37 protein-coding genes and 8 pseudogenes are annotated in these 43,605 nt (G+C 66.4%); 29 read left to right on the forward strand and 16 right to left on the reverse strand.

All coding sequences use genetic code 11. The annotated features are described in order from the left end of the window. The 3 genes and pseudogenes from VET27_RS10295 to VET27_RS10305 form a co-directional block, all read left to right on the forward strand. Nucleotides 1–494: ABC transporter permease (locus VET27_RS10295; protein ID WP_526517685.1), on the forward strand; the 494-nt coding region annotated here is incomplete at its 5' end. Beyond that, a pseudogene (locus tag VET27_RS10300) lies at nucleotides 491–1,493 on the forward strand (ABC transporter ATP-binding protein). The gene VET27_RS10295 and the pseudogene VET27_RS10300, both read left to right, overlap by 4 nt. Then, nucleotides 1,490–2,485, forward strand: coding sequence for an ABC transporter ATP-binding protein (locus tag VET27_RS10305; protein WP_526517687.1), 996 nt, complete (start codon nucleotides 1,490–1,492; stop codon nucleotides 2,483–2,485). The pseudogene VET27_RS10300 and the gene VET27_RS10305 overlap by 4 nt, the downstream one beginning before the upstream one ends. Before the next feature lie 5 nt (nucleotides 2,486–2,490). Here the strand turns inward: VET27_RS10305 and VET27_RS10310 are convergent, their stop codons facing one another. The 3 genes from VET27_RS10310 to VET27_RS10320 all read right to left on the reverse strand — a co-directional run bounded on the left by VET27_RS10310 (nucleotide 2,491) and on the right by VET27_RS10320 (nucleotide 4,964). Further along, nucleotides 2,491–2,877 carry a PASTA domain-containing protein gene (locus tag VET27_RS10310; protein WP_526517689.1) on the reverse strand — a complete coding sequence of 129 codons (387 nt, stop codon included), beginning with the start codon at nucleotides 2,875–2,877 and terminating at the stop codon, nucleotides 2,491–2,493. A 34-nt stretch (nucleotides 2,878–2,911) separates the two neighbouring features. After that, complete coding sequence (locus tag VET27_RS10315) at nucleotides 2,912–3,184, reverse strand: hypothetical protein (protein WP_526517691.1); 273 nt, start codon at nucleotides 3,182–3,184, stop codon at nucleotides 2,912–2,914. Between the two features lie 82 nt (nucleotides 3,185–3,266). Next, nucleotides 3,267–4,964 (reverse strand): Hsp70 family protein, encoded by a 1,698-nt coding sequence (locus tag VET27_RS10320; RefSeq protein WP_526517693.1) that lies wholly within the window; start codon nucleotides 4,962–4,964, stop codon nucleotides 3,267–3,269. Nucleotides 4,965–5,226: 262 nt separating this feature from the next. On the opposite strand from VET27_RS10320, the gene VET27_RS10325 reads away from it, so the two are divergent. Continuing rightward, entirely contained in the window at nucleotides 5,227–5,685 is a 459-nt protein-coding gene (locus VET27_RS10325; RefSeq protein WP_526517695.1) for a nuclear transport factor 2 family protein, read from the forward strand. Between the two features lie 9 nt (nucleotides 5,686–5,694). Here VET27_RS10325 and VET27_RS10330 read toward each other — a convergent pair whose 3' ends face one another. Beyond that, entirely contained in the window at nucleotides 5,695–6,348 is a 654-nt protein-coding gene (locus VET27_RS10330) for a L,D-transpeptidase family protein (protein ID WP_526517697.1), read from the reverse strand. 116 nt (nucleotides 6,349–6,464) lie between these two features. On the opposite strand from VET27_RS10330, the gene VET27_RS10335 reads away from it, so the two are divergent. Then, on the forward strand, nucleotides 6,465–7,961 hold the full coding sequence (locus tag VET27_RS10335) for a bifunctional phosphatase PAP2/diacylglycerol kinase family protein (protein WP_526517699.1): 1,497 nt from the start codon (nucleotides 6,465–6,467) through the stop codon (nucleotides 7,959–7,961). Here the strand turns inward: VET27_RS10335 and VET27_RS10340 are convergent. Beyond that, nucleotides 7,915–8,580 carry a phosphatase PAP2 family protein gene (locus tag VET27_RS10340; RefSeq protein ID WP_526517701.1) on the reverse strand — a complete coding sequence of 222 codons (666 nt, stop codon included), beginning with the start codon at nucleotides 8,578–8,580 and terminating at the stop codon, nucleotides 7,915–7,917. The genes VET27_RS10335 and VET27_RS10340 overlap by 47 nt on opposite strands. Nucleotides 8,581–8,823: 243 nt before the next feature. Between VET27_RS10340 and VET27_RS10345 the strand changes: the two are divergent. Continuing rightward, a pseudogene (locus tag VET27_RS10345) lies at nucleotides 8,824–10,428 on the forward strand (purine-cytosine permease family protein). Nucleotides 10,429–10,479: 51 nt separating this feature from the next. Further along, entirely contained in the window at nucleotides 10,480–10,962 is a 483-nt protein-coding gene (locus VET27_RS10350) for a hypothetical protein (protein ID WP_526517703.1), read from the forward strand. On the opposite strand, the gene VET27_RS10355 is transcribed toward VET27_RS10350, so the two are convergent. Continuing rightward, nucleotides 10,959–11,354, reverse strand: coding sequence for a YchJ family metal-binding protein (locus VET27_RS10355; RefSeq protein WP_526517705.1), 396 nt, complete (start codon nucleotides 11,352–11,354; stop codon nucleotides 10,959–10,961). The genes VET27_RS10350 and VET27_RS10355 overlap by 4 nt on opposite strands. Nucleotides 11,355–11,947: 593 nt before the next feature. Between VET27_RS10355 and VET27_RS10360 the strand changes: the two genes are divergently transcribed. Beyond that, a complete protein-coding gene (locus VET27_RS10360; protein WP_526517707.1) occupies nucleotides 11,948–12,142 on the forward strand; it encodes a hypothetical protein in 195 nt (64 codons plus the stop codon). Nucleotides 12,143–13,074: 932 nt separating this feature from the next. On the opposite strand, the gene VET27_RS10365 is transcribed toward VET27_RS10360, so the two are convergent. Next, nucleotides 13,075–13,851 carry a hypothetical protein gene (locus VET27_RS10365; protein ID WP_526517709.1) on the reverse strand — a complete coding sequence of 259 codons (777 nt, stop codon included), beginning with the start codon at nucleotides 13,849–13,851 and terminating at the stop codon, nucleotides 13,075–13,077. An 80-nt stretch (nucleotides 13,852–13,931) separates the two neighbouring features. On the opposite strand from VET27_RS10365, the gene VET27_RS10370 reads away from it, so the two are divergent. Beyond that, entirely contained in the window at nucleotides 13,932–15,419 is a 1,488-nt protein-coding gene (locus tag VET27_RS10370) for an IS1096 element passenger TnpR family protein (protein ID WP_526517711.1), read from the forward strand. A 174-nt stretch (nucleotides 15,420–15,593) separates the two neighbouring features. On the opposite strand, the gene VET27_RS10375 is transcribed toward VET27_RS10370, so the two are convergent. The 3 genes and pseudogenes from VET27_RS10375 to VET27_RS10385 all read right to left on the reverse strand — a co-directional run bounded on the left by VET27_RS10375 (nucleotide 15,594) and on the right by VET27_RS10385 (nucleotide 17,659). Beyond that, nucleotides 15,594–15,998, reverse strand: coding sequence for a type II toxin-antitoxin system VapC family toxin (locus VET27_RS10375; RefSeq protein ID WP_526517713.1), 405 nt, complete (start codon nucleotides 15,996–15,998; stop codon nucleotides 15,594–15,596). Beyond that, nucleotides 15,995–16,240, reverse strand: a complete 246-nt coding sequence (locus VET27_RS10380) for an AbrB/MazE/SpoVT family DNA-binding domain-containing protein (RefSeq protein ID WP_526517753.1) — start codon at nucleotides 16,238–16,240, stop codon at nucleotides 15,995–15,997. Before VET27_RS10380 ends, VET27_RS10375 begins: the two co-directional genes overlap by 4 nt. 298 nt (nucleotides 16,241–16,538) lie before the next feature. Further along, nucleotides 16,539–17,659: pseudogene (locus VET27_RS10385) on the reverse strand (DUF222 domain-containing protein). A 110-nt stretch (nucleotides 17,660–17,769) separates the two neighbouring features. On the opposite strand from VET27_RS10385, the pseudogene VET27_RS10390 reads away from it, so the two are divergent. From VET27_RS10390 to VET27_RS10415, 6 genes and pseudogenes are all read left to right on the forward strand, one after another. Then, a pseudogene (locus VET27_RS10390) lies at nucleotides 17,770–19,178 on the forward strand (sulfatase family protein). A 9-nt stretch (nucleotides 19,179–19,187) separates the two neighbouring features. Continuing rightward, a pseudogene (stf0, locus tag VET27_RS10395) lies at nucleotides 19,188–19,987 on the forward strand (trehalose 2-sulfotransferase). Then, nucleotides 19,984–20,298 (forward strand): annotated as a pseudogene (locus VET27_RS10400) (phosphoadenosine phosphosulfate reductase domain-containing protein); the annotation flags it as partial. The pseudogenes stf0 and VET27_RS10400, both read left to right, overlap by 4 nt. A gap of 202 nt (nucleotides 20,299–20,500) precedes the next feature. Continuing rightward, nucleotides 20,501–20,941, forward strand: a pseudogene (locus VET27_RS10405) (alanine racemase C-terminal domain-containing protein); the annotation flags it as partial. 561 nt (nucleotides 20,942–21,502) lie between these two features. Further along, nucleotides 21,503–22,819, forward strand: a complete 1,317-nt coding sequence (locus VET27_RS10410) for a pyridoxal phosphate-dependent aminotransferase (RefSeq protein ID WP_526517755.1) — start codon at nucleotides 21,503–21,505, stop codon at nucleotides 22,817–22,819. Further along, nucleotides 22,816–24,071: pseudogene (locus VET27_RS10415) on the forward strand (multidrug effflux MFS transporter). Before VET27_RS10410 ends, VET27_RS10415 begins: the two are co-directional and overlap by 4 nt. A 471-nt stretch (nucleotides 24,072–24,542) precedes the next feature. Here the strand turns inward: VET27_RS10415 and VET27_RS10420 are convergent. Then, nucleotides 24,543–25,307 (reverse strand): trans-aconitate 2-methyltransferase, encoded by a 765-nt coding sequence (locus VET27_RS10420; RefSeq protein WP_526517715.1) that lies wholly within the window; start codon nucleotides 25,305–25,307, stop codon nucleotides 24,543–24,545. Between the two features lie 19 nt (nucleotides 25,308–25,326). On the opposite strand from VET27_RS10420, the gene VET27_RS10425 reads away from it, so the two are divergent. Genes VET27_RS10425 through VET27_RS10435 form a run of 3 tightly spaced genes read left to right on the forward strand, consistent with a single transcriptional unit; the run spans nucleotide 25,327 to nucleotide 29,364 of the window. Continuing rightward, complete coding sequence (locus VET27_RS10425; protein ID WP_526517717.1) at nucleotides 25,327–26,214, forward strand: amidohydrolase family protein; 888 nt, start codon at nucleotides 25,327–25,329, stop codon at nucleotides 26,212–26,214. Nucleotides 26,215–26,266: 52 nt separating this feature from the next. Further along, nucleotides 26,267–28,087, forward strand: coding sequence for a glycosyltransferase family 39 protein (locus tag VET27_RS10430; RefSeq protein ID WP_526517719.1), 1,821 nt, complete (start codon nucleotides 26,267–26,269; stop codon nucleotides 28,085–28,087). 23 nt (nucleotides 28,088–28,110) lie between these two features. Continuing rightward, a complete protein-coding gene (locus VET27_RS10435) occupies nucleotides 28,111–29,364 on the forward strand; it encodes an alpha/beta hydrolase family protein (protein WP_526517721.1) in 1,254 nt (417 codons plus the stop codon). A gap of 191 nt (nucleotides 29,365–29,555) precedes the next feature. Here VET27_RS10435 and VET27_RS10440 read toward each other — a convergent pair whose 3' ends face one another. Further along, the gene (locus tag VET27_RS10440) at nucleotides 29,556–30,455 is read right to left on the reverse strand and encodes an oxygenase MpaB family protein (protein ID WP_526517723.1); all 900 of its coding nucleotides are present in this window, start codon (nucleotides 30,453–30,455) and stop codon (nucleotides 29,556–29,558) included. A gap of 82 nt (nucleotides 30,456–30,537) precedes the next feature. On the opposite strand from VET27_RS10440, the gene VET27_RS10445 reads away from it, so the two are divergent. Continuing rightward, nucleotides 30,538–31,158: a TetR/AcrR family transcriptional regulator gene (locus VET27_RS10445; RefSeq protein ID WP_526517725.1), complete on the forward strand. Its 621-nt coding sequence runs from the start codon at nucleotides 30,538–30,540 to the stop codon at nucleotides 31,156–31,158. Here VET27_RS10445 and VET27_RS10450 read toward each other — a convergent pair. Continuing rightward, nucleotides 31,155–31,736 (reverse strand): VOC family protein, encoded by a 582-nt coding sequence (locus tag VET27_RS10450; RefSeq protein ID WP_526517727.1) that lies wholly within the window; start codon nucleotides 31,734–31,736, stop codon nucleotides 31,155–31,157. The two genes, VET27_RS10445 and VET27_RS10450, sit on opposite strands and share 4 nt — an antisense overlap. A 175-nt stretch (nucleotides 31,737–31,911) precedes the next feature. On the opposite strand from VET27_RS10450, the gene VET27_RS10455 reads away from it, so the two are divergent. Genes VET27_RS10455 through VET27_RS10465 form a run of 3 tightly spaced genes read left to right on the forward strand, consistent with a single transcriptional unit; the run spans nucleotide 31,912 to nucleotide 36,226 of the window. Then, entirely contained in the window at nucleotides 31,912–33,030 is a 1,119-nt protein-coding gene (locus tag VET27_RS10455; protein ID WP_526517729.1) for an alpha/beta hydrolase, read from the forward strand. Continuing rightward, the gene (locus tag VET27_RS10460; protein ID WP_526517731.1) at nucleotides 33,006–33,983 is read left to right on the forward strand and encodes a 2-hydroxyacid dehydrogenase; all 978 of its coding nucleotides are present in this window, start codon (nucleotides 33,006–33,008) and stop codon (nucleotides 33,981–33,983) included. Before VET27_RS10455 ends, VET27_RS10460 begins: the two co-directional genes overlap by 25 nt. A gap of 53 nt (nucleotides 33,984–34,036) precedes the next feature. After that, on the forward strand, nucleotides 34,037–36,226 hold the full coding sequence (locus VET27_RS10465; RefSeq protein WP_526517733.1) for an acyl-CoA dehydrogenase family protein: 2,190 nt from the start codon (nucleotides 34,037–34,039) through the stop codon (nucleotides 36,224–36,226). Between the two features lie 39 nt (nucleotides 36,227–36,265). On the opposite strand, the gene VET27_RS10470 is transcribed toward VET27_RS10465, so the two are convergent. Beyond that, the gene (locus VET27_RS10470) at nucleotides 36,266–36,802 is read right to left on the reverse strand and encodes a DoxX family protein (protein WP_526517735.1); all 537 of its coding nucleotides are present in this window, start codon (nucleotides 36,800–36,802) and stop codon (nucleotides 36,266–36,268) included. Nucleotide 36,803: 1 nt separating this feature from the next. Here VET27_RS10470 and VET27_RS10475 point away from each other — a divergent pair, with 1 nt between their 5' ends. The 6 genes from VET27_RS10475 to VET27_RS10500 all read left to right on the forward strand — a co-directional run bounded on the left by VET27_RS10475 (nucleotide 36,804) and on the right by VET27_RS10500 (nucleotide 41,839). Beyond that, entirely contained in the window at nucleotides 36,804–36,947 is a 144-nt protein-coding gene (locus tag VET27_RS10475; RefSeq protein ID WP_526517737.1) for a hypothetical protein, read from the forward strand. Nucleotides 36,948–37,334: 387 nt separating this feature from the next. Next, on the forward strand, nucleotides 37,335–38,462 hold the full coding sequence (fadE16, locus tag VET27_RS10480; RefSeq protein WP_526517739.1) for an Rv1679 family acyl-CoA dehydrogenase: 1,128 nt from the start codon (nucleotides 37,335–37,337) through the stop codon (nucleotides 38,460–38,462). 11 nt (nucleotides 38,463–38,473) lie between these two features. Further along, a complete protein-coding gene (locus tag VET27_RS10485; protein ID WP_526517741.1) occupies nucleotides 38,474–39,295 on the forward strand; it encodes an Rv1680 family SBP-like protein in 822 nt (273 codons plus the stop codon). After that, complete coding sequence (locus VET27_RS10490) at nucleotides 39,289–40,287, forward strand: Rv1681 family radical SAM protein (protein WP_526517743.1); 999 nt, start codon at nucleotides 39,289–39,291, stop codon at nucleotides 40,285–40,287. Before VET27_RS10485 ends, VET27_RS10490 begins: the two co-directional genes overlap by 7 nt. Before the next feature lie 184 nt (nucleotides 40,288–40,471). Beyond that, complete coding sequence (locus VET27_RS10495; protein WP_526517757.1) at nucleotides 40,472–40,945, forward strand: protein disulfide oxidoreductase; 474 nt, start codon at nucleotides 40,472–40,474, stop codon at nucleotides 40,943–40,945. 21 nt (nucleotides 40,946–40,966) lie between these two features. Beyond that, nucleotides 40,967–41,839 carry a cytochrome c biogenesis CcdA family protein gene (locus tag VET27_RS10500; RefSeq protein ID WP_526517745.1) on the forward strand — a complete coding sequence of 291 codons (873 nt, stop codon included), beginning with the start codon at nucleotides 40,967–40,969 and terminating at the stop codon, nucleotides 41,837–41,839. Nucleotides 41,840–42,346: 507 nt separating this feature from the next. On the opposite strand, the gene VET27_RS10505 is transcribed toward VET27_RS10500, so the two are convergent. Then, nucleotides 42,347–42,535 (reverse strand): hypothetical protein, encoded by a 189-nt coding sequence (locus VET27_RS10505; RefSeq protein WP_526517747.1) that lies wholly within the window; start codon nucleotides 42,533–42,535, stop codon nucleotides 42,347–42,349. Between the two features lie 185 nt (nucleotides 42,536–42,720). Between VET27_RS10505 and VET27_RS10510 the strand changes: the two genes are divergently transcribed. Continuing rightward, nucleotides 42,721–42,903 (forward strand): LysR family transcriptional regulator, encoded by a 183-nt coding sequence (locus VET27_RS10510; RefSeq protein ID WP_526517749.1) that lies wholly within the window; start codon nucleotides 42,721–42,723, stop codon nucleotides 42,901–42,903. 47 nt (nucleotides 42,904–42,950) lie between these two features. Here VET27_RS10510 and VET27_RS10515 read toward each other — a convergent pair. Then, on the reverse strand, nucleotides 42,951–43,605 hold a 655-nt coding region (locus VET27_RS10515), incomplete at its 5' end, for an integrase core domain-containing protein (protein ID WP_526517751.1).

The following is a 43,605-nucleotide window of genomic DNA, read 5'->3' on the forward strand; positions in this document are numbered from 1 at the left end:
TCAAGGCGCAGATCTTCCCCACCAGCAGCTATGTACCGCTGACCAAGAATCCCGGCCAGTGGGCATATCACCTGGTGCTGCCCTGGATCACCCTGGCGGTGCTGTTCGTCGGCTTCTACAGCCGCGTGCTGCGATCCAACATGCTCGACGTGATGAACGAGGACTACGTCCGCACGGCGCGCGCCAAGGGCATCAGCGAGCGCCAGATCCGGATCAAGCACGTGCTGCGCAACTCGATGATCCCGGTCATCACGCTGTTCGGCCTGGACTTCGGCGCGGTCGTCGGCGGCGGCGCCATCCTCACCGAGACGGTGTTCAACATCAACGGCGTCGGGCTCTATGCCGGCCAGGCCATCGGCAGCCTCGACCTGCCGCCGCTGATGGGCGTCACGATGTTCGGCGCCTTCTTCATCGTGCTGTTCAACACGGTCGTGGACGTTCTCTACGCCTTCCTGGACCCACGCATCCGACTCGGAGAGGCGGCACCAGCATGATCCTTTCCGTTCGCGACCTGACTGTCAGCTTCGCCACCGACGGCGGAGTCGTGCGCGCGGTCGAAGGAGTCTCATTCGCACTCGACAAGGGCGAGATCCTCGCCATCGTCGGGGAATCCGGTTCGGGCAAGAGCGTCACCGCGCAGACCATCCTGGGTCTCACCCGCGCACCGAATGCGACGATCACCGGCTCGGTCGAGTTCGACGGCCGGGATCTCACCGAGCTGGACGACGAGCAACTACGTGACGTGCGCGGCAAGCGCATCGCGATGATCTTCCAGGATCCGATGACGTCGCTGAACCCCGTCTATCGCGTCGGTGAGCAGATCGTGGAGATGATTCGCGCGCATCGGAAGGTATCCAAGCGCGAGGCCCGCGACAGCGCCATCGAACTGCTGCGCTCCGTCGGCATCCCGAATCCCGAACGGCGCGTGAATGATTACCCGCACGAGTTCTCCGGCGGGATGCGCCAACGGGTGATGATCGCGATGGCCCTGGCACTGGATCCCGACGTACTGATCGCCGACGAGCCGACCACCGCACTGGACGTCACGGTGCAAGCGCAGATCCTGCGACTGCTCGACAAGCTCAACCGGGAGCGGGGGCTCGCAGTGGTGCTGATCACGCACGATCTCGGTGTGGTGGCCGAGATCGCGGACCGCGTCGCCGTCATGTACGCGGGCCAGATCGTCGAGGATGCGACGCTGGAGAACCTGTTCTACGACCCCCAGCACCCCTAACACGTGGGGTCTTCTCGGCTCACTTGCCCGACTCGATCAGCCGCGGCCGGTACGGCTGGCCCAGATCGCGGGATCGCCGCCGTCGCTGCTGCATCCGCCCACCGGCTGCCGTTTCGCCGCGCGCTGCCCGCACGAGTTCGACAAGTGCGCCGAGCCACCACCGCTGGACGGTGATCGCTGCTGGCTCGATCCGGCCGAGAAGCGACGGCTCCGCGACGTGGACGGCCGAATCGGGTTGCGAAAGCCGGTGGCGACATGAGCGAGCCGCTGCTCGAGGTCACCGACCTCGTAAAGCACTTCCCTATCAAGTCGGGGGTCGTCGTCGACCGCGTGGTCGCCCACGTGAAGGCCGTCGACGGTGTGAACCTCACCATCGCAGAAGGCGAGACTCTGGGCTTGGTCGGCGAATCCGGCTGTGGCAAGTCCACTCTGAGCCGGGCCATCCTCCAGTTGACCGCCCCGACGTCGGGATCCGTCCGCTTCTGCGGCGAGGAACTGGTGGGGCGGTCGCGCCGTAGCTTGCGCCCGGTTCGGCGGCAGATGCAGATGATCTTCCAGGATCCCTATGCCTCCCTGAACCCACGCAAACGCGTCGGCCAGATCATCGGGGAGCCCATCGAGTTGCACGGGCTGGCCAGCGGCCGCGACGTCAACCGGCGCGTCCAGGAGCTGCTCGACCGCGTCGGCCTGAGCCCCGAGCATGCCAACCGCTACCCGCACGAGTTCTCCGGCGGTCAGCGCCAACGGATCGGCATCGCACGAGCCCTCGGGCTGCGTCCGAAGCTCATCATCGCCGACGAGCCCGTCTCGGCGCTGGACGTCTCCGTACAGGCGCAGATCATCAATCTGCTCAAGGATCTTCAAGAGGAGCTCGGCCTTTCGTACCTCTTCGTGGCGCACGACCTCGGCGTCGTCAGGCACGTCTCGGACCGGGTCGCCGTGATGTACCTCGGCCGAATCGTCGAAAGTGCGCCCGCAGCCGAGCTTTACGAGCATCCGATGCATCCCTACTCGAATGCGCTGCTCTCCGCGGTACCGATCCCCGACCCCAAGCTCAACATCGCGCGCGAACGGCTGGTCCTCGAGGGTGACGTGCCCAGCCCCATCGACCCACCGTCGGGCTGTCACTTCCACACCCGTTGCCCGTGGGCGACGGAGGTGTGCAACGTGGACGACCCCAAGCTAGGCCAGCTCGAGGACAGTCACGTGGTCGCCTGTCACCATCCACGAAACATGTTCGAGCAGAGCTAACTTCGTCACTTCGACGGAGTCGCGGTGGCTGCGGCCCCCTTCGCGGCAGCGTCGGCCGCCGCCTTGGCGGCCTTGCCCTCGGGGCTGGCCGCGGAGAACCCCGGGGTTCTCGCAGACGCTTCACCGTCGTCACAGTTCAGCGAGACGAGCAGTTGGTTGGTCGCCGACCCACTGCTGTTCTCCGGTGGGGGGACCGTACGCGCCACCGTGTTGACGACCAGACAGTCGGGCCACGCCTTCTGATCGCCGACGGTGGTCGAGATCACGGGCTTCAAGCCCGCGCCGGCGATGGCCGTCTCCGCGTCGCCGTACTTCTGGCCGACCACGTCCGGCGCCGAACCGGCCTGCGCCACAACAGTACCGAACAGGATCGTCGCCGTGGCGAGCGACATTGCGAGGACCGTACCGGTGGTGAGGGTGCGCACGTCATCCCCCACTCTTCGGCACTGCCTTGACTATGGGCTCGACCGTGGCCGGAGTCGTCCGGGTGGCGGTGCCCAATATCATGGCGTTATCCGTGGGCTGGACGAAGGTGGTGTTGGCCGGCGCACTGCCCGAACCAGCAAGCACCCTGCCACTGAGCCCTGCGGGTCCGTCGCCGAGGTTCAATGCCCCCAAGGTGACGAACGCGTCTGCCCCTACCAGTCCAGGCACTTTTAGGCGCAGACGAATCGTCTGCGATCTCTTCTTCTCAGCCATCCACAGATGGTGGACCGCTCACCCACGGAGACGCTGAAACGTGACTGTGACGTTGCTTGTCGCGACTTTCGGCTCACAGAAATCAGTAGGGGTACTGAGGCTGCTGGTACACCGGCGGTTGGTAGGGCTGATAGGGGGTGGGAGTCGACGGAACCTGGATCGGGATCGGCACGGGCACGAACGGGACGGTGATGTAACTCGTCGTCATGGTCGGCGTGCTCGACGTCGTGGTGGTGGTCGTCGTGGTGGGCGTCGTCGTGGTGGTCGTCGGTTGCGTCGTGGTGGCGGTCGTGGTGACCGGAGGTGCGACGGTGACGGTCTCCGTCGATGGCGGTGGCGGTGGCGGCGGTGCCTCGCTGGTGACGGTGACGACGTTCTGCGGCGGCGCTTCGGTGGCCGGTGGGGGCGGCGGCGGTTCGATGCTCGTCGGTGGCGGTGCGGGCGGCGAGGTGGCGGTCACGGGCGCCGTGCTGGGGGTGGGTTGCGTTTCGTCGGTCGTACTGGTCAGTGCGACCGCGACACCGCCGACCGCCACCAGCGCGACCACCGCCGCGATCCCGAAGATCAACTGCGGCAGGCGTTGCCACGACCGCGGCTCGTCGTCCTGCCTCGGGTGATACTGCGCGACGACGCGGGCGGTGCCGGAGTCGGCGTATGGGTCCTCGCCGGTGTACGGGGCGGGGTCTCCGACGGTGTCGTCGTCCTGCGACCAGGCCAGCGCGCGGAACGTCGACGAGTCGGGCGCGGCTGCAGCGGCCGCGGCACCCGCGATCAAGGGAGTGGGTGCGACACCGGTCTGCGCGTCGGCGTCCGCGCCGTAGGCCGCGAAGAGTGCGGCACCCACGGCGGCGTCGAGAGCCGGGTGCGGCGTCGTCACGAAGGAACCGCGGTCCCGCTCGCTCAGCCTGCGGGTGACCAGCGGAATTCGCGCGCCACCGCCCACTGCGACCACGGCCGAGACATCGGCCGCCGCAATTCTGTTGCGTAGCAACGATTCATTCAGCTCGGACAGCACTGCCGCGAGCGGCGCCTCCATCAGCGCGTCGAGTTCGTCCCGCGTCACCCGAACCGTCGACTGATGTCCTGGCAACTCGACGCGGATGTCGGCCACCGCCGACTCGGACAGTTCCTCCTTGGCCCGCCTGCACTCGTCGCGTAGTCGAGTCAGCGATCCAACCGCGGCGGTACTCGCGGGGTCGACCTCGCGTGCGATCCCGTCGAGCACGTGCGCGAGCAGGGACTGGTCGATCTGGTCACCGGAGAATTCCGTCAGCCGCGTGGTCTCGATCGGCTCGAACGATGCCGACCCGTCGGCCAGCGTCACGCTGGTGCCGCCACCGCCGAAGTCGAGCAGCGCCAGGACGCCGTGCATGGGGAGGCCCGGGTTGGCGGCCAAGGCCGTCAGCGCCGCGACGGCGTCGGACACCAGCCGAACCGGAACGCCGTTAGGGGCGAGACTCGGCGTGGTGCGCATCGCGTCGCGAAGAGACCGGAGGGTGGCGCCCGTCCAGTGCGCGGGGACGGCGACGGCGACCTGTGACGATTCGTCGCTACCCGCTTCGACGACCATGGCGTCAAGTGCCTCGATCATCAGGAGGTCGGCGCGGTACGAGGTGCCGTCGTCTGCGATCAACGGCACCGGATCTCCGACGCGTTCGACGAAACCGCTGAGCACCTGACCGGCACGTGGCAGCACGGATCGCCGCGTGACGGGTTGATTGCCGACACGGGCCGCAACCAGATTGGTCGTCCCGATCGACAACCCCAACGGGTCGCTCATGACGTCGTAACGATAACCCGGCCCACACCGCAAGCGCGTCAGACACTCCGCAGGCGCGTCAACGAACAGCGTTCTCCCAGCTAGGTTTTGGCAATCGGCACGTGGCTCAAGCCCGCCGAACCCACTGCTCCGACCGGAACGGTACGTCCCCGTCACCAGGCTGAACGGCGACAATCGGTCGGCTCGGCAATTTGACGCATTCGTCAATGCCATTCATGGCAGGACTCCATGCCGTCGGGCGTCACTGTGTTGCAATGACGACATGGGTGACATCGAAGACATTCAGCGCATCAAGTACCGGTACCTGCGCGCGCTCGACACGAAGCACTGGGACGAGTTCGCCGACACGCTCACCGAGGACGTGATTGGCGACTACGGCGAGTCCCTCGGCGAAGAACACCACTTCACCGACCGCGCCACGTTGGTCGAGTTCATGCGCAACGCGATGCCTGCCGACGTCATCACCGAACACCGGGTGACCCATCCCGAGATCGACGTCGACGGCGACGAGGCGACCGCCACCTGGTATCTGCAGGACAAGGTCATCGTCCCGAAGTTCGACTTCATGTTGATCGGTGCGGGTTTCTATCACGACCGCTACCGGCGGACCGCCGATGGCTGGAAGATCAGCGTCACGGGCTACGACCGCACCTACGACGCCTCGCTGTCGACCGCGGCGCTGAACTTCAAGGTGAAAGCCGGTCGGGCCGTGCACATCTGACGGCCTGAATCACTTGGATACGGCGATCAGCGCGCCGGGGCGCAGCCACTTCATGATCCCGACGAGCGCCGCGTCGTCGATGGCGACGCAGCCGGCCGTCGGACCGCCGTCGGTGGTGTGCAGGAAGAACGCGCCGCCGTTGCCCGGGACCCGTTGCTTGTTGACGCCCATGACCACCGCGTGCTCGTACTGCGGGATCTGAAGATTCTCGGTGCCACTGCTGGGGTTCGTGTCGAACGGGCACTGGGCCTTCTTGCAGACCTGCATCGTGTTGTAGGTGGCGCTCTTCATGTCACCGTCCCACCAGTGGTCGGGGCCCACTTGGACGTACTGCAGGCCGCCCCCAGGATTGGGAGCCGTTCCGAAGGCGAAGTCGAGCGTGAAGATGCCCATCGGCGTAAGCATCTGCCCGTCGTGCGTCTCTGGAGCCATCCCCGCCGCTCCGACGTGCGCGGGGATCCCGGCGGCGACGGCTTGCCAGCCAGCCGCCGTTCGCTCGTACACGTCGACCTTCGCCTTCGAAACACCGACGCCCACAACGGAAATAACCTGAGTGGCATTGCCGACGCTCGGAGCGAACCACGGTATCAAGTCCGCGCGGGCCACCGGCGCCAGGACCATGCCGACGACCAACGCGCACAGCGAGATCAGCAGTCGGCGCACGGCTTCAACGTCAACACAGCGCGCCCTCGGGGTCAAGTAAAGATTTAGCAACGATCCTGGAGTTGAGAGATGAGTTGCGCCCAAAGCCCTTTCGCGCTGCGGCTAGGTTGGACGCCATGAAGCTACTGCGAGGACGTGCGATTCGGCACCGCGGCATCCGCCAGATCGGTGAGGGCTTGGGCACGCTGGACCGCGAAGTCTTCGAGGCCATTGCGGAATCGCCCAGCCCACTGCTGGACGGGTTCATGCCCGGGGTCACGGCGGCTGCAGACCACTCGAAGATTTGGTTCGCGATCGCGGCCGCGTTGATGGCCACCAAGCATCCGTCGGTCCAGCGCGGCGCGGGACGCGGCGTGGCCTCCCTGGCCGTGACCAGCCTGGTGGCGAACCAGTTGGCCAAGCGGGTGTGGAAGCGCCCCCGTCCGGAATGGGCGGCGGTGCCGGTGCTGAGGCGGTCTCGCCGGATGCCGACCTCGAACTCGCTGCCGTCGGGCCACTCCGCCAGCGCAGCGGCGTTCGCCGTCGGAGTGGGCCTGGAGAGCGCACCCGTCGGGCTTGGCCTGGCCCTGCTGGCCGGAATGGTCGGGGTGTCCCGCGTCGCCACCGGCGCGCACTATCCCGGTGACGTGCTGGCGGGATTCAGCCTCGGCGCCGCGATCGCCGTGGCAGGTGCCCGGATAGTGCCGCCGATCGTCGAGGCGCGCATACCGGTCGCCGATCCTCTGCGCATCGACGCACCTCGACGACCCGACGGAGCCGGCGTCGTGCTCGTCATCAATCCAGCGTCGGGTAGTGGTACTGGCGCACGGGTCATTGACGAGACCCGCGAAGCCCTGCCCCAAATGGAGATCGTCGAGCTCGAGAAGGACGACGACGTCGAAGAGGTGCTCCGATCGGCGGCGCAACGGGCCGACGTCCTCGCCGTCGGTGGCGGCGACGGAACGGTGGCATGCGCGGCTGGCGTGGCCCTGGCGTCCGACCGTCCGCTGGCCGTGTTCCCCGGTGGCACGTTCAACCACTTCGCCAAGGACATCGGTTGCGAGACCGCGGCCAAGACGGTCGAGGCGATCCGCGACGGCAGCGTCGCCTGCGTCGACGTGCTGCGGCTCAACGAGACCGGAACCGTGATCAACACGGCGAGCATCGGCGCGTATCCCATGTTCGTTCAGAAGCGGGAGAAGCTGGAGCACAAGATCGGCAAGCCGCTTGCCGGGGTGTACGCCATGTTCCACACGCTGCGGCGCGGCGTGCCGGTGCGGATCAGATACGACAACACGACGCTGCAGACGTCGTTGTTCTTCCTCGGCAATTCCTCGTATCTGCCGACCGGTTTCGCGCCGGCGCGGCGCCTGCGAATGGACGACGGACTTATGGACGTCCGCATCCTGGAGACCGAGCGCCGGTTCAGCACCCTGCGCATCCTGACCTCACTCGCGCTCGGACGGCTGGTGCGCAGCCCGCTCTATCACGAGTTCCGGGTTCCGGAGTTCACCTTCACGACGGTCGACGGCCCGACACTGCTCGCCCACGACGGCGAACTCTCCGACGAACTCGACGAGGCGAGCTTCACCGTCCGATATCGGGCGCTACAGGTGTTTCGTCCGTTGCCGTGACCCGGGCGCCCCGCAGTATCAAGAGGCACACCGCGAAGTAGAGATAGCCCAGGGCCCAGCCAGCGATCACGTCGGACAGGTGATGGAGGTTGAGCGCGACCCGTCCGGCACCCACCGACACCACGATGACGATGCCGGCCACCACGACCCACTTCCGCAGCTCACGGCGGACGTGCGGCAGGAGGACCACCGCCAGGGCCGGCACGGCGACCATCGTGCCGACGGCATGACCGGATGGAAACGACGTCGACCACGCGTCGACCATGGCCGTCTCCGGCCGGGGCCGGTCGGCCAGGCGCTTCGCCACTTCGGTGACCATCGCTGACAACTCGATGCTCACGAAGAGGAACACCGCGACGCGCACCTGGCGTCTGAACAGCGCGTAGACGATCAGCCCCGAGGTGACGATTCGAAATGCCACGGGAGAGAACACCGTGCACCACGTGTCCCAGAAGATCACCCAGCCGTGGTGCTCGACACCGATGCGATGAGCCGCGTCGAGGGTGGACGCATCGGCCGTTGCCAGCCAATCCCAGCCCGACACCCAGCCACACCACATGGTCACGTAGACGGCACCGGCCGCCAGCGCCAGACCGGCCGGCCACTGACGTCTCGTCACCAGTCCACGTTGCATCACCTGTAACACCTTGCACAACCGTATCGATTAGTTGAGTAGCGCCCGCGCTGCCGTCACCACCCCGACTCTTGACGGCAGTGCGGGCCTTTTCCGATTTTGGTGGGAACACGGCTGTGACACTGCTGAGAAAACCCCGTCTTAGCTTTGCCAACCATGACTCAAGAGCTCAGGAAGGAGCCCGACGCCCCGGATGATCCCGGGTTGGCGGAGGCCGACCTCGACACCATGACCGCCACCATGGAGACCTTGGAGGACTACACGCTGCGCTTCGCACCGCGGAGTTATCGCAAGTGGTCGACGCGGGTGGTGGGCATCTCGGCGCTCGGCGGTATCGCCTACCTTGCCGACTTTGCCATCGGGGCCAACATCGGCATCGCCTACGGCACGACCAACGCGTTGTGGGGCATCCTCATATTTGCCGTCGTGGTCATGCTGACCGGCTTCCCGGTCGCGTACTACTCGGCGCGTTACAACATCGACCTCGACCTGGTCACCCGCGGCAGCGGCTTCGGCTACTACGGATCGGTGGTCACGAACGTCATCTTCGCGACGTTCACCTTCATCTTCTTCGCCCTCGAGGGCTCGATCATGGCTCAAGGCCTGGAACTCGGCCTCGGCATCCTTCTCTGGCCCGGCTACGCCGCATCGACGCTCATCATCTTCCCGCTCGTCATCTACGGCATGAAGGTGCTGTCGACGCTGCAGGTGTGGACGACGCCGCTGGTGGCTCGTCCTGATGGTCGCGCCGTTCGTCTATCTGGTGGTCAGCCACCCGGAGTCGGTCAGTCAGTTCTTCGCCTACCAGGGGTGAGAACGGCGTTCAGGGCTTCGACCTCGGCTCGACCCTGCTGGCCGCAGGCGTGTGTCTGTCGCTCATTGCGCAGATCGCCGAGCAGAACGACTACCTGCGCTTCATGCCCCCGAAGACGCCGGAGAACAAGCGCAGCTGGTGGACCTGGATGTTCCTGGCCGGCCCCGGCCTGGGTCATCTTCGGCGCCATCAAGCAGATCGTCGGGCTGTTCCTCGCGGTGTACCTGATCGCCAACATCGCGGACAGCGCGGGCATCGCGAACCAGCCGGTGCACCAGTTCCTGGAGATCTACCAGAACTTCCTGCCCCCGTGGCTCGCCATGACACTGGCCGTGGTGCTCGTCGTCATCAGCCAGGTCAAGATCAACGTGACGAACGCCTACTCCAGATCGCTGGCGTGGACCAACTCGATCACCCGTGTCACCAAGACCTACCCCGGTCGTCTGGTGTTCCTGGGCTTCAACCTGCTGATCGCGTTGGTCCTCATGGAAGCCAACATGTTCGACTTCCTGAACACGATCCTGGGCTTCTACGCCAACTGCGGTATGGCGTGGGTCGTGGTGGTGGCCTCCGACATCGTCTTCAACAAGTACCTGTTGAAGCTGTCGCCGATGCAGCCGGAGTTCCGTCGCGGCATGCTCTACTCGTTCAACCCGGTCGGCTTCGGCTCGATGCTGATCGCGGCCGGCCTGTCGGTGATCGCGTTCTTCGGCGGTCTCGGCGAGGCCATTCGCCCGTACTCGCCACTGGTGGCCATCGGCTTGGGCCTGGTGCTTCAGCCCATCATCGCGATCGCGACCAAGGGCAAGTACTACCTTCGCCGAACTGACGACGGCATCGACCTACCGACGCTCGACGAATTCGGCAACCCGTCCGATGCCCACCTCAAATGCCATGTCTGCCATCACGATTACGAGCGGCCGGACATGATCAAGTCGGCGAGCGACGAGGGGTACATCTGCTCGCTGTGCCTCTCCACCGACAAGACCGGCGCGAACGTGCTCCCCGCTCAAACGTAGGACAGCCCAGAATGCGCTAGAAGGACGGCCGAAGCCGATATTCTCCCGGCTATGGCCGTCTTTCTGCGCAAGATGCTCGGCATCGGCGCCCTGCCCGACGACATGCGCGCCCAGGTCGAAGCCGAGGGCGTGCTCCACGTGGCCGAGTTCGTCCCGGTCACCTTCCGCTTCTCCGGCAGGGTCCCCGGCAAGGTCGCGAAGGGAAACCTCAGCAGTTACGTGGGCGCGCTCGCGCTCACCAGTCAGCGGGTGCTCGGCACGCTGTCGTCGGTCCCGAAGAAGGCAAGCCGGTCCGTCGACCACCCGTGGAACACGCCCGGCGGCTCGATGGTGCGGGCCACGCTCGACGAGTCGGGGCTTCTGCTCAGCGTGCCCGACATCTCCGTCGTCGACCCGTGTTTCTCGGGCTCGGTGTCACTGCACTACAAGGCGCCGCTCTCCGACGAGCTCCTGATGCAGCTACCAGAACGGTCCTTCACCTTCGACGTCCCACCGAAGTTCGTCTACTCCGTGTGCGGGATACCGCGCAGCTAGAGGGCATCGCCGTCGAGGTAGAGCCAACGGCCTCGGCGACGTTCGAACCGGCTGCGCTCCCGCATGGCACCAGGACGGCCCTGCGACTCGAACCGCGCCGTGAACTCGACCTCCCCGCGTTCGTCGGCGACGCCACCCGCCGCGGTATCGGTCACCTCCAGCGACGTCCAGACGACATCGGCGTCGATCGTCGTATCGGCGGGCCGCGTTCGCGGATGCCAGCTACGGAACAGATAGTCGGCGTCGCCGCACGCGAAGGCCGAGTACCTGGACCGCATCACTTCCTCGGCCGTCGCCGCTTGCCGCTCGCCGATGTGCAACGGTCCGCAGCAGACGTGGTAGCCAACGCCGCTGCCGCACGGGCACGGACGGCCGAATGGGTCAGGCGCCACGAGCCAGATCATGCCCTAAAACGGAGGTGGCGGATCGGACGGATCATTGCGCGCCCGTTCCGCCCTTACCCATTGGGCTTGCTGCTGGGCCCGCGTACCCCTGCGCGTCGGCATGGTGAGGCCACGGTCGTCGCGGCACACCGCCCCACGCGCGGCCTTCGGCAGGTCGGGCAACGCGCCGGTGTCGACGTTCCACCGCGGAAAGAGCATTCCCCCCGCGGGCCGGGTCGCGTAGGTGGCACCGGTCGGCGACGTTCACACGACGACACCGTTGGGCATCTGACGGTCTGTCCACCGCCCCTGCCTACCCAGAAGGTTTTGAGCAAGTGATGGGACCGACTAGCTGAAGGACACTCTCACCGGGAGGTGAACTGCTGCTACACCGCAACGTGTGACCCCAAGACACGCACCCGTGTGGACCGTCATGTGGACCGATGGGGACCATTCCTTCAGTACGACCCCGGCCGTACTGAAGGACGGCGACGGTGTGCGAGGGAAGTTGGCACCCAGCCGCCTGGCGTGGCCACATGGAGACGACAGAGTCGTCATTCTTCCGTCGCCATCCAACTCGACCGCGGCTACGAAATCACAGCATGAACAACATATTCAATCAACTGCTGGCCACGCCGTTATCCATGATTGTTCTAGCGAGCGTCATGGTCGTTTTGATGGCGCTCACCATGTACTCGGTGATCAAGCGAGACCGGGCGATGATCGGTGCGCTCCGGCACGACTCCGAAGCCAAGGAGTCCTACACGAGCCGCTGGCGGAATCGAACCGCAGCCTGACCCCGGCTGCTCCCGGCGGCACGCGGGCAGCTCGACCCCGACTTAGCCCTGGTATCTACTGAGCGGTTTCCGCTCACCCCACACTGTCTCGACGTGGCAATTCGGTGGGTCTACGTTCCGCGCCGTCTCGAATCTGATGATCGGTCCGTTCGCATGCGCCACTCCAGAAGGTTTGGAGCAGATGGTGACACCGGACACGCGAAGAACACTTGAGTGTGGTGGCGCCGCGCGGTCACGCTGACCTACTCAATTCGCACGTTTGCCACGGGGCATCGCGGGCACGACAGGCGCGTGAGGGTTGCGCTTAGGCGCTCAGACCCAACTCTGATACCCCACGCAGATGCAGTGATGTTCGCCGAAGGACATGTCATGGCACGCCCCCTCGCCGCGCTCAGCCTTATCGCGAGCCTCCTTGGGGGCGAGAGAGGCATTCAGGTCGTGGTGCTCTTTCGCGTGACCGCAAACCTTGCAGTAATTAGTAGTCACTTCAGTCATTGTCATTTCCTTCCCACGACGGATGCGTAACCGACCCGTTGTCTCCACGATGCGCTTTCGGAGTAGCAACAGCAACAGGGGCTATGCCCTGTCCCCGGCGGCTTATGTCATGCCATCGTGGGGATGGTCGGTGGTGATGGCCGCCGCGGATCTCCGACTGGATCTGCTGCAGCTGTTTTCGACATAGGCACTTGAGGTTGGTGACAAGCTGCGAATCTACCCCCATCCAATGCCTCTGACTGACAGAGCTGAGGATCGCTCGCCCGGGCCGACGCGCCGAAGTTGCCTGGCGTGAGACTCGTGGATCACTGGCCGCCACGGCCAGCGTCTCTCGCCTTGGAACTCAAGTAGGTGCAGGTTACGCGCAACAGCGGCCGCAACCGAGTCTGGCGGATCCGACGACAGAAGATGCGCGAGATGGGCGGATGCGTTGTGCATCAGTCGAATAGGTTGTCCTGGCTAGTGGCTCGGTTGCGGAGCCGTTCGGATGCCCACCGTCGGATGGAGGCGTCTGGATCGTTGTCCGCCAGCGTCTGAACCAGTTCGTCGTCGCCGCTGGCCAGCAGCTGTTCCAGGGCTGCCTGGCGGGGTGTTTTGTGTCTCCAGGCCAACGCCGCCTCCAGCACGGTTCGCGCCTGATCTTCGCCAAGGGCGTCGGCTACGCGTACTGCGCCGGTCACTACGGCGGCCGCGTCGCGCGCCGGCAAGGACCGTGCGTGTTCGAGGACGTCGCCCACTGGTGCTCGGCGTCGACCCACGACGCGGCCGGCAGCCCAGGTCCGCAGCGGTGGCCACACGTTACGGCTCGCCATGGTGGGAGAGTTGGGATCGACGCGGATCGTCCGCCCCGGTCCCGCAGAGTTGAGGTCGTACTCGACGAAACTGGTGGCGATCCACCCAACCGGGTGACGGTAGTCCACCCGCTCCTGCCACAGCAGCGCGTCGGCGAGTCGGTCCTGGTCGTCATCATCGAGAATCCCCGAATTTACGATGCCGGCAATCACCTGCGTGCTCACACGGCGCCATCGCCAGTCGGTGCACAGCAGCAGGGCGGAGTCGAAGGCGCCCGGCTCACCGTTGACGTGGAGTCGCCGGAAGGCCTCGACCGCGAGGGCCGGCGGCAGCGGTCGGCCGATCGCACTCGACACCAGCCGCCGCCACAGGCTCAACGCATCGGTGATGCCGGAAATCTCGGTCGGCTCCGGGTGGTCCATCCGTCCATCCTGACAGCACCACGGCCGGTGAACTAACGTCGCCGGCGTGGCACGCGGCGACGACGAAATACAGCAGATCATTGATCAGGCACTGGCGGGACTCGGGTCTACCGAATATCGAAAGCCTTGCGCTGCGATTGGCCTTTGCCGGCGCGACGTCGATCGAGCAGCTGCTTGCCGCTGCCACCAAGCCGCCGGTGCGCCGCCGACCCCGCCGCGCGGAGCCGGTGACGCTGCGGGTCCGGGTGGACCTGGCTGGAACGAAGCCGCCGGTATGGCGGCGCCTCGAACTCGCCTCGGATCTGTTTCTGGACGAGGTCAACGAGATCATGCAGGCCGCGTTCGGCTGGACCGATTCGCATCTACACCAGTTCGGCTGCGGCCCCTCCTATTACAGCCGTGAGACGGAGTACTACCTGTGCCCGTTCTCGGCCGGGGACGGCGACGAGGGCATACCAGAGGATCAGGTGCGGCTCGACGAGACCCTCGTCGACGTGGGCGATAAATTGCTCTACACATACGATTTCGGCGACGATTGGCAGCACACGATCCGGCTGGAAGCCGTGCTGGCACACGAGGCGTCCTCGCCGCGCGCGATCTGCACCGGCGGGCGCCAACCCGGTCCCGCCGAGGATTGCGGCAGTGTCGGCGGCTACGCGCTGCTGGTCGCGGCCACCGACCCGGGCCACCCGGATCATGCGGTGGCCCGCGCCGAGTACGCCGAGCTCTACGGTCCTGATGTCGACCCGCACCACTGGGCGCCGACACAGTTCGATGTCGACCGGATCAACCGTGTGCTGGCGGGTCTCGGCAGCACTGCGTCCCCGCACGAAATCACCGGCCCACCAGGGGATCTCCTCGACGGCATGCAGACCACGTACGGGCAGAGCCTGTGGCGGCAACTGCTGGGCAGCGCGCGGCTTGACGATCCGGTGTTGATTGGCGCCGACACGGCCGCTGCGGCGGTGCGACCGTACGCGTGGCTGCTGGAGCGCGTCGGCGACGACGGCATCGCACTGACCCAGGCCGGCTACCTGCCGCCGGTGCACGTCAAGGCCGCATTCACCGAGCTCAAGCTCGACGAGGCGTGGATCGGGGCCGGCAACCGCGAGGATCTCACCTATCCGGTGCTACACCTGCGGCAGTCGGCGCAGCGGGTTGGGTTGCTGCGCAAGCACAATGGCCGGTTGCTCGTGACCACGCGGGGAAAGGCGCTGCGCAGCGACCCCGTCGGGTTGTGGTGGCACCTGGCCGAACAAACACCGGTCGCGTCCACCGACCGGTGTGTCTATCACGCTGGATTGCTGTATCTGGCCGCGCTGGCCGCCGAGACCACCGAGAACCCCGAAACGATCGTCGCGGAACTGCTCGACGCACTGGGGTGGATGCGCGGCGACGGGTCCCCGATCACAGCGCAGTCAGCGGCAGCAGCGGCATCTCACCTCACGGACACACTGCGCCGGCTGGGGTTGTTGCGGCGTGCGGGATCTGGTCCAGACCGATGCGAGCAGCCGACCAGAAACGCGGTCGACTTTGCCCGTGCCGCGCTCACGGCCTGGCCGCCATAGACTCGCAGTCGATCCGCACTGCATTCAGAACGCACTGGCCAAGAGTGTTTCGGCAGAGCATTTGAGCTTGGTGACAACTCGTCGCTGATCTGCCTGCTGTTCCGCTCAGCGTTATCAGCGAGCGGGGAAGGCGCTTCGGGCGACGATCGCAGGAATCGTTGGCGACGCGAGTGGTCAGGTCACCAGTTCGTATTCCACTTGCAGCAGCTCGTAGGTCCTGACTGCTCGCCGGTCGCGGGTCAACAGTGTCGCTCCAGCAGCCTTCGCCGTCGATCCGACCAGCGCGTCGTAGGTTGCGCCGCCGGTGACGTTGTGTGTCGCGAGGTGATTGATCAACTCACGATGCGGTTGCGCGTCCAGCGTGAGGTAGTCGGCGGATGTCACTTCGGCCAAATACGCTTGAACGACCGCAGCCGCCACGCGATGCGGTGGTGGTAGGCGCGTCAGGACAGAGTAGGTCTCCACCGCCGTGTGTGCGACCAGGTGAACGCCCCGGTTGAGGGCACGCGCGGCGGATTGGTGCGCTTCGTGCCAGGTTGCGAATCCGGCAACAAGAACACTGGTGTCGGGGGCGATCACCGCCGCACGCGGTCCAGCGTCTCGCGAACGATTTCATCGGTCAACGGGGGCAGCGGGCGGTCCGGCCGTGCAACGAGGACTGAACCTTCCCGAATCAGTTCGACTTCGGTCGGCGCTGGTTCAATCTCGATTCGGCCATCGCGCTCCGTGATCTCCACCTGCTCGTTCCCGCGCAAGCCGAGGCGATCACGAATCCGCTTGGGGATCACCAAACGCCCCGCCGGGTCGATGGTTGTTCTCATGGGAAGAAATCTACCATTCCGTACGATCGCAGCGGTCGATGGTGGCAAGCCGCGCAACACCCGCTCGAACATCTGTCGCTGACATTGACGTTCGCCCCACTCATTCGAGCGACCTAAGATGTCTCAAGGACCCCATCCCTCCTCGGCGGCTACCACCAGCCCATTTATCGCTGACATTGCTGGAAACGACCGAGAAATCTGAGCTTCGACGGGTGCGTCGGTCCAGCTTCGCCGTCGGGAACCGAATGATCGACGTCGCAGCGTTCGGCGGGGTAATCGCAGCCGGGAAACCGGCACGTCAGATCACGGCTCCGCACGAACCGCTGAAGCACAACCGAAGGCCGGTAGCCGGGCTCGGTGCACAGCAGGTCGGCGGTTCGCAGCAACCGCACGGGAGCGCCCAACCGCACGAGTTCGGCCAAGAGCGGCGCAGGCACGAGTCCGCCACCGGGCGATCACTCCCGCTGGCTGGTTGTCCTCTGCGCCTCCGGGCTCCGGATCCGGCCCCAACGCGTCGGCCAACGTCTGGTGACGGGTGCCCAGCGGACGGTTGAGCGACGAGGCCTCCGCGACGACGTGGATTACGACCGCGTCGGCACGCGAATCGTGCCCGCGGCAACACAATCAATTGCCCGCAGGCGCAAGCGAGATCGTGACCGCCTGCCGCGAGTGCGCCGAGAGCATCCGCGCGACGCTCCGCCATGCTGCGCGGATCGTCCTGACATACGGCGCGTGCCATCGCGTCCAGCCGGCGAAACAGCACGGCGGCGTCGGTGGCGAACAGCCTGCCCCAGAGTGACGCCGTGCCCGCGGTGTCGTCACGACTGCCGATCTGAACGTCGCGGCCACGGGCGGCACCCCGGAAGCGACGGAGCGCCCCGGGTCGAGATGCTCGACAATGGAGTCGACGGCCTGTTCGAGTTGGGCCGTCGATAGCGGACCCCACCCGCCGACCCGAGCGACGATCTCCGCGTCGACCGCAGCCAGCGCCTCCGGGTCGACGATCAGCTGAGTCCGCCGGGTGATCGCCGACGCTCAACACTCACGCAGCCCGATCTCGCCCGCGAGAAACAACTCCAGCACTCGGGGGAACCGGTGACGCAATGCATTGGCCTGGTGCATCTGGCTCGAAGCCGCGCGATGGCCGATATTCTGGGCGGCGGCCACCTCGGCGGCCGCCGCGTCCCAATCGTCACACGCCCAGTGCTCAGACGCCGCTCCCGACTCGGGCTCACAGCGGCGGCCAACAAGCTCGGCGGCCGCCGCCAACCGGCGCGCAGCTGCGGCCGCCTCCACCCGCGCCCAGCCTGCGATGGCCGCGACCACGTCAGCGTCGGCGGGGTCAAACAGGGAATCCGGCCCCAGCAGTGATTGATCGAACACACTTTCGAATCTAGTGGCGCACCCGACACCCGACACCCGACAGGCCCAAGAATCCTGCTGTGGATGAATCTCGCGCTGTGGATAGCCGACCTCGGCGAGCCCAAACGGTTGCCGTTTCGGCGAAGAACCTGTTCCGTATATCAACGATGACGGACAACGTGCTGCTCGTGCACTGGCACGACCTCGGCAGATATCTCGGCGCCTACGGACACGCCGACGTGTGCAGTCCCCGGCTGGATCAACTCGCCGCCGAGGGCATCCTGTTCACCCGCGCTCACGCGACCGCCCCGCTGTGCTCACCGTCGCGAGGGTCGCTGTTCACCGGCCGCTATCCCCAGAGCAACGGGCTGCTCGGGCTGGCCCACCACGGCTGGGAATACCGGTCCGGGGTCCGCACCCTTCCACACCTGCTCTCCGAATCAGGTTGGCATACGGCCCTATTCGGCATGCAACACGAAACGTCGTATCCACCGAAGCTCGGCTTCGACGAGTTCGACGTCTCGAATTCATACTGCGAGTACGTCGTCGAGCACGCGACCCGGTGGCTGGCCAACCCACCCGAGAAGCCCTTCCTGCTCACCACGGGCTTCTTCGAGACCCACCGGCCGTATCCACACGAGCGGTACGAACCGGCGGATCCCGACGCGGTGAGCCTGCCCGACTACCTGCCCGACCTGCCCGACGTGCGGCAGGACCTCGCCGACTTCTACGGCTCCATCACCGTGGCCGACGCGGCTGTGGGCCAGCTACTCGACACCCTCGCCGAGACCGAACTGGACCGCAACACCTGGGTGGTTTTCCTCACCGACCACGGGCCTGCGCTGCCTAGGGCCAAGTCGACGCTCTACGACGCGGGCACGGGAATCGCGCTCATCGTGCGTCCGCCGACGCGCATGCCGACCGAACCGAGGGTGTACGAGGATCTGTTCAGCGGAGTCGACCTGGTGCCGACGCTGCTCGAGCTGCTCGGCGTCGGCATTCCCGACGAGGTCGAGGGCATCTCGCATGCCGACGCGTTGATGCAGCCTCGGTGCGAACCGGTTCGCACCGAGGTGTACACGACCAAGACTTACCACGACTCGTTCGATCCGATCCGTGCCGTTCGCACGCGGGAGTACACCTACATCGAGAACTACGCGGCGCGGCCGCTGCTCGACCTGCCGTGGGACATCGCGGACAGCGCGCCCGGCAAGGCGGTCGCGCCGACGTCCCGCGCTCCTCGGCCCGCGCGGGAACTCTACGACGTGATCGCCGACCCCACGGAAAGCAACAACCTGCTCGCCGCCGACGCCGACGATGCGACCGAGGCGATCGCGGTCGACCTCGCTCTGCGACTCGACGCGTGGCGGCACGCGACGAACGACGTGATCGCCTCGGACTTCGCGGAACGCGTATATCCGAGAGATTCACGACGACTTACCTGAACATCCACGGATGGCCCACCACCAGCCGCTCGGGGATCGCCGTCGACCGCGGCATCGAGGCCGCGACCGACGATGGTTTGGCTCGTGGTGAGCAAAATGGCCGAACGGCAACGGGTTTCGGCAGCCGCTAGGCTCTGGCCATGGCCACCCAGCCCGCCTATCTGGTCCTCGCCTCGCAGCGCAGCGGAAGCACGTTGCTCGTCGAGTCGCTGCGGGCGACGGGCGTGGCCGGCGAGCCGCAGGAGTTCTTCCAATATCTGCCGACGACCAGCATGTCGCCCCAGCCGCGACAGTGGTTCGACGGCGTCGGAGACGACTCCATCCTGCGACTCCTCGACCCTCTCGACGAGGGCAAGCCCGATCTCGCCCCACCCGAGATCTGGCGCGATTACATCCGCACCGTGGGTCGCACCCCCAATGGGGTGTGGGGCGGCAAGTTGATGTGGAACCAGACGACGTTGCTCGAGCAGCGTGCGGCAGGCCTACCCGACCGCTCCGGAACGGCCTGCTCTCGGCGATCCGCGACGTGGTCGGCACGTATCCGGTTCTCGTGCACGTGTACCGCCCCGACGTCGTCTCACAGGCGGTGTCGTTCTGGCGCGCAGTGCAGACCAGGGTTTGGCGGGGCCGGCCCGATCCCGTCCGCGACGCCCGCGCCGGCTACCACGCCGGTGCCGTCGCGCACGTCGTGACGATGCTGAAAGCTCAGGAGGACGCCTGGCGGGCGTGGTTCGCCGAGGAACAGATCGACCCCATCGACGTGTCCTACCCGGTGCTATGGCGAAACCTCACCGAGGTGGTGGGTACCGTCCTCGACGCACTCGGTCTCGACCCGCGACGCGCCCCGGCGCTGGTTCTGGAACGCCAGGCCGATCATCGGTCCGACGACTGGGTGGATCGCTATCGCAGGGATGCGGAGAGACAAGGTCTTCCGGTATGACGGCTCAGACGGGGGACGCTACCCACGTCGAGGAACTCCGGTTGCTCGAGGCGGAGTCGGTGCACATCATCCGCGAGGTCGTCGCCGAACTGCAGCGACCCGTGCTGCTGTTCTCGGCGGGCAAGGACTCGATCGTCCTGCTCCGCCTCGCCGAGAAGGCGTTCCGACCGTCGCCGTTGCCGTTTCCCGTCCTCCACGTCGACACCGGCCACAACTTCGGTGAAGTCATCGACTTCCGCGACCGCAGGCTCGGCGAACACGGCCACAAGCTCATCGTCGGCTCGGTCCAGGAGTCGATCGAAAGCGGCCGCGCCACCCCGCACGATGTCTTTCCCATTGATAAACCAAGACGTCGCGCTTCGGTTGGCTAGCATTCGGCCCAATTGCCTCCAGCCTCATGCCCGAAACCGTCGCGCGGCGGTATCGCGAGGGTGACGAGGCGGTTGACACGCCGTGTCGGGGTGGCTGACACCCTTGTCGGGTTTTGAGGACGATCCCAAGCTGATCGTGACGGCGCACCTGTCCAATTCGTCGGCCGCGATGTCGCGCCAGGACTTGGCCTACGACATCGTCCGGCCGGGGATTGCGGTCTACGGCCTCAGCCCGATCCCGGAGCGCGGCCAGATGGGCCTGATCCCTGCTATGACGCGGAAATGCTCGGTGGCACTGGTCAAGTCGGTTCGCGCCGGTGAGGGGGCGTCCTACAGTCACACCTGGGTGGCCGACCGCGACACCACGCTAGCGCTGATGCCGATCAGCTACGCCGACGGGGCGTACCGCGCGCTGAGCGGGCGCATCGACGTGCTCGTCAACGGCCGGTTGCGCCGCAGCGTGGGCCGGATCTGCATGGACCAGTTCGTCGTCGACATGGGCCCGGGCCAGACCGGTGTGCACGAAGGTGACGAGGCCGTCCCGTTCGGCCCCGGCGGCGACGGCGAGCCCACGGCACAGGACTGAGCCGACCTGCTCGACACCATCCACTACGAGGTGGTGACCTATCGGCGCTGTCGGGTGCACACACAGTGGGAGATGATCTCCGGCGGGTAGCGGTATCCCTTGTACATCGACACCACCGGATCATCCCCGAAGCGCCAGTCTCACTCACCACCTTGACAGTGCCCTCGGGCCGCCACGAGTACCCGATGTCCCCCAATCGGGGGACCCGCGATTCACCCGTTGCACCTGCTGATTGCCGGACAGACACCACGATGGCTGTGCCGGAATCTAGTTATGCGCCTGGAGAACATCCACCCAAACTTCGAAACACCGACCAGTGATCGTGGTGCCGATCGCGAAAGGGATAGCGCGGTGAACGACTTCAGTGGAATGCCTCTTCCGGCACTCGCGGCCGCCGACGACGCGGTTACGAGCGACGTCCGAGAGCCGGCCTCGATCACCACATACCCGGTGGGCAACGTGACCGCGCTTCGACCCAGAATTCGGCCCGATGCTGGCGGCGCACCACAACCCGGCAGCGACCTCGCTGTGCACATGACCCGCTCGGCCTCCGAGGCGATGCGTACCTATCGGCTGCCGTCAAATATCACCGGACACCGACCTCGGCTGCGCAAGTTCAGCCAGTCGACGAAGCTGCAGGACGTCTCGTATGAAATCCGTGGCCCGGTACACGACCACGCCGCCCGGCTGGAGTCCGAGGGTCACCGCATCCTCAAGCTCAACATCGGCAACCCCGCACCCTTCGGGTTCGAGGCGCCCGATGTCATCATGCGCGACATCATCCAGGCGCTGCCCTACGCGCAGGGCTACTCCGACTCCAAGGGCATCCTGTCCGCGCGGCGGGCGGTGGTCACCCGCTACGAACTCGTCGCCGGTTTCCCCCGATTCGACGTCGATCACGTCTACCTGGGCAATGGCTGCTCGGAACTCATCACCATGACGTTGCAGGCGCTGCTGGACAACGGCGATCAGGTGCTGATCCCGGCGCCGGACTATCCGCTGTGGACGGCGTCGACCTCGTTGGCTGGCGGCACCCCGGTGCACTATCTGTGTGATGAGACGCAGGACTGGATGCCCGATCTCGCCGACCTGGAATCGAAGATCACCGAGCGCACCAAGGCGATCGTGGTCATCAATCCCAACAACCCCACCGGCGCGGTGTACAGCCGCGAGCTCCTCGAGCAGATGGCCGATCTCGCGCGCAAGCACCAGTTGCTGCTGTTGGCAGACGAGATCTACGACAAGATCCTCTACGACGACGCCGAGCACATAGCGATGGCGTCGGTCGCGCCTGACGTGCTGACCCTGACGTTCAACGGACTGTCCAAGGCGTACCGGGTTGCCGGGTACCGTGCCGGCTGGCTGGCCATCACCGGTCCGAAGGAGCACGCGAGCAGCTTCATCGAGGGCATCAGCCTGCTGACCAACATGCGGTTGTGCCCCAATGTGCCTGCCCAGCACGCGATTCAGGTCGCGCTCGGTGGACACCAGAGCATCGACGATCTCGTCCTGCCCGGCGGTCGGCTGCTCGAACAACGCGACGTCGCCTGGTCCAAATTGAACGAGATCCCCGGAGTGTCCTGCGTGAAGCCGTCGGGCGCGCTGTACGCCTTCCCGCGGCTGGACCCCGAGGTATATGACATCGCCGACGACGGGCAACTCGTGCTCGATCTGCTGCTGCAGGAGAAGATCCTGGTCACACAGGGCACCGGGTTCAATTGGCCCACAACGGATCATCTCCGCATCGTCACCCTGCCCCGGTCACAAGACTTGGCCATGGCCATCGAGCGGCTCGGTAACTTCCTCGCCGGCTTCCGGGGCGCGAAGACAACCAGCACGACATCAACGCGCCAATCCTTCATGAGATCACGATGAGCACAACCATTAGTGGTGTCGAACGCACGGGTACCGGAAGGTCTCAGGCGTCCCGCGGCATCGTTGCCCTTTTGTTCCTGGTGATCCCATTGAGCCAGATCGGGCTTGACATTTATACGCCGGCGCTTCCGCAGATGGCGATCGAGTTCGCGGCGTCCAACGATCTCGTCCAGAACACCGTGACCACCTACATGTTGGGCATGAGTGTGGCGTTCCTTCCGGTGGGGATGATCGCGGATGCGTTGGGCCGCAAAAGGGTCCTGCTCTCCGGCTTGGGGCTGCTCGTAGTGGCGAGCATCGGATGCGCGCTCGCGGATAGCCTTACGCTGTTGTTGGGTGTGCGATTCGTGCAGGGCATCGGCGCGGGTGCGTGCCTGCTTATGGCGGCCACCTTGCGGCCGACCGTTTTCGGGGCGCCAAGCTGGTCTCGGTGTTGGGGTTGCTCGGTGCAGCGTGGGGGGCGGCACCGGTGCTGGCACCGGCCGTCGGTGGATTCTTGGTGCAGTTTGGGTCCTGGCGTCTGGTGTTTGGGTTGTTCGCCGTCCTGGCAGCCGCAGTTGGGCTGCTCGTAGCAATAGTGTTGCCCGAGACGCTCGACGAAGATCTGCGCTCACCGGTCGATCTGCGCGCGGCGATGCGGACCCTCGGTGAGGCGCTGCGCCACCGGATCTTTCTGGGATACGTCGTGATGTTCGGCTTGATAGGTGCCGCGCAAATGGTGTTCGGAGTTGCCGGCCCGTTCCTGTACGAGGTGAAGCTCGGATTCTCGCCCGCCGCCTACGGGTTGGTTGCGCTGATCGTGGGGACGGCGAACTTAGTCGGTGAACTGGCCTGCGGCGGACTGGCCCAACGCACGACCACCCGCCGGCTAGCCCTGAGCGCGTGGGCGGTCTTCATGCTCGGGGCCGTAATCCTTGTGGTCTCTGCCGAAGTGGTCGGCGTCAACGCGTGGCTGATTACAGTAGGTGGCGCACTGGCGCTGGTCGGATGCGGAGTGCTCGACCCCCAGAGTAAGGGCCTGGCGATGGGTGTGTTCGCCCGGAACATTGGGCTGATCGGCGGGCTGGTCAATACCTGCTGCTATTTGATCGTCAGTGTGGCGATGGCCTTGATCGCCTACTCGCCCGAGGAATCTCAGGCGCCGCTTGGTTGGCTCTATGTCGCGCTGGGTGTGATGTTCGCTGTGTTGCTCTTTGCCACAGTGTCGCGGCGGTCGCCCGGCGCGGGAGAGCCGCGGAAGCTGTCAACCTGAATGAGGCACCGTTGAGTGGTATTTACTGAGCCAGAAGGTCAGACGACGTGACGTCATACCTTCGCTTACTCGACACCGACCAACTTTAGAAGTAGTTCATAAGTTATGGATGTCGTGACGTTCTCAGACCTGTAGCTGAGAGGAAAGGCCACCGTGGAAAGCTGGCTCTGCCGCGCCACGGGACGGTCTCTGCTGGTCCGACGTCGCGACGCCGAAGACCTGGTGCTCACTACAGTCTCGCGCCCCGAGCAGGTCCGCCAAGCCTCCTCGGTCACCTCGCGCATGTTTGTCGCGCTCATGCAGCACGACCCCGGTGTGCGCGACCTCGTCACCGAGATCCTGCCGAAAGTGTTTCCCTGGGTGGCGTTCCTGTCACGCGACGAAATACGCGAATTCGTCATCGAGCTGTGGCCGCCATCCGGGCCGCCGCCTCCGGGTGCCGCGAACCAGGGGATCCGGCAACGCTCGCTGCTACCCAACCTGGGCGACGACGAAGATCCGGCGGAACGGGAAGAACGTGCGCCCGTCGGGGCGGGCAGGGTATCTCTCGTCCAGCATCGGGACGAGCTCGCTGCGGAACTGCTGCCAATCCTCCTCGTCGAGCGCACCCTTCACCGGTGTGAGCGCCGTACCCGTGATCCAATTCAGCACCGGGTGTTCGCCGGTGAGTTCGTGAACGTAGGTGGTCTCCCAGGTGTCGACGGCGCAGCCCGCATCGGCGAGCATGGCGGCGTACTCGGCGGCCGAGTCCACGACCTTCCCGACGCGGAAGGGAATGTTGCGCAGGGCCTTCAGCCACTTCGAGCTGCTCGCCAACTCACGCACCGCGGCATGTGAGGGAGCATCGAAGTTGCCGGGCACCTGCATCGCGATCCACGCCCCGGCGGTCAGCTCACCGGCCCAGCGGACCAGCAGCTCCCGATGCCCGAGCACCCATTGCAGTGCCGCGTTGCTCAGCACGACGTCGGTGTCCGGCTTCGGCGTCCACGACTCCAGTTCCCCGAGGCTCGCGTCCAGCCCGCGCTCACGGGCCGCGTCGACCATCTCCTGCGAGCTGTCGACGGCTTCGACGACGGCGTCCGGCCAGCGGTCCGACAGAGTGACCGTCAGGTTGCCCGGCCCGCAACCGAGATCGACGACGCGGCGCGGTGACTCGGCACCCACCCGTGACAACAGGTCGTAGAACGGACGCCCGCGGTGGTCCGCGAAGGCCAGGTACACGTCGGGATTCCACATGGTGACATCCTGTCTGATCATGCAGGAGGCAACGGCCGTACGGGCAATCTGGGAGTCGCTGGGGCTGCCGGGCATCATCGACGTTCACACCCACTTCATGCCGAAGCGGGTGATGCACAAGGTGTGGCAGTACTTCGACGCCGCAGGGCCGCTCGTCGGTCGCGTCTGGCCGATCACCTACCGCGCCGAGGAGGCCGACCGCCCCGAGACACTGCGGGGCTTCGGCGTGCGTGCCTTCACCTCGCTGGTCTACCCGCACAAGCCTCAAATGGCCGCCTGGCTGAATCAGTGGGCGGCCCAGTTCGCGTCGACCACGCCGGACTGCCTGCCCACCGCGACGTTCTATCCCGAACCGGGCGCCGTGGAGTACGTCACCGCCGCGATCGTCGACGGCACTCTTGTATTCAAGGCCCACGTCCAGGTCGGCGGCTACGACCCGACGGATCCGCTGCTCGACGGGGTCTGGGGTGTAATCGAGGAGGCGCAGGTCCCCGTCGTCATCCACTGTGGTTCGGGCCCACAGCCCGGGGCACACACCGGCCCCGAGCCGGTCCGGGCGGTGTTGGCCCGTCACCCGCGACTTCCCCTCGTCATCGCCCACATGGGGATGCCCGAATGCGGTGACTTCCTCGACCTCTGCGAGAAACACCCGGAGGTCCGGCTGGACACGACGATGGCCTTCACTCCGTTCGTCGAGGAGATGGCGCCCTTCCCGGCTGCCGATCGACCCCGGATCGTCGAGCTTGGTGAGCGCATCCTGTTCGGTAGCGACTTCCCCAACATCCCGTACGGCTACCTCGAGGCCATGGAGGTTCTGACGGCGCTGAACGGCATCGACGACGACTGGCTGCGCGGGGTGTTCCACGACAACGCCGCACGACTCTTCGGACTGTCCGCCCACAGCTGATTGACAGCCGGGCCACGGCGCAGTGCCAGGCAGACCAGCGAGGGTGGCGATCGTGACTACCCGGTGGCCACGGTGGGGACTTGCTGCCCTGCTGACGTGCACCGCCGCGATGTACCTCTGGAATCTGTCCGCGTCGGACTACGGGAACGCCTTCTATGCCGCTGCCGCGCAGGCCGGTTCGCAGAGCTGGTCGGCGTGGTTCTTCGGTTCACTGGACGCAGGAGACTTCATCACGGTGGACAAGCCGCCGGGGGCTCTCTGGGTGACCGGCCTGTCGATACGCCTTTTCGGCATGAGCACCTGGTCGGTGCTGGTACCACAGGCCATGATGGGCGTCGCTGCGGTGGCGGTACTGTTCGCGGCCGTCCGGCGTGTGGTGCCCGACCCGGTCCAAGGTGCCGTCGCGGGCTTGATCGCCGGTGCCGTCCTCGCCTGCACCCCCGCCGCGGCGCTGATGTTCCGCTTCAACAACCCCGACGCGCTCCTGGTGCTGTTGTTGGTGGTCGCCGCCCATTGTCTGGCGCGTGCGGTGCAGGCGCCGTCGTGGCGGTGGTTGGCCCTGGTCGGCGCCGTCATGGGGACGGCGTTCCTCACCAAGATGCTGCAGGGCTTTCTGGTACTGCCCGGGTTCGGTCTGGGGTACCTGCTGGCGGCACCGACGACGTGGCGAAAACGGTTGCTGCACTTGGCCGGTGCGCTCGGTGCGTTCGTGGCCTCGGCGGGCTGGTGGGTGCTCGTCGTGCAGCTCATACCCGCACAATCGCGGCCCTACATCGGAGGTTCGACGAACAACACGGTGCTGAATCTGGCGTTCGGCTACAACGGGTTGGGCCGACTGGTGGGACATGAATCGGACTGGGGTGGACCGGCGGTCGGCTCGACGAAGGCGCCGACCGGTCTGCATCGGCTGTTCACCACCGAGATGGGCAACGAGATCTCCTGGCTGCTGCCCGTCGCCTTGTTCGCCACCGCCTTCGGCGCCTACCTGGCCGTGCGCGGACGCCTCGCTCGAGACGAGCGGGCGGCCGTCATGTCATGGGGCGGCTGGCTGCTGGTGACGGTGGTGGTCTTCAGTTACATGCTCGGCACCATCCACCCTTACTACACCGTCGCGCTGGCACCCGCGATCGGCGCCCTCATCGGTCTGAGCGCGGTGTGGGCGTGGCGCTCCCGGGTGGCGTGGGACGGCCGGATAGCGATGGCCGGCATGCTGGGGTTGGGTGGATGGTGGTCGTCAGTACTGTTACAGCACAACCACTTCGGTCCACCGTCGCTGCCATTGTTGGTTCTGGTGACGTCGCTGGCGGGGGCGGTGTGCGTCGGGGTCGGCCGGCAGTGGCCGATGGCGACGGGACTCGTCGCGGGCGCGACCGCCGCAGTGGCGGGCACGGTCGCGTACTCCGTCGCGACCGTCGCGACGCCCCACCACGGCGCCATCCCCAACGCCGTGAGCCTCACGCATGCCACCCCGGGCCTGGCCGAGCGGGTCGCGGTCGGCGGGTGGACCGGTGACGAAGCCACCAACGGCGACCTGGCGGCGATGCTCACCGCGACGACGACACCGTGGTCGGCCGCGACCAACGGATCGCAGTCGGCCGCGGCGCTGGAGCTCGCGACTCGGACGTCGGTCATGGCGATCGGCGGATGGAGCGGCGACCCCACACCCACTCTCGCGCAGTTCGTCGACGACGTGCACGCCGGGAGAATCACCTATTACGTCGAAGCGGGCCGCGGCGGCGCGGCGCAGCCGCAGGGCCGGGTGATCCGCTCGGAGAACCACAGTGCCTCCCACAGCAGGGAGATCGCCGACTGGGTGGCCGACCACTATGCGGCCATCACAGTCGGCACGTCCCTGGTGTACCGCCTCAACTGAAGGGCCCGGGTTACCCTCAGCACGTGTCCAGTTCGCAGCCCGACGTTGCCGCTCCGGTGGATCCCCCCATCCCCGTTCCCGACGTCGCCGGCGCCGACGCGACCATCGACCTGACGCTGCAGCAGAAGCTCACCGTCGACTCTTCGGCAGTCGCCGATCTCGGCTTGCGGACGGCAATCGCCTCGCTGGTCGGGGTGGCCATGCTGCCCCGTGTCGCCGGTACGGCGTTGCGACCCAACGACACTCGTGCCGAGCGCGACGCCACGAAGTTCTACGCCGAGTTGGCCGCCGCGAAGGATCCGGAACTGTCCTTCCCCGCACCGAAGGAGCCGCCGCGGGTCTCGTCGCGACCCGCGAATCCGGTCGCCGAGTGGACGGCCCACGGCCGGGTGCGCAACATCCGGTTCACGAGCAGCTTCGAGGCCGTCAACCCCGCGATGCGAGACCAGCGGCGCGGGTACGCACGCAACAACGTCGTGCACGCCCAGCACTGGCAGCACGACGACGGCCCACACCCGACGCTGTGCCTGATCCACGGCTTCATGGGGTCGGCGTATTTGTTCAACGGGCTGTTCTTCTCGCTGCCGTGGTTCTACCGGTCGGGTTACGACGTACTGCTCTACACGCTGCCGTTTCACGGGCGGCGCGCCGAAAGGTTCGCTCCCTATAGCGGTTACGGCTATTTCGCCGACGGGATGTCCGGTTTCGCCGAGGCGATGGCGCAGGCGGTCCACGACTTCCGTTCGGTGCTGGACTACCTCGAGCACACCGGTGTCGACCGCATCGCGCTGACGGGCATGTCGCTCGGCGGGTACACGTCGGCTCTGATCGCCGGTGTCGACGACCGCGTCCAGGCCGTCATCCCCAACGTGCCGGTCGTCACGCCGGATTCCGCGTTCGACGACTGGTTCCCGGCCAACCTGCTGGTCAAGTTGGGCAAGCGGCTGGCGGGCACCGACCGCGAACTGTCCGCCGCCGCGTCCGCATATCACTCGCCGCTGAACTACGCACCGCTGGTACCCAAGGATCGGCGGCTCATCATCACCGTTCTGGGCGACCGTCTGGCGCCTCCGCAACAGGCCGAAATGCTTTGGCGACACTGGGATCGTTGCGCGTTTCACTGGTTCCCCGGCAATCACGTGCTGCACGTCAGTCAGCCGGACTACCTCCGCAGGATGACGCGCTTTCTGCGGCCCTTCATGTTCTCCTGTCATCGGGCCCGCCTCGGGATCGTCGGCGGGAATGGCGCGGCCAACTCGTTCGAGATGGGTGGGTAGCGGAGTGGCTTCCGCCGTCCACCCCCGCCCCGAGAACCACTCGTCGGCGGGGGCCCGGCGTCGCGTTCTTCCTGCGGCTCGGCGGCGACGAACAGGGCCGTCGACCCAACGCTAGTGGTGATGTCCCAGGTGTCTCATTCGTCTTTGTCCGGTCGCACGTCTGCCGACCCTGCGCCCGAAACCTGAGTCGGCTACACCAGCGAACGACCGGTCCTGATCCGCCAGTCGAGATCCTTGAGTAGCACGTTGAACGGGAACTGCCGAACGAACCGAGGCGACAGATGGCTGGCGGTACGCAACAGCGTCATCAACCGGTCGAACCGGCGCTGACGGCGAGCATCCCACGGCAGGCGCATCTCGTCCCGAAAACGTTGCGGCAGAAAGCCGGTGGTGATCAGCAGGGCGAGGTTCTCATTCCAATGCTGCAGCGGCCCCGGCAGGGTCACCCCACGAATCCTGCTCGCGGCGATCGGGTACAGGTACTCGCGGACGGTGTCGTCGATGTGGACCCTTGCGAGCTGCTCCTGCCAATACGCGTCGAAGGCAGCGCGGTCGGCGGGCCACATCTCCGGCGGCACCTGCAGCGTGGTGCCCAGCGACATGCCCTCGGCGTAGTGCTGGTCGGCCGTCTCGTCATCCATCTCGCCGACGAACGTCCGGTAGGAGTCGACGGCGCCCTTGTACAAGCACGCGGCGACCCACATCTGCAGATCCTTGTCGAACGCGTTGTACTTCACCGGGCTCTCCTCGGTGGAGTACACCTGCGTGTGGGCCCCGTTCACCGCCCTTCGGAACGCGGCCTTCTGCTCGTCGCTGCCTCTGCCTGCCACGGCCAGATACGTGAAGGTCGTGCGGGCCCGCTTGATCGGGTGAAGGTCGACCCGGCCGCTCTCGACCCGGCTCTCCAGCACCCCGTAGCCGACGCCCGGCCTGGCCAGCTGCATGATCACGTTCGCGGGTCCGAGCAGCAGACCCACTCCGAGCAGACCCTCGTCGAGGGTCGGGCCGCGTCGCTTGAGCGAACTGCGCTGCGCCGGAGGTGCGGCAGAAGCACCGACTGCACGCTCGACGTGACTCTCACCGATCGACACTGGTCAACCCCTCATCCCGCAAATATGGTAACGCGTGTTTCCAGATATTGCACCGGCGATTGACGGGTGTCAAGATAGCTCTGTGGCGAATGTCCGGCCCTACGGCGGCGTGCAGGCCCGCGACCGGATAGCGGATCGCAGGCGCCGACTTCTCGACGCGGGCCTCGAGCTCCTAGGTGGGCCCGATGAACCGACCGACCTGACCGTCCGGGCCATCTGCGTTGAAGCCGGGATCTCCGTGCGGTACTTCTACGAGAGCTTCCCAGACAAGGACGCGCTGGTCGCGGCGGTCTTCGACCGGGTGATCGCCGACATCGCCGCGACCACTCAGGCGGCCGTCGCCGCGGCGCGGCGCGAGGAACAGAACCGGGCGGGCATCGCCAACCTCGTCCGCGCGATCGCCGATGACGCGCGGGTCGGACGACTGCTGTTCAACGCGCAACTCTCCCACCCGGTACTGGCCCGCAAGCGCGCCGAGCTCGGCGGCGTGTTCGCCCTGTTGTCGGGTGAGCACGTCTCGACCGCCTACCGGTTACCGCAGGGAGAGTGGGTCAAGGCCGTCGCGCACTTCGTGGTCGGCGGCGTCGGCCAGACCATCAGCGCCTGGGTTTCCGGCGACATCCAGATGACCCAGCCCCAGCTGGTCGATCAGCTCACGCGGATCGTCGACGCATTGGCGCTGCGCGACCTGGATGGGACCTAGCTCCCGACCGGCATCGGTGGGCGCCGATCGGCCTCGGTCCTGGGGACGGTGGCCGCGTCACTATCAATGAATTCCTTGGTCCAGCAGGCGAATTCGAGGGTAATCCCATCGGGGTCCTGGAAGTAGAAAGAGCGGACGTAGACGCCGGGATGCACCGTGGCGGACACCTGGGCGGGGCTCTCGTCGTGATTCAGCACCGGTCCGACGCGAACACCCCTCTCCTTCAGTCGCTTTCGATACTCGTCGAACTTCTCCACTGGCACGTGGAACGCCAGGTGGTTGAGCGATCCGACGGCACTGACGATCTCACCGATGCCGGGGATCGCGGCGGGCGCCGAGATACCGGGTACCCCGTCCGGCGCCTCCTTGAACCAGAAGAAGGCGACGCAGTCCCCGTTGCCGGCGTCGAAGAAGAAGTGCTGTCCCATGCCGCCCGGCAGGTCGAGCGACTTGACCAATGGCATACCGAGGACGCCTCCGTAGAAGTCGACCGTCTTCTGCATGTCGGCGCACACCAGTGCGGCGTGGTTGATGCCGCCGAGTTCGAATTCGGAGTTGACGTTGTTGGGCTTGATCATGATTCGACTCCGTCTGGTCAAAGTGCGAATCTGAATCTAACATCGCATTCAACTTCGAGCCAGAATCGGCAGAGAGGTCGCCAGTGACGGTCGCCCCGCGCGAGACCCCGGACGCGACAGATGTAGCCGCGCGAGTCATGTTCGCACGCAAGGCAATCCTCCTCTCGGAGCCGTCATGACACCTGGAGTGACGCGCGAGTTCATCGGCACCGACTCCCCCACTGCGCGCCGGGCCGGCTCGGGTGGTCATCCCTGCCAGGGGATCTACTACCGGGGGGTGGGCCGCAAGCCGAAGGTGGCGATGATCGCCACGCACTATCAGATCGACTTCTCCGAGCACTACCTCGCCGACTACATGGCCACGCGCGGAGTCGGCTTCCTCGGTTGGAACACCCGGTTTCGCGGCTTCGAGAGCAGCTTCCTGCTCGATCACGCCCTGGTGGACATCGGCGTCGGCATTCGGTGGCTGCGCGACGTTCAACACGTCGAAACGATCGTGCTGCTGGGCAATTCGGGTGGCGGTTCGTTGATGGCCGCCTACCAGGCGCAGGCCGTCGACCCGCACGTGACGCCGCTGGATGGCATGCGGCCCGCGATCGGCCTCGGCGAACTGCCCCCCGCCGACGGATACGTCGCCAGCGCGGCACACCCCGGCAGGCCCGAAGTGCTCACGGCATGGATGGACGGGTCGGTGGTGGACGAGAACGATCCCCTTGCCGCCGACGCCAGTCTCGACATCTTCGACGAGCGCAACGGCCCCCCATACTCAGCCCAGTTCATCGAGCGGTACCGCGCGGCGCAGGTCGCCCGCAACCACGCGATCACGGACTGGGTCGAGGCCGAATTGAAACGCGTGCGGGCAGCTGGTTTTTCGGACCGTCCCTTCACGGTGTTGCGCACCTGGGCCGATCCCCGAATGGTCGATCCGACGCTCGAACCCTCGAAGCGACCACCCAACACCTGCTATGTCGGGGTGCCCGTCAAGGCCAACCGTTCCGCCCACGGCATCGCCGCGGCGTGCACGCTGCGCAGCTGGCTGGGCATGTGGAGTCTAAGCACCGCACAGACCGGGGCGGAGCCGCACCTGGCCCGCATCGACTGCCCCGCCCTGGTGATCAATGCCGATCAGGACACCGGCGTCTACCCGTCGGACGCCCGCCGCATCCACGACGCGCTGGCAGGCACCGACAAGAGCCTCTGTTCGATCGACACCGACCACTACTTCACCACTCCCGGTGCGCGGAGCGAGCAGGCCGATACGATCGCGAAGTGGATCGCGAAGCGGTGGCGGTAAAGGTACTGGCCCATTTCACGCCGGGCGACAGGGTGCACGAATTCCTTGCGCCTCAACTGGATTGGCTCGACGTCCGCTACTGCGCGGAAGATGACGACGACACCTTCTACCGCGAGCTGCCCGACGTCGACGTCATCTGGCACGTCCTGCGACCGTTGTCCGGCGACGACCTCGAACGCGCCACGCGGTGCCGCCTGGTGCACAAGCTGGGCGCGGGGGTCAACACCATCGACGTCGCGGCCGCGACGCGGCTGGGCATCGGCGTCGCCAACATGCCTGGCGCCAACGCCCCGTCGGTGGCGGAGGGCACGGTGCTGCTGATGCTTGCGGCTCTGCGCCGGCTGCCCGCCCTCGACCTGGCCACCCGACGGGGCCGGGGGTGGCCGTCCGATCCGACACTCGGCGAGACGGTCCGCGACGTCGGCGGCTGCACGGTCGGCCTGGTCGGCTACGGCAACATCGCCAAGCAGGTCGAGACGATCGTCAAGGCCATGGGTAGCACCGTCGTGCACACCAGCACCCGCGACGACGGCACCCCCGGCTGGCGCCCACTGGGCGAGCTGCTCGCCGACAGTGACATCGTGTCGCTGCATCTGCCACTGACGGAGAAGACGTCCGCCCTGCTGAACGCCGACAGGCTGGCCTTGATGAAGCGCGACGCGGTGCTCGTCAATACCTCGCGGGGCGCGATCGTCGACGAGTCCGCACTCGTCGACGCACTGCGCGATGGGCATCTGGCCGCAGCGGGTCTGGACGTCTTCGCCGTCGAGCCCGTTCCTGCCGACAATCCGCTGCTGGAGCTCGGCAACGTCGTCCTGACCCCGCACGTCACCTGGTACACGGCCGACACCATGCGCCGGTATCTCGCCGTGGGCGTCGACAACTGCCGCCGCCTCCGCGACGGTCGGGACCTGGTGAACCTGGTGAATCAGGTGGCCGTCCGGCGGTCGTAGCCGTCGCGGTACGCTCGATCCCAACCCACCGGTTGATTCAAGGAGACCAGCGCATGCCCATCGCGATCCTTTCGGAACACAACGACCTAGCCGATTCCGTCCGGGACCTGGTCAAGCGCGTAGCGCCGTCCGAGGTGCTGCACGAAGCACTCGAGACACCGATCCCCAACCCGCCGACCTACTGGAAGGCCGCCGCCGAACAGGGCCTCCAGGGTCTGCACCTGTCTGAGAACGTCGGCGGCCAGGGCTTCGGCATCCTCGAGCTCGCCATCGCGCTCGCCGAGTTCGGTTACGGCGCCGTCCCCGGCCCGTTCGTACCGTCCGCGATCGCGAGCGCACTGATCTCCGCGAACGATCCTCAGGACAAGCTGCTCGAGGGACTCGCGTCGGGTGAGGTCATCGCCGCGTACGCCATCGACTCCGGCTTGACGGCCACCCGTCAGGGCGGCGGCCTCGTCATCCGCGGTGAAGTCCGCGCCGTGCCCGCTGCCGCGCAGGCGTCGCTTCTGGTGCTGCCCGTATCGATCGACAGCGGCGAGGAATGGATCGTCCTCAACGCCGACCAGGTCGAGATCGAGCCCGTCAAGAGCGTCGACCCGCTCCGGCCGCTGGCACACGTCCGCGCCAACGCCGTCGAGGTCGCCGACGACCGCGTGCTGTCCAACCTCGGCCGCTCGCTCGCCCGCGCCCTGATGTCGACGCTGCTGTCCGCCGAGTGCATCGGTGTCGCCCGCTGGGCCACCGACACCGCCTCGGAGTACGCCAAGATCCGCGAGCAGTTCGGCCGCCCGATCGGGCAGTTCCAGGCCATCAAGCACAAGTGCGCCGGAATGATCGCCGAGACCGAACGCGCCACCGCCGCCGTGTGGGACGCCGCCCGTGCCATCGACGAGGCCACGAGCGGTAGCGAAGACAGCGCCTACGAATTCGCCGCTGCCGTCGCCGCCACGATCGCACCGGTCGCCGCCCAGCACTGTGCCCAGGACTGCATCCAGGTGCACGGCGGGATCGGCTTCACCTGGGAACACGACACGAACGTGTACTACCGCCGCGCTATCGTGCTCGCCGCGTGCTTCGGGCGGGCCGCCGATTACCCGCAGCAGGTGATTGACGTCGCGACCACCACCGGGATGCGTTCGATCGACATCGACCTCGATCCCGACACCGAGAAGCTGCGCGAGGAGATCCGTGCGGAAGTCGCTGCGCTGAAGGCGATTCCGCGTGAGGAGCGCAACACCGCGATCGCCGAGGGCGGCTGGGTGCAGCCGCATCTGCCCAAGCCGTGGGGCCGCGCCGCCGCACCGATCGAGCAGATCATCATCGCTCAGGAGTTTTCGACCGGGGCCGTGAAGCGACCGCCGATGGGCATCGCCGCGTGGATCATTCCGTCGATCGTCGCGTATGGCACCGATACCCAGCAGCAGCGCTTCCTTCCGCCGACGTTCCGCGGCGAGATGATCTGGTGCCAGCTGTTCTCCGAGCCGGGTGCCGGCTCCGACCTGGCCAGCCTGACGACCAAGGCCACCAAGGTCGACGGCGGCTGGCGGATCACCGGCCAGAAGATCTGGACCACCGGTGCGCAGTACTCGCAGTGGGGCGCCTTGCTAGCCCGGACGAACCCCAGTGCTCCGAAACACGCTGGCATCACCTACTTCCTGCTCGACATGGCCGCCGACGGCGTCGAGATCAAGCCCCTGCGGGAGCTCACCGGCAACGCGATGTTCAACACCGTGTTCATCGACGACGTGTTCGTGCCCGACGAGTTCGTGTTGGGCGAGGTGGACCGCGGCTGGGAGGTCAGCCGCAACACGCTCACCAACGAGCGGGTGTCCATCGGCAGCAGCGAGCCGCCGTTCCTGGCCAGCCTCGACCAGTTCGTCGAGTTCTTGAAGGAAGGCCACTTCGACCAGATCGAACAGAACGAAGCCGGCCGCCTGATCGCCGAGGGCCATGCCGCCAAGCTGCTCAACATGCGCTCGACGTTGCTGACGCTGGCCGGCGGGGACCCGATGCCCGCGGCCGCTATCAGCAAGCTGCTGTCGATGAAGACCGGCCAGGGCTACGCCGAGTTCGGCGTGTCCTCGTTCGGCACCGACGCGGCCGTCGGCGATCTCGGTCAGCTCTCCGGCAAGTGGGCGGAGTACCTGTTGGCGGGCCGGGCCACGACGATCTACGGCGGCACCTCGGAAGTGCAGCTCAACATCATCGCCGAACGGTTGCTCGGCCTGCCCCGCGACCCGTAATCCGCCGCCGTCAGACGGTATGGGGGGCTGGGGCCTCGCTCACATGTGGTGGGGCGCCTGATGCTCGTCGCACGCCAACCAACCAAGATGAAATCCCGGATCAGGATCAGACGGCCAGCGGCCGCCGAATCGGGTTGCGAGGCGGGCGTCGAGGCCAGCCGTGCGCCCTGCGGGCACGATTGCGAGTAGCAGCAGGGGAAACAGGTCCTCGGCCGGGTAGGTCCACAGGTACTGGTTGGTGTCCCAGAGCATCACCCAGATTGGGAAGATCAGCAGCAGCCCGCCCACCGCGGCCAGCCGGGAGGCCACACCGAAGATCAGCCCGAGGCCGATGGCGAGTTCGGCGACGTTTGACGCCGTGATCAGAAAACCCGGCCGGCGATCGGCCCTGGTGCTGGTCGCCTTCACCGTGGCCGCGTCTTTCGCCACCTGCGCATGGGTCTCCGCATACCCCACGTTCTCCGAAATCTTCCCGACCGAGCTGCGCGCGACGGGGATCGGGGCGTCGGTGGCCGTGGGCCGAATGGGTGCGGTGATCGGGCAGGTCATGCTCGCAGAGACCGCGATGGTGTTCACCGTGACCACGATGTTCGTGGTCCTCGGCGCCTTCGGGCTGATCGGCGCCGTCGCCGGCGGGCTGTGGTGGCTGCGCGGCGTGGAAGGAAGGGGAGTTTCGGTCGAGGTGCTCGGCACCCCGGTGGGCGCGGAGGCGCAGACATGATCGCTCGCCCGGGGTGCCGTCGGCCTGACCTGGTTGGCACTGCGGTCGGCGTGCCGATTAGCGGGGCTTGAGTAGCGTTGATGTGCAAACGTTTTCGGCTCTTGTCAGTTTGGCCCACGGTCGGGTCGGCGCTAATGGCGTGTCAGCATGGCGGCGAGCCACCGGCGAAACTGTCAGGGCGATGACACCACCTCTGCGATGGCGTACACCGGAATGCCACACAGCCGCGTGGCCGAAGTGTGAGACTGGTTGGGTGATATCGGCCAGCCCGAATAGGGTGCTCGACGTGTTGTTTTCGGCGGCGCTGCCGCCGGCCAGGGTGAGCGGCGTTCCCGCCCCGTCCACCGATTCGAATGCCTTCCCATTGCCCGAGATTCGAGGAGCGTGATGAATTCGACGGATGGCCTGAAGCGGGTCCTCGCCGTCGCCGGTGAGAATGCCGGACAGGTGGATACCGACGGCGCATTCCCCACCGCAGCGGTCGACGCTCTGCGTAGTAGCGGATTACTGGGGTTGATACTGCCGGTGGAGGTCGGTGGGCTCGGCGCCGGTCCGGTCGAGTTCACCGGGGTGGTCGGCGAACTGGCCGCGGCCTGCGGATCCACCGCAATGATCTACCTCATGCATGCGGCGGCCGCGGTCACCGTAGCGGCCGCGCCGCCTCCCGGTATGCCGGAGCTGTTGCCCGCCATGGCTTCCGGTGAATCGCTCGGGACGTTGGCGTTCAGCGAGAAGGGGTCGCGTTCCCATTTCTGGGCGCCGGTGTCGACGGCGGCATTGTCGGACGACGGAAATGCGGTCAAGCTTCGGGCCGACAAGAGTTGGGTTACCTCGGCTGGTTACGCGGACACCTACGTCGTGACCGCCGGTTCCACCTCGGGAGTTGCCGGCGAAGTCGACATGTTCGCGGTTCCCAGTTCAGCCGCTGGTTTGTCGGTTGTCGCGCCGTTTGTTGGACTCGGCCTGCGCGGCAACGCATCGTCGCCGATGACGATCGACGCAACGGTGCCGGTGACTTCGCGGCTGGGCGATCAGTCCGCCGGATTCGGGTTGATGATGCAGACCGTCCTGCCATGGTTCAACCTCGGCAACGCCGCCGTCTCGCTCGGTCTGGCCGGCTCGGCATATGCCGCCGCCATCGCGCACGTCGGTGCCGCCAGATTGGAGCATCTCGGTGAATCGCTATCGGCGTTGCCGACCATTCGCGCGCAGATCGCAAGGATGGGAACGGCTCTAGAAGCTCAACGGGCTTACCTGAACCGCGCGGCGACCAGCGTCGGCGCACCCGATGACGACACGATGATCCATGTCCTCGGCATCAAGGCGTCGGCCAACGACGCCGCTCTCGTCATCACCGAAGCCGCGATGCGAGTCTGCGGTGGCGCAGCGTTCTCCAAACACCTGCCGATCGAACGAGCGTTCCGCGACGCGCGAGCGGGCGCGGTGATGGCGCCGACCGCCGACGTGCTCTACGACTTCTACGGCAAGGCCGTCACCGGCCTTCCGCTCTTCTAGGACGGGGAACCATGAACGACCCACTGATTATCGGAGCCGTCGCGTACACCCCGAATGTGGTCCCGATCTGGGAGGGGATCCGTGCCTACTTCGACGAGCCGGGCGAATCGGGCGCCGCGATGGACTTCGTCCTGTACTCGAACTACGGTCGGCTCGTCGCGTCGCTGCTCGCCGGACACATCGACATCGCCTGGAACACCAACCTCGCCTATGTGCGGACGGTCATGCAGACCGATGGCCACTGCGTCGCGCTGGCGCAACGCGATACCGACGTCGGCTTCACAACGGTCTTCGTCGCCAGATCGGGCAGCGGATTGACCGGCGCGGATGCGATCGCCGGGAAACGACTCGCACTCGGTTCGGCGGACTCCGCGCATGCCGCGATCCTGCCGTTGCACTACCTGGCCCGGGCCGGTGTTCCCGCATCGGACATGCAGATCATCCGATACGACACCGACATCGGCAAACACGGCGACACCGGCCGCAGCGAACTCGACGCCGTCGAGGCGGTATTAGCCGGCGACGCCGACATAGCCGCGATCGGCAGCACCACCTGGGAGGCGATGGGACGCGACGAGCTGATGCCCGGCACACTGGAGGTGGTCTGGCGGACCGACGGGTACTGCCATTGCATGTTCACCGCGCTCGACACCCTGCCGGCGCAGCGGTACACCCCCTGGCTGGACAAGTTACTGGCGATGGACTGGGACAACGCCGACGATCGCAGGATCCTCGAACTGGAGGGGTTAAAACGGTGGGTCCGCCCGCATCTGGACGGATACCAGCCGTTGTTCGCCGCCGTCGAGGAACAGGGGATCGACCCGCGGTGGTGATCTTCGACCTCATGCGGCTGATGGAGACGTTGGCCGACGGCGCAACTGGCGAGGTCACTGTCGGCTCGGCAGCCGAACGAGAACTTGCCGAGAAATGGTGCGCGCGCAGCGGTAACACCGTATTGCAGGCCGAAGTGGACAGCTCGGGGGTAGGCGTGCTCACGGTGCGACGCGGCCGCCCACTCGACCCGCTGCAGATTCTCGGTCCGGACCGGATGCCCGGCGCGCGGCTGTGGATTTACACCAACTTCCATTGCAACCTCGCGTGTGACTACTGCTGTGTGGCGTCCTCACCCCAGACGCCGCGCAGAGAACTCGGCGCCGACCGGATCGCTCGACTGGCGCGGGAAGCGGCGGACTGGGGCGTGCGCGAGATATTTCTCACCGGCGGCGAGCCGTTCCTGGTCGCTGACATTGGCACCATTGTGCGCAGCTGCGCCACGCTGCTGCCCACCACGGTGCTGACCAACGCAATGGTGTTCAAGGGCCGGGGTTTACGGGAGCTCGAGTCCATCCCGCGAGACGGTGTGGCACTGCAGATCAGCCTCGATTCAGCCACCCCGGACCGGCACGACGCGCATCGCGGTCGGGGCAGCTGGGCCACGGCGGTGACAGGTATCCGGCTGGCACTCGGGCTGGGCTTCCGCGTCCGGGTGGCGGCCACCGTCGCCGCCCCGGCGCCGGGCGAGCTCGCCGCCTTCCACCGATTCCTCGACGACCTCGGAATCGCACCCGACGACCAGGTCGTACGGCCGATCGCCCACGAGGGAGTCGCCTCAGCGGGCGTGGTGCTCACCCGCGCGTCGCTGATTCCCGAAATAACAGTCACCGCCGAAGGCGTCTACTGGCATCCCGTGGCGGCGACCGATGCAGACGCGTTGGTCACCCGGCAGATCGAGCCGCTCACACCGGCGCTGAATAGAATCTCGGAAGCCTTCGCCGAGCAGTGGGCCCGCGCAGCCAGCGCGGCGCAACTGTTCCCTTGCGCGTGAGCAGACGCGGAAACGCCCGATACCGTCGGTGATGTCCCGCTGCGATCGCGCCGGGACCATCTGTGAACTATGGATGACGTTCGCCGACGTCGGACGTGGCGTCCGCGGATCGGTCAGCGAGACGGGTACGGTTCGAAGGCATGAAGGTGTCGCTGTGAAACGTCTCCGTTTCCTCGGATTGTGGATCGCCGTGGTTGCGTTGATCGTCGGCTGCAGCGGCCCGACAGCCGCCGGCGAGCCGGGCAGTGCCATCGTCGCCGAGCAGCTGCAGTTCACTGCGAAAACCGTGAATGGCCAAGATTTCTCCGGGCAGAGCCTGGCGGGCAAGCCTGCCGTACTGTGGTTCTGGGCGCCCTGGTGCACCACGTGTCAGGGCGAGGCGCCCGGGGTGGCCAAGGCCGCGCGGGCCAACCCGGCCGTCACGTTCGTCGGGGTCGCCGCCCAGGATCAGGTCCCCGCGATGCAGAACTTCGTCACCAGGTACAGCCTCGGCTTCACCAATCTGGCCGATCTCGACGGCTCGGTGTGGCGGCAGTTCGGGGTGACCATCCAGCCCGCGTTCGCGTTCATCGGTCCGGACGGCTCGGTGGATGTGGTCAAGCGCACCCTCTCCGAACAGGACCTCGCCGCGCGGGTCAGCACACTCGCCGCGGCCTGACCCGGCGCCCCGGACGCCTCGGTGGACATCCAGACGCTGGGCTTCGCCGTCGCCGCGGGGTCTCTCGCCGCGCTCAACCCGTGCGGATTCGCCATGCTGCCGGCCTACCTCACCTTGGTGGTCCTCGGCGAGAGCTCCGACGACGAGCATCGAAGCCGCACGGCCGCGGTCGGGCGCGCGCTGGCGGCCACCGCGGCGATGGCCGTCGGATTCCTGCTCGTGTTCGGCACGTTCGGGCTCGTCATCGCACCCCTGGCGACCTCGGTGCAGCAGTACCTGCCCATAGTCACCGTGGTGATCGCGGTGGGACTGATCGGGCTGGGTGTCTGGATGCTGACCGGCCGGGAAATCACCGTGTTCTTGCCCAAGCCGGGCCGGGGTGCGCCTACCGCGCGGCTGGGCTCGATGTTCGGCTACGGGCTGGCCTACGCGCTCGCGTCTTTGTCCTGCACGATCGGGCCGTTCCTGGCCGTCACCAGCGCCACCTTCCGCGGCGGCTCGGTCCTCGGCGGTGTCGCGGCGTATCTGGCCTACGCAGCGGGCATGGCCCTTGTTGTCGGCGTCTTGGCGGCCGCGGTCGCGCTGGCTGGCAACAGTGTGACAGCGGGTGCGCGGCGGGTGCTGCCGTACGTCAACCGGATCGCCGGCGGCCTGCTCGTGCTGGTCGGGCTGTATGTGGGCTACTACGGCATCTACGAACTGCGCATGTTCTTTGGCGGCGGTGACGCGCGGGACCCGGTGATCGCGGCCGCCGCCGCGGTCCAGCAGACCTTGGTGGGCTGGGTGGACAGCATCGGAGTGCTGCCGCTGCTTAGCGTGCTAGCCCTGCTGGTGCTCAGCGCCGTGCTGCTGTCCAGACGGGTCAAGCAAAAGTACGACACTGAGCGGTTGTGATCACTTTCCATGGTTCGGACCGGATACCAGGCCCCTGGGTACAAACGTAACGACCACCGGGACCGGCCTGTTCACGGGACGTGCGCGTCTAACTCGTCGACGGACCATTGGTCGTAGGCGTGTTGGCCGCGCTTGCTGGCCATAACGCGGCCGTCGGGTCCGATCAGGAATCTCCTCCACTTCTACTTCGACCCCGTGTGTCCGTTCGCGTGGATGACGAGCAAGTGGGCGCGGATGGTGGCCCAGCAGCGCGATTATGACGTGGGCTGGCGGCCTCGGCCGCTTCGCGAGCCGCCGCCACGATCGCGGCGGCGTAGTCCACCCCGTCCACGGTGGCGCCGGGGCCTGAGGCGATGTCGGCAACCCGCAGCCCGGGCCGCAGACCCAGCACCCCGCCGGGGTGAGTCAACGCGGCCCCGCCGGGGTGATAGGAATCTCCGAGCGGCAATGCGACCGCATCAGAGGAGTAGGCGACCGCGCAGCAGGACGTGATTTGTTCGGGGGTGGTCATCGCGGGACCACCCGGTGGCCGAAGTTGATGGTGTCGGTGGCGGTCCCCGGCGGGTGCACGTCGCGGGCGAGTTTCGACCCGTGCGGCGAATCGGCCAGGATCGGTTGCAGCGGCGATGCGTTGGGCACTATGTCGGGCACCGCGACGCCGGTCATCTGGGCCCACACCTGCTCGCGATAGCTCACGGAGTCGCAGGCGCAGAAGGGATCAGCCGACCGTCGGGGGTGATTTCCTCCATACAACATCCGTGCGTCACGGCCCGAGAGCTCCGTCCGGCTTGTCATCGCCTCGCGGGCCATTGGATGGAGGTCACCCACGAGCGGCAACGACCACGGGGTCACCCTGCGCCAACTGCGCTTCTTCGCCATGCTTGGCGAAGAAGCTCAACTTTCGGCGCGCCGCCGAGAAGCTGTTCATCACCCAGCCTGCACTGTCCACGGCCATCAAGGCACTAGAGCACCAGACCGGAGCGACGTTGTTGCGCCGCAATACCCGCGGAGTGGCGCTGACGGACGTCGGCGCGGCGTTCCTTCCGGTCGCAGTCGAAGTGTGATGTCTCGGGACATCGCTGACACTTATGTCTCGGGACATCGCTGACAGTCATGATGCCGGTTTCGGTTCGCGATTGCGATAGGTGCGGGCGCTTCTGCCGCTGGGTTGGTAGTCGCGGTTGGGGTCGGCGGTGAACTCACGGACCAGTGTGGTGCCGCTGAAGATGGTGATGTGGTCGCCGTCGCGGATGCTGTCGCATTCGTGTCCAGCCCAACGCAGGCCGACGTTGACTCGGTACGGCGGCACGAACAACTTGCCTGATTTCTCGCCGACGGTGTGGCGGGTGACGAAGATCGGTTGCGGCAGTGGACGTTCGGCGGGCCGAGCTTTGACGGTGGCGGCGAAGGCTTCCCCGGGAGTGGCCCCTCGTAGCGCGCGGTGGGGCCGGTGGTGGTTGTAGAAGTTGCGGAACTCCTCGAGGAGCTCGTTGAGTTCGGCCACGGTCGCCGGTGCGGGGCGTGCCCGCAGCCACTTCTTCAGGGTCTGCCAGAAACGTTCGATCTTGCCGCACGTCTGGGGGTGACGCGGGCTGGAGTTGATCGTGCGGGTACCCAACGCCCGCAGATTCGCCTCGAAGTCCGCTTCGAAGCTGAACCGCCGCCCGGTGTAGACAAGTCCATTGTCGGTCAACGACATTGACGGAATCCCACACTCGTCGATACCCGCCAGCATCACCGACCACACCAACTCACTGTCAGCTTGG

Source organism: Mycobacterium sp. (assembly GCF_035633495.1).
Classification (GTDB): Bacteria; Actinomycetota; Actinomycetes; order Mycobacteriales; family Mycobacteriaceae; genus Mycobacterium.

Coding starts and splice junctions, on each gene's coding strand:
- VET27_RS10380 (WP_526517753.1), bottom strand. CDS start 16,240: ATGAGAACAACCATCGACCCGGCGGGGCGTTTGGTGATCCCCAAGCGG.
- fadE16 (WP_526517739.1), top strand. CDS start 37,335: ATGAATTCGACGGATGGCCTGAAGCGGGTCCTCGCCGTCGCCGGTGAG.
- VET27_RS10465 (WP_526517733.1), top strand. CDS start 34,037: ATGCCCATCGCGATCCTTTCGGAACACAACGACCTAGCCGATTCCGTC.
- VET27_RS10365 (WP_526517709.1), bottom strand. CDS start 13,851: ATGGACCACCCGGAGCCGACCGAGATTTCCGGCATCACCGATGCGTTG.
- VET27_RS10320 (WP_526517693.1), bottom strand. CDS start 4,964: ATGAGCGACCCGTTGGGGTTGTCGATCGGGACGACCAATCTGGTTGCG.
- VET27_RS10315 (WP_526517691.1), bottom strand. CDS start 3,184: ATGGCTGAGAAGAAGAGATCGCAGACGATTCGTCTGCGCCTAAAAGTG.
- VET27_RS10305 (WP_526517687.1), top strand. CDS start 1,490: ATGAGCGAGCCGCTGCTCGAGGTCACCGACCTCGTAAAGCACTTCCCT.
- VET27_RS10455 (WP_526517729.1), top strand. CDS start 31,912: ATGACACCTGGAGTGACGCGCGAGTTCATCGGCACCGACTCCCCCACT.
- VET27_RS10310 (WP_526517689.1), bottom strand. CDS start 2,877: ATGTCGCTCGCCACGGCGACGATCCTGTTCGGTACTGTTGTGGCGCAG.
- VET27_RS10350 (WP_526517703.1), top strand. CDS start 10,480: ATGGCCGTCTTTCTGCGCAAGATGCTCGGCATCGGCGCCCTGCCCGAC.
- VET27_RS10450 (WP_526517727.1), bottom strand. CDS start 31,736: ATGATCAAGCCCAACAACGTCAACTCCGAATTCGAACTCGGCGGCATC.
- VET27_RS10425 (WP_526517717.1), top strand. CDS start 25,327: ATGCAGGAGGCAACGGCCGTACGGGCAATCTGGGAGTCGCTGGGGCTG.
- VET27_RS10420 (WP_526517715.1), bottom strand. CDS start 25,307: ATGTGGAATCCCGACGTGTACCTGGCCTTCGCGGACCACCGCGGGCGT.
- VET27_RS10360 (WP_526517707.1), top strand. CDS start 11,948: ATGAACAACATATTCAATCAACTGCTGGCCACGCCGTTATCCATGATT.
- VET27_RS10485 (WP_526517741.1), top strand. CDS start 38,474: ATGAACGACCCACTGATTATCGGAGCCGTCGCGTACACCCCGAATGTG.
- VET27_RS10335 (WP_526517699.1), top strand. CDS start 6,465: ATGAAGCTACTGCGAGGACGTGCGATTCGGCACCGCGGCATCCGCCAG.
- VET27_RS10325 (WP_526517695.1), top strand. CDS start 5,227: ATGGGTGACATCGAAGACATTCAGCGCATCAAGTACCGGTACCTGCGC.
- VET27_RS10410 (WP_526517755.1), top strand. CDS start 21,503: ATGCGTACCTATCGGCTGCCGTCAAATATCACCGGACACCGACCTCGG.